The 55449-nt window shown below is 65.1% G+C and carries 54 protein-coding genes and 1 pseudogene (1 of these 55 only partly in view); 21 read left to right on the forward strand and 34 right to left on the reverse strand.

Features of this window, described 5'->3' with window-relative positions; translation table 11 throughout:
* The 3 genes in view from ACZ1JX_RS13050 to ACZ1JX_RS13060 are tightly spaced (at most 57 nt apart) and all read left to right on the forward strand, a layout consistent with a single transcriptional unit that may run on beyond the window.
* A protein-coding gene (locus ACZ1JX_RS13050) for a glycosyltransferase family 2 protein (RefSeq protein WP_465123959.1) crosses the window boundary here: on the forward strand, positions 1-687 show its 3' portion. The gene continues 360 nt to the left of window position 1, outside the view; 687 of the gene's 1047 nt are visible here — the last part of the coding sequence; its start codon lies beyond the left edge, outside the window; its stop codon occupies positions 685-687.
* Positions 684-2189: a lipopolysaccharide biosynthesis protein gene (locus ACZ1JX_RS13055; protein ID WP_465123960.1), complete on the forward strand. Its 1506-nt coding sequence runs from the start codon at positions 684-686 to the stop codon at positions 2187-2189. The genes ACZ1JX_RS13050 and ACZ1JX_RS13055 overlap by 4 nt, the downstream gene beginning before the upstream one ends.
* A gap of 57 nt (positions 2190-2246) precedes the next feature.
* The gene (locus ACZ1JX_RS13060) at positions 2247-3311 is read left to right on the forward strand and encodes an aspartyl protease family protein (protein ID WP_465123961.1); all 1065 of its coding nucleotides are present in this window, start codon (positions 2247-2249) and stop codon (positions 3309-3311) included.
* Here ACZ1JX_RS13060 and istB read toward each other — a convergent pair.
* Together istB and istA are read right to left on the reverse strand one after the other, a co-directional pair.
* Complete coding sequence (gene istB / locus ACZ1JX_RS13065; protein WP_086740912.1) at positions 3300-4079, reverse strand: IS21-like element helper ATPase IstB; 780 nt, start codon at positions 4077-4079, stop codon at positions 3300-3302. The two genes, ACZ1JX_RS13060 and istB, sit on opposite strands and share 12 nt — an antisense overlap.
* Positions 4069-5595, reverse strand: coding sequence for an IS21 family transposase (gene istA / locus ACZ1JX_RS13070; protein ID WP_277788710.1), 1527 nt, complete (start codon positions 5593-5595; stop codon positions 4069-4071). The genes istB and istA overlap by 11 nt, the downstream gene beginning before the upstream one ends.
* Positions 5596-5708: 113 nt before the next feature.
* On the opposite strand from istA, the pseudogene atm1 reads away from it, so the two are divergent.
* A pseudogene (atm1, locus tag ACZ1JX_RS13075) lies at positions 5709-6926 on the forward strand (heavy metal ABC transporter ATP-binding protein/permease Atm1); the annotation flags it as partial.
* A gap of 130 nt (positions 6927-7056) precedes the next feature.
* Here the strand turns inward: atm1 and ACZ1JX_RS13080 are convergent.
* The 5 genes from ACZ1JX_RS13080 to ACZ1JX_RS13100 are packed head-to-tail and all read right to left on the reverse strand — an operon-like array spanning position 7057 to position 10134.
* On the reverse strand, positions 7057-7257 hold the full coding sequence (locus ACZ1JX_RS13080) for a DUF1737 domain-containing protein (protein ID WP_465126412.1): 201 nt from the start codon (positions 7255-7257) through the stop codon (positions 7057-7059).
* Entirely contained in the window at positions 7257-7742 is a 486-nt protein-coding gene (locus ACZ1JX_RS13085; RefSeq protein WP_465123962.1) for a GNAT family N-acetyltransferase, read from the reverse strand. Before ACZ1JX_RS13085 ends, ACZ1JX_RS13080 begins: the two co-directional genes overlap by 1 nt.
* On the reverse strand, positions 7739-9040 hold the full coding sequence (hslU, locus tag ACZ1JX_RS13090) for an ATP-dependent protease ATPase subunit HslU (protein ID WP_465123963.1): 1302 nt from the start codon (positions 9038-9040) through the stop codon (positions 7739-7741). The genes ACZ1JX_RS13085 and hslU overlap by 4 nt, the downstream gene beginning before the upstream one ends.
* On the reverse strand, positions 9040-9597 hold the full coding sequence (hslV, locus tag ACZ1JX_RS13095; protein ID WP_465123964.1) for an ATP-dependent protease subunit HslV: 558 nt from the start codon (positions 9595-9597) through the stop codon (positions 9040-9042). The genes hslU and hslV overlap by 1 nt, the downstream gene beginning before the upstream one ends.
* A gap of 45 nt (positions 9598-9642) precedes the next feature.
* Positions 9643-10134 carry an outer membrane protein assembly factor BamE gene (locus ACZ1JX_RS13100; RefSeq protein WP_465123965.1) on the reverse strand — a complete coding sequence of 164 codons (492 nt, stop codon included), beginning with the start codon at positions 10132-10134 and terminating at the stop codon, positions 9643-9645.
* A 204-nt stretch (positions 10135-10338) separates the two neighbouring features.
* Here ACZ1JX_RS13100 and ACZ1JX_RS13105 point away from each other — a divergent pair, with 204 nt between their 5' ends.
* From ACZ1JX_RS13105 to ACZ1JX_RS13115, 3 genes are read left to right on the forward strand one after another with little or no spacing between them, the layout of a single operon-like run.
* Positions 10339-10857 carry a ubiquinol-cytochrome C chaperone family protein gene (locus tag ACZ1JX_RS13105; RefSeq protein WP_465123966.1) on the forward strand — a complete coding sequence of 173 codons (519 nt, stop codon included), beginning with the start codon at positions 10339-10341 and terminating at the stop codon, positions 10855-10857.
* A gap of 2 nt (positions 10858-10859) precedes the next feature.
* A complete protein-coding gene (locus ACZ1JX_RS13110) occupies positions 10860-11369 on the forward strand; it encodes a YceD family protein (protein ID WP_465126413.1) in 510 nt (169 codons plus the stop codon).
* A gap of 4 nt (positions 11370-11373) precedes the next feature.
* Complete coding sequence (locus ACZ1JX_RS13115; protein WP_465123967.1) at positions 11374-12819, forward strand: MATE family efflux transporter; 1446 nt, start codon at positions 11374-11376, stop codon at positions 12817-12819.
* 25 nt (positions 12820-12844) lie between these two features.
* Here ACZ1JX_RS13115 and ACZ1JX_RS13120 read toward each other — a convergent pair whose 3' ends face one another.
* The 5 genes from ACZ1JX_RS13120 to ACZ1JX_RS13140 form a co-directional block, all read right to left on the reverse strand.
* Positions 12845-14554 (reverse strand): ATP-binding protein, encoded by a 1710-nt coding sequence (locus ACZ1JX_RS13120; RefSeq protein WP_465123968.1) that lies wholly within the window; start codon positions 14552-14554, stop codon positions 12845-12847.
* Between the two features lie 96 nt (positions 14555-14650).
* Positions 14651-15424 (reverse strand): TIGR02186 family protein, encoded by a 774-nt coding sequence (locus ACZ1JX_RS13125; RefSeq protein WP_465123969.1) that lies wholly within the window; start codon positions 15422-15424, stop codon positions 14651-14653.
* Positions 15421-16335: a sulfite exporter TauE/SafE family protein gene (locus tag ACZ1JX_RS13130; protein WP_465126414.1), complete on the reverse strand. Its 915-nt coding sequence runs from the start codon at positions 16333-16335 to the stop codon at positions 15421-15423. The genes ACZ1JX_RS13125 and ACZ1JX_RS13130 overlap by 4 nt, the downstream gene beginning before the upstream one ends.
* Before the next feature lie 76 nt (positions 16336-16411).
* Complete coding sequence (locus ACZ1JX_RS13135; RefSeq protein WP_465123970.1) at positions 16412-17095, reverse strand: hypothetical protein; 684 nt, start codon at positions 17093-17095, stop codon at positions 16412-16414.
* Between the two features lie 401 nt (positions 17096-17496).
* Complete coding sequence (locus tag ACZ1JX_RS13140) at positions 17497-18924, reverse strand: glycosyl transferase family protein (protein WP_465123971.1); 1428 nt, start codon at positions 18922-18924, stop codon at positions 17497-17499.
* Positions 18925-19018: 94 nt separating this feature from the next.
* Between ACZ1JX_RS13140 and nhaA the strand changes: the two genes are divergently transcribed.
* Positions 19019-20188 carry a Na+/H+ antiporter NhaA gene (gene nhaA, locus ACZ1JX_RS13145; RefSeq protein ID WP_465123972.1) on the forward strand — a complete coding sequence of 390 codons (1170 nt, stop codon included), beginning with the start codon at positions 19019-19021 and terminating at the stop codon, positions 20186-20188.
* A gap of 99 nt (positions 20189-20287) precedes the next feature.
* Positions 20288-20743: a Dps family protein gene (locus ACZ1JX_RS13150; RefSeq protein ID WP_465123973.1), complete on the forward strand. Its 456-nt coding sequence runs from the start codon at positions 20288-20290 to the stop codon at positions 20741-20743.
* A 3-nt stretch (positions 20744-20746) separates the two neighbouring features.
* Here the strand turns inward: ACZ1JX_RS13150 and gspN are convergent, their stop codons facing one another.
* Genes gspN through ACZ1JX_RS13190 form a run of 8 tightly spaced genes read right to left on the reverse strand, consistent with a single transcriptional unit; the run spans position 20747 to position 29375 of the window.
* Complete coding sequence (gspN, locus tag ACZ1JX_RS13155) at positions 20747-21457, reverse strand: type II secretion system protein N (protein ID WP_465123974.1); 711 nt, start codon at positions 21455-21457, stop codon at positions 20747-20749.
* Positions 21454-21933 (reverse strand): type II secretion system protein GspM, encoded by a 480-nt coding sequence (gene gspM / locus ACZ1JX_RS13160; RefSeq protein ID WP_465123975.1) that lies wholly within the window; start codon positions 21931-21933, stop codon positions 21454-21456. The genes gspN and gspM overlap by 4 nt, the downstream gene beginning before the upstream one ends.
* Complete coding sequence (gene gspL / locus ACZ1JX_RS13165; RefSeq protein ID WP_465123976.1) at positions 21930-23048, reverse strand: type II secretion system protein GspL; 1119 nt, start codon at positions 23046-23048, stop codon at positions 21930-21932. Before gspL ends, gspM begins: the two co-directional genes overlap by 4 nt.
* 9 nt (positions 23049-23057) lie before the next feature.
* Positions 23058-23525: a type II secretion system major pseudopilin GspG gene (gene gspG, locus ACZ1JX_RS13170; protein ID WP_465123977.1), complete on the reverse strand. Its 468-nt coding sequence runs from the start codon at positions 23523-23525 to the stop codon at positions 23058-23060.
* Between the two features lie 2 nt (positions 23526-23527).
* Positions 23528-24757 (reverse strand): type II secretion system inner membrane protein GspF, encoded by a 1230-nt coding sequence (gspF, locus tag ACZ1JX_RS13175; protein ID WP_465123978.1) that lies wholly within the window; start codon positions 24755-24757, stop codon positions 23528-23530.
* Positions 24757-26295, reverse strand: a complete 1539-nt coding sequence (gene gspE / locus ACZ1JX_RS13180; protein WP_465123979.1) for a type II secretion system ATPase GspE — start codon at positions 26293-26295, stop codon at positions 24757-24759. Before gspE ends, gspF begins: the two co-directional genes overlap by 1 nt.
* A gap of 3 nt (positions 26296-26298) precedes the next feature.
* Positions 26299-28545: a type II secretion system secretin GspD gene (gene gspD, locus ACZ1JX_RS13185; protein WP_465123980.1), complete on the reverse strand. Its 2247-nt coding sequence runs from the start codon at positions 28543-28545 to the stop codon at positions 26299-26301.
* Positions 28542-29375, reverse strand: coding sequence for a type II secretion system protein N (locus ACZ1JX_RS13190; protein WP_465123981.1), 834 nt, complete (start codon positions 29373-29375; stop codon positions 28542-28544). Before ACZ1JX_RS13190 ends, gspD begins: the two co-directional genes overlap by 4 nt.
* A gap of 196 nt (positions 29376-29571) precedes the next feature.
* On the opposite strand from ACZ1JX_RS13190, the gene ACZ1JX_RS13195 reads away from it, so the two are divergent.
* On the forward strand, positions 29572-30057 hold the full coding sequence (locus tag ACZ1JX_RS13195; RefSeq protein ID WP_465123982.1) for an NUDIX domain-containing protein: 486 nt from the start codon (positions 29572-29574) through the stop codon (positions 30055-30057).
* Here ACZ1JX_RS13195 and dinB read toward each other — a convergent pair.
* Positions 30036-31154: a DNA polymerase IV gene (gene dinB / locus ACZ1JX_RS13200; RefSeq protein ID WP_465123983.1), complete on the reverse strand. Its 1119-nt coding sequence runs from the start codon at positions 31152-31154 to the stop codon at positions 30036-30038. The two genes, ACZ1JX_RS13195 and dinB, sit on opposite strands and share 22 nt — an antisense overlap.
* Before the next feature lie 542 nt (positions 31155-31696).
* Between dinB and ACZ1JX_RS13205 the strand changes: the two genes are divergently transcribed.
* Positions 31697-32965: a multidrug effflux MFS transporter gene (locus tag ACZ1JX_RS13205; RefSeq protein ID WP_465123984.1), complete on the forward strand. Its 1269-nt coding sequence runs from the start codon at positions 31697-31699 to the stop codon at positions 32963-32965.
* Positions 32966-32978: 13 nt separating this feature from the next.
* Here the strand turns inward: ACZ1JX_RS13205 and ACZ1JX_RS13210 are convergent, their stop codons facing one another.
* The 3 genes from ACZ1JX_RS13210 to apaG form a co-directional block, all read right to left on the reverse strand.
* A complete protein-coding gene (locus ACZ1JX_RS13210; RefSeq protein ID WP_465123985.1) occupies positions 32979-34991 on the reverse strand; it encodes a putative bifunctional diguanylate cyclase/phosphodiesterase in 2013 nt (670 codons plus the stop codon).
* Positions 34992-35098: 107 nt separating this feature from the next.
* Complete coding sequence (locus tag ACZ1JX_RS13215) at positions 35099-35896, reverse strand: LysR family transcriptional regulator (protein WP_465123986.1); 798 nt, start codon at positions 35894-35896, stop codon at positions 35099-35101.
* 12 nt (positions 35897-35908) lie between these two features.
* A complete protein-coding gene (apaG, locus tag ACZ1JX_RS13220) occupies positions 35909-36307 on the reverse strand; it encodes a Co2+/Mg2+ efflux protein ApaG (protein ID WP_465123987.1) in 399 nt (132 codons plus the stop codon).
* A gap of 98 nt (positions 36308-36405) precedes the next feature.
* Between apaG and recO the strand changes: the two genes are divergently transcribed.
* The 4 genes from recO to ACZ1JX_RS13240 are packed head-to-tail and all read left to right on the forward strand — an operon-like array spanning position 36406 to position 39878.
* Positions 36406-37014, forward strand: coding sequence for a DNA repair protein RecO (gene recO, locus ACZ1JX_RS13225; RefSeq protein ID WP_465126415.1), 609 nt, complete (start codon positions 36406-36408; stop codon positions 37012-37014).
* 22 nt (positions 37015-37036) lie between these two features.
* Entirely contained in the window at positions 37037-38095 is a 1059-nt protein-coding gene (gene leuB / locus ACZ1JX_RS13230; protein ID WP_465123988.1) for a 3-isopropylmalate dehydrogenase, read from the forward strand.
* Positions 38096-38107: 12 nt separating this feature from the next.
* On the forward strand, positions 38108-39232 hold the full coding sequence (locus ACZ1JX_RS13235) for a glycosyltransferase (protein ID WP_465123989.1): 1125 nt from the start codon (positions 38108-38110) through the stop codon (positions 39230-39232).
* 1 nt (position 39233) lies between these two features.
* Positions 39234-39878 (forward strand): DUF2238 domain-containing protein, encoded by a 645-nt coding sequence (locus tag ACZ1JX_RS13240; RefSeq protein WP_465123990.1) that lies wholly within the window; start codon positions 39234-39236, stop codon positions 39876-39878.
* On the opposite strand, the gene ACZ1JX_RS13245 is transcribed toward ACZ1JX_RS13240, so the two are convergent.
* Positions 39851-41158, reverse strand: coding sequence for a phospholipid carrier-dependent glycosyltransferase (locus ACZ1JX_RS13245; RefSeq protein ID WP_465123991.1), 1308 nt, complete (start codon positions 41156-41158; stop codon positions 39851-39853). The two genes, ACZ1JX_RS13240 and ACZ1JX_RS13245, sit on opposite strands and share 28 nt — an antisense overlap.
* An 83-nt stretch (positions 41159-41241) precedes the next feature.
* Here ACZ1JX_RS13245 and ACZ1JX_RS13250 point away from each other — a divergent pair, with 83 nt between their 5' ends.
* Together ACZ1JX_RS13250 and ACZ1JX_RS13255 are read left to right on the forward strand one after the other, a co-directional pair.
* Complete coding sequence (locus ACZ1JX_RS13250; protein WP_465123992.1) at positions 41242-42450, forward strand: trans-sulfuration enzyme family protein; 1209 nt, start codon at positions 41242-41244, stop codon at positions 42448-42450.
* A 92-nt stretch (positions 42451-42542) separates the two neighbouring features.
* Positions 42543-43880: a PAS domain S-box protein gene (locus tag ACZ1JX_RS13255; protein WP_465123993.1), complete on the forward strand. Its 1338-nt coding sequence runs from the start codon at positions 42543-42545 to the stop codon at positions 43878-43880.
* 3 nt (positions 43881-43883) lie between these two features.
* Here ACZ1JX_RS13255 and ACZ1JX_RS13260 read toward each other — a convergent pair whose 3' ends face one another.
* From ACZ1JX_RS13260 to ACZ1JX_RS13275, 4 genes are all read right to left on the reverse strand, one after another.
* The gene (locus tag ACZ1JX_RS13260) at positions 43884-44171 is read right to left on the reverse strand and encodes a hypothetical protein (protein WP_465123994.1); all 288 of its coding nucleotides are present in this window, start codon (positions 44169-44171) and stop codon (positions 43884-43886) included.
* Positions 44172-44256: 85 nt separating this feature from the next.
* Entirely contained in the window at positions 44257-44508 is a 252-nt protein-coding gene (locus tag ACZ1JX_RS13265; RefSeq protein ID WP_465123995.1) for an accessory factor UbiK family protein, read from the reverse strand.
* Between the two features lie 78 nt (positions 44509-44586).
* Positions 44587-45141, reverse strand: coding sequence for a TspO/MBR family protein (locus ACZ1JX_RS13270; protein WP_465123996.1), 555 nt, complete (start codon positions 45139-45141; stop codon positions 44587-44589).
* A gap of 122 nt (positions 45142-45263) precedes the next feature.
* Positions 45264-45974, reverse strand: a complete 711-nt coding sequence (locus ACZ1JX_RS13275) for a TlyA family RNA methyltransferase (RefSeq protein ID WP_465126416.1) — start codon at positions 45972-45974, stop codon at positions 45264-45266.
* Positions 45975-46056: 82 nt separating this feature from the next.
* Between ACZ1JX_RS13275 and ACZ1JX_RS13280 the strand changes: the two genes are divergently transcribed.
* Both ACZ1JX_RS13280 and ACZ1JX_RS13285 read left to right on the forward strand, forming a co-directional pair.
* A complete protein-coding gene (locus ACZ1JX_RS13280; protein WP_465123997.1) occupies positions 46057-46599 on the forward strand; it encodes a hypothetical protein in 543 nt (180 codons plus the stop codon).
* 429 nt (positions 46600-47028) lie between these two features.
* Complete coding sequence (locus ACZ1JX_RS13285) at positions 47029-48132, forward strand: branched-chain amino acid aminotransferase (protein ID WP_465123998.1); 1104 nt, start codon at positions 47029-47031, stop codon at positions 48130-48132.
* Between the two features lie 112 nt (positions 48133-48244).
* Here the strand turns inward: ACZ1JX_RS13285 and ACZ1JX_RS13290 are convergent, their stop codons facing one another.
* Positions 48245-49684: an OprO/OprP family phosphate-selective porin gene (locus ACZ1JX_RS13290; protein WP_465123999.1), complete on the reverse strand. Its 1440-nt coding sequence runs from the start codon at positions 49682-49684 to the stop codon at positions 48245-48247.
* 191 nt (positions 49685-49875) lie between these two features.
* Between ACZ1JX_RS13290 and ACZ1JX_RS13295 the strand changes: the two genes are divergently transcribed.
* Positions 49876-50784, forward strand: a complete 909-nt coding sequence (locus ACZ1JX_RS13295) for an SDR family NAD(P)-dependent oxidoreductase (protein WP_465124000.1) — start codon at positions 49876-49878, stop codon at positions 50782-50784.
* Positions 50785-50937: 153 nt separating this feature from the next.
* Here the strand turns inward: ACZ1JX_RS13295 and ACZ1JX_RS13300 are convergent, their stop codons facing one another.
* The 4 genes from ACZ1JX_RS13300 to argH all read right to left on the reverse strand — a co-directional run bounded on the left by ACZ1JX_RS13300 (position 50938) and on the right by argH (position 54767).
* Positions 50938-51717: a precorrin-2 dehydrogenase/sirohydrochlorin ferrochelatase family protein gene (locus ACZ1JX_RS13300; RefSeq protein WP_465124001.1), complete on the reverse strand. Its 780-nt coding sequence runs from the start codon at positions 51715-51717 to the stop codon at positions 50938-50940.
* A 123-nt stretch (positions 51718-51840) separates the two neighbouring features.
* Positions 51841-53100, reverse strand: a complete 1260-nt coding sequence (lysA, locus tag ACZ1JX_RS13305) for a diaminopimelate decarboxylase (RefSeq protein ID WP_465124002.1) — start codon at positions 53098-53100, stop codon at positions 51841-51843.
* Positions 53101-53109: 9 nt separating this feature from the next.
* Positions 53110-53361 carry a hypothetical protein gene (locus ACZ1JX_RS13310; protein WP_144907445.1) on the reverse strand — a complete coding sequence of 84 codons (252 nt, stop codon included), beginning with the start codon at positions 53359-53361 and terminating at the stop codon, positions 53110-53112.
* Positions 53358-54767, reverse strand: coding sequence for an argininosuccinate lyase (argH, locus tag ACZ1JX_RS13315; RefSeq protein ID WP_465124003.1), 1410 nt, complete (start codon positions 54765-54767; stop codon positions 53358-53360). The genes ACZ1JX_RS13310 and argH overlap by 4 nt, the downstream gene beginning before the upstream one ends.
* Here argH and ACZ1JX_RS13320 point away from each other — a divergent pair.
* Positions 54766-55350, forward strand: coding sequence for a TlpA family protein disulfide reductase (locus ACZ1JX_RS13320; RefSeq protein WP_465124004.1), 585 nt, complete (start codon positions 54766-54768; stop codon positions 55348-55350). The genes argH and ACZ1JX_RS13320 overlap by 2 nt on opposite strands.
* Positions 55351-55449: the final 99 nt, after the last annotated feature.

Here is a 55449-nt window from a genome sequence, read left to right on the forward strand (position 1 = left end):
GATTCCACGGTCCGGCTTGCCACCTGCAACGCGCGCATCTTCGGGGCGGTGAGCCGTGAGCGCACCTGCGTCGAAAGCAAGCAAGGGACAGGAGACGGCGTTCGCGGATCGCTGGCCGATGTGCTGGATCGTTCGTTCAACGTCTATATCGGCACGACCTTTCGCCGCGCTGATTTCGAGGCGGTGGGTGGGTTTGACACTGCGATGGCGCAGTCTGAGGACTTTGATCTGTGGGTCAAACTGATGCTGCGCGGTGGACAGGCGCACTATGTTGACGAAGTGCTGGGCGATTATCGCGTTCGCCCGGGCTCTGCTTCTAGCAATGCCGGACGCATGCTGCTCGGCAACATCCGGGTTTATGAGAAAGCACTTGCGCATCTTTCCGCAGACCGCCCGGAGCACGCGCTCGTCCGCTCATTGATGGCAGAAAGTCGCTCGGCGCTCTCGTTCGAGCATGCCATGGACCGCATCATAGACGGTGATACCCGCAGGGGTCTGGCTGAATTGCGCGACGTGGTTCGGGCGGGCGGTATGGTCGGCGGGCCGGTGTGGCGCTTTGCTTTCGCGCTGTGGCAGGTGCTTCCTTGGCTGGCGAGACCGATGTTGCGCTGGAGACGGCGGGCGCACAGCCGTGGCGCGGCTGCAAGCGCCGGCACGTTCCCGAGCTTTCTCGAGATCGAAGGATGAGCGCCGACAAGCCCTCCGCCGCACAGCCGGCGATGTCGGTGCGGACTGCAGCGCTCTGGGCGCTGGGCTCGCAGTATGCGTCGTTCGCGCTGCAGTTCGTCACCAGCATCGTGCTGGCGCGCTGGTTCATCACGCCAGAGCAGCTGGGCCAGTTCTCCATCGCCTTCGCCGCAGTGACGCTGGTGGCGTTCCTGCAGGACTTCGGCGTCACCCGCTATATCAACGGCGAGCGCGATCTGACGCCGGACAAGCTGCGCTCGGCCTTTGCGATATCTGTGCTGTTTGCCTGGGGGATTGCCGTTCTGGCGCTTCTGGCTGCCTGGCCGATCGCCAGGTTCTATGGCGACCCCGGCCTGCTTCCGGTCACGCTGGTCATTGCGGGATCCTATCTGCTGGTGCCACTGGCCATCGTTCCGCAGGCGACCTGCCAGCGGCGTATGGACTATCGCTCGAACAGCATGATCGAGGTCGGCTCGGCCATCGCCAATGCAGCGACGGCGGTGACGCTCGCGGTTCTGGGCCATGGCGCGCTGGCCCTGGCCTGGGGCGCTTTTGCGCAGCAGGCGGCAAGACTGGTCGTCAGCCAGTGGCGGGCCGGCGGAATGCTGCCCTGGCCGCTGCGTATCGGCGAGGTGCGACCGATCCTTGCGCTCGGCGGTACCAACACGGTGCAGGTGCTGTGCAATTCGCTTTCGGCGCGAGCGCCGGAGCTGGTGATCGGGCGGATGATCGACAATGCGGCGGTCGGCCTCTTCGCGCGCGCATCCGGGCTGGCGCTGCAACTTCGGCTGCTGATCGCAGGTGCGGTGACGGGCGTGTTCTATCCCGCATTCCGACGCATCCGTGACAGTGGCGAGCCGCTTGGCCCGCCGTACTTGCGCGTACTGGCTGCCTATACCGGCGTCACCTGGCCCGCGATGGCAGGCATTGCCGTGCTGTCCGAGCCCATGATCCGGCTGCTGTATGGCGAGCGCTGGATCGCCGCGGCCCCGCTTCTGACATGGGTTGCCCTCTCGCAGATCGGCTACGTCGCCTTGCCGCTGTACGCCGACCTGCCTGTGCTGATGGGACGGTTGAAGCCGCTGATGCGCTGCATGATCGCCGAGACGCTGCTCTCGATCCTGCTGATCGCAGCAACGGCCCCCTTCGGCCTCGAATGGGTTGCGCTTTCACGGGTGGCGCATGCCGTTCTCTGGGTTGCGATCTACCTGCCGCTGCTGCGGCGCACGCTGGACCTGCCCTTTTCTGCGGTGGCCAAAGTCTGGTTGCGCAGCGCTATCGTCACGCTGGCTGCAGTCCTGCCGGTCCTCGCCGGTTATGCGATCGGCAACGGCCCCGCCGACCTTGGCATCGGGCAAGCCGCCGCCACCGTTCTTTGCGGCATCGCACTATGGTTCGCAGCGCTTTGGCTGACCCGGCACCCGCTCCTGCCGGAAATCGCGGAAATGGTGCAGGCGCTGCTGCCTGCCCTGCGCCGCAAGAGCGGTCTCGCGCGCGGTTGAGCGCTCTGGCGCAGCGGCGCCATCAGGCGTAAGATGCGTTCCCGGGAGAACGCCGCCATGCTACCTGTTCGCGCACCGATCCTGAAGTCCTTGGCCTTTGCCAAGGCTGCGGCGCATGCCGGTACTGCCTTGTTCGCCTGTGCGCTCCCGTTTCAGCAGGCCGCCGCGCAATCTGCAGCGCCTGCGCCACCCCCGCTCTCATCCGCAGACGAACTCGTCCATATCCAGCGGGACACCCATGATCGCATGACAGTTCCGGTCAGGATCGGCAGCAGCGGGCCTTACGAGTTCCTGATCGATACCGGATCGGAACGCACCGTGCTTTCGCGGCAAGTCGCCAGCGCGCTTGGCCTGCCAATCGCGGGGAACGGCATGGTCGTTGGCGTCGCGGGATCGCAAGCCGTTCAGATGGTGGACGTCGACGAGATCAGCCTGGGCAAGCGCACCTATTATACGCTGTCTGCCCCGCTGCTCGAAGCCGATCACATCGGGGCCGATGGCATCGTCGGGTTGGACAGCCTGCAGGACCAGCGGGTGCTGATCGATTTCCACGCCAACCGCATGGCCATCGGCGATGCCGCTTCGCTTGGCGGCACGCGCGGGTTCGAGATCGTAGTCAAGGCCAAGCGCCGCTCCGGCCAGTTGATCATGACCAATGCCATCGTCGACGGCGTGCCGACGGACATCGTGCTCGATACCGGCTCCGACAGCTCGATCGGCAACCCCGCCCTGCGCAACGCGCTGACCCGGCGCCGCAAGGCCGAGCAGACCGTGCTGTTCTCGGTCACCGGCCAGTCGGTTGGCGCGGAACTCGTCATGGCTTCGACCATAGATGTCGAAGGCCTGCAGTTGCACAACACCTGGCTTGCCTTTGCCGATTCCCCGGCGTTCCACCGGCTCGGACTGGTCAAGCGCCCCGCGATGCTGCTGGGCATGGCGCAACTGCGCATGTTCCGGCGCGTGGCCATCGATTTCGCCACGCGCCGTGTGCTGTTCGACCTGCCAGTCGGCGTTGCAGGACTAGACTGTAGATTTCCGCTGAGAAGTGACCCGGTATTTCCATCGAGAATTGACCCGGGTGATGGTATGTCCCGCAGAGCGGGTTTTGGGTCAAGCTGGTGATTTTTCCTTTCGTGGTTTTGGTGAGGCAGAGCTGGCCCTGAACCGGAAGCTGTCATTGCCAGTTTCGATGATGTGGCAATGATGGGTTAGCCGATCCAGCAGGGCTGTGGTCATCTTGGCATCGCTGAATACCTCGGCCCATTCGCTGAAGCTGAGGTTAGTGGTGATCACGACGCTGGTGCGTTCGTACAATTTGCTGAGCAGGTGGAACAGCAAAGCTCCGCCTGATGGGCTGAACGGCAGATAGCCCAGTTCATCAAGGATGATGAGATCGAGCTTGAGCAGACGTTCGGCAATCTGCCCCGCCTTGTTGGCTGCTTTTTCCTGTTCGAGCGCATTGACCAGATCGACCGTGGCAAAGAAGCGCACTTTTCTGCGGTGATGTTCGACGGCTTGAACTCCCAGCGCAGTGGCGATGTGCGATTTGCCGGTTCCGGGCCCGCCAATCAGTACTACGTTGTCAGCGCCGTCGATGAACTCGCCACCATGGAGTTGCCGAACCAGGGCCTCGTTGGCCTCGCTGGATGCGAAGTCGAACCCGGCCAGGTCTTTGTAAGCTGGGAACCGGGCGGCCTTGATCTGATAAGCAATCGAGCGGACCTCACGTTCGGCCATCTCGGCTTTGAGCAACTGGGAGACCATCGGCACTGCGGCACTGAAGGCTGGGGCGCCTTGCTCGATAAGGTCCCCCACTGCTTGGGCCATGCCATACAACTTCAGCGCCTTGAGCATGACGACAACGGCGGCACTGGCGGGGTCATGACGCATGACGCAGCCCTCCCTCACGCAGGGCATCATAACGTCCGACATTGGCCAACGGCTCTTGCGCAAGGCGCAAAGCCTGCGGTGCGTCAATCGGCGCTGCCGGTGGAGCCTTACCATCGATCAGGCGGTGCAGGATATTGAGGACGTGGGTCTTGGTGGCGACGCCCGCATCCAGCGCCAGTTCGACAGCGCAAAGCACTGCCTGTTCGTCATGTTGCAGCACCAACGCCAATATCTCCGCCATCTCCTTGTCTCCGCCGGGACGACGTAGGAGCTGGCTTTGCAGCTGCTTGAAGGCCTCTGGGAGCTGCAAGAATGGCGCGCCATTGCGCAGTGCTCCCGGCTTGCGCTGGACTACTGCCAGATAATGCCGCCAGTCATAAATTGTCCGCCCGCCAGTGTGGTGGGATCGGTCAATGATTCTGGCATGTTCGCAAAGGATCTGCCCCTCGGCCGCCACCACGATCCGCTCGGGGTAGATCCTGATGCTGACCGGGCGGTTGGCAAAGGATGCCGGGACGCTGTACCGATTGCGTTCAAAGCTGATGAGGCAGATCGGGGACACCCGCTTGGTGTGTTCGACAAAACCATCGAAGGTCCGCCCCAGCGGCATCAGACTACCAACCTCAGCGGCGTGTACATCGGCTACGGTGCCGGGCAAGTTGCCATGTTGGATCTCACCCCATTGCGCGATGCATTGTTCCTCGAGCCAGGCATTGAGCGCATGGATATCCGGGAAGCTCGGCAACTTCTGCCACAGCCGCCGCCGTGCATCTTGCACGTTCTTCTCGACTTGGCCCTTCTCCCACCCCGAGGCCGGATTGCAGAATGCAGGCTCGAACAAGTAGTGGCTGGCCATTGCGGTGAAGCGCGCGTTGACCTGTCGGGCTTTGCCCTTGCCGATCTTATCGACCGCAGTTCGCATGTTATCGAAGATCCCGCGCTGCGGCACACCACCCAGCACGCGGAATGCCTGCGTCAGTGCATCAAACAGCATCTCATGCGTCTGTAACGGATAGGCCCGCACGATGAACGCCTTGCTGTGTGATAGTTTGGTATGGGCCGCCTGCAGCTTGACACGCTCGCCACCAAGAATTGCCCAATCTTCGCTCCAGTCGAACTGGAACGCCTCACCTGGCTGGAAAACCAAAGGCACGTATGTTCCGCGGCCACTGGCCTGCTGTGCCAAGAGACGGCCTGCCTTCCAATCCCGCACATAGGCAGCGACACGATTATAGGACCCTTCGTAGCCCAATACGGCCAGATCAGCATGCATCTGCTTCGCCGTGCGCTTCTGCTTGCGCGATTTGCCAGCCTCGATTTGTAACCAACCCGTCAGCTTCTCAGCAAACGGGTCCAGCTTGCTCGACCGGTCAGGTACCTTGAACTGCGGCACCACCGTATCCGCGCGCAGATACTTGCGGATCGTGTTGCGCGACAAACCGGTGCGCCGCTCAATCTCACGAAGCGGGATCTTATCACGAAGGCGCCACCGGCGAATTACACTCAATAAATCCATGTCGATCACTCCCGATACCCCTGACTGGTCAGCCAGGGGCGGGTTCAAACATGGGTCAATTCTCAATGGAAATTTATGCCCTTACCGGGTCACTTCTCAGCGGAAATCTACACGAATGGCGCACGCACTTGCGCGAGAAGATGAACCGGCTCGACGGGCAAGCCCTCGCCCGCGCGGTCGATTCCCTGCTCAACTACGAGACGGTGAAGTACTTCGGCGCAGAATCGCGCGAGGAAGCTCGCTATGCCTCAGCCGCGCGCGCATACGCCGATGCGGCGGTGAAAAGCGAGAACAGCCTTGGCCTGCTCAACATCGCGCAGGCAATGATCGTCAACCTGCTGATGGCGGGCGCGATGGCATGGACGGTCTGGGGCTGGTCGCAAGGCAAACTGACGGTGGGTGACCTCGTCTTCGTCAACACCTACCTCACACAGCTTTTCCGGCCATTGGACATGCTCGGCATGGTCTATCGCACGATCCGGCAGGGCCTGATCGACATGGCCGAAATGTTCCGCCTGATCGATACGCACATCGAAGTGGCCGACGCGCCGAACGCACCGGCGCTGATCGTCAGCCGCCCCTCGGTCACCTTTGACAACGTGATCTTCGGCTATGATCGCGACCGCGAAATCCTGCACGGCCTCTCGTTCGAGGTGCCTGCCGGCAGCCGCGTCGCCATCGTCGGCCCCTCGGGCGCGGGCAAGTCGACCATCGCGCGCCTGCTGTTCCGCTTCTACGATCCGTGGGAAGGCCGCATCCTGATCGATGGGCAGGACATCAGGGGCGTGACGCAGACGAGCTTGCGCGCCGCGCTCGGCATCGTCCCGCAGGACTCGGTGCTGTTCAACGACACCATCGGCTACAACATCGCCTATGGCCGCGATGGCGCGAGCCAAGCCGAAGTCGATGCCGCAGCGCGCGGTGCCGCCATAGCCGATTTCATCGCCCGACTGCCACAGGGTTACGACACCGAAGTGGGCGAGCGCGGCCTCAAGCTGTCAGGCGGCGAAAAGCAGCGCGTCGCCATTGCGCGCACCTTGGTCAAGAACCCGCCCATCGTGCTGTTCGACGAGGCGACCAGCGCATTGGATACCCGCACCGAGCAAGACATCCTGACCACGATGCGCGCGGTCGCCAGCCACCGCACCACGATCTCCATCGCGCACCGGCTATCGACAATCGCGGATTCGGACACGATCCTCGTGCTCGATCAGGGGCGGCTTGCAGAGCAAGGCAGCCACACCGACTTGCTGCGCCGCGATGGACTCTATGCGGAGATGTGGGCGCGTCAGGCGCAGGAAAGCGCCGAGGTCAGCGAAGCGGCGGAGTAGCTAACTGGCCAATTCCAGAACCACCGTCGCCCCGGACTTGATCCGGGGCCCCGCTTGCTGAACCACGCCGAAAGAACAAGCGGGATCCCGGATCAAGTCCGGGATGACGGGCAGTGTGGAACGGTGAAAACTACTTCACCACATCCGCCTCATGCCACACCACGGCCTGCGCCACCTTGATGCAGTCCATGCCGCCGTCATAGGTCATCGAGGGCGAGCCATAGAGCCGCCAGCCCTGCGCCAGCGCTTCGGAAACGCGCTCACAGAAGGCGCGGTCGTCCTTGCCAGTGAGCAGGCGATAGATCGGGCGGTCTTCGGGAGTCTGATGCATCATGATCCTCGGCAATCGATGCGCCAGCAGAACAGCGCGCCGTCCTCTTCGTCAAGCCGTTCGGAGATTCTGCCAAAGCCGTTGCGCTCCAGCACGCGCTGCGAGGCAATGTTGTCGGTGCGCGTCTCGGCATAGAGTGCGCCGACCCGCTCGTCCGATCCTGCCAATTTGACCAGCGCATTCACCGCCGCCGATGCATGACCCCGTCCTTGCGAACCCGGTGCCACGCCATATCCGATCTGGAGCACACCGTCGGCCAGCACCGCTGTGACCGACAGCAGACCGACGAGTTCGCCACCAGAAACGATCAACCAGGCCGATGGCGCAAAGAGTTCCGCGACCGTCTCGGCCAATCCGGCCAGCATCGCAATAACTTCAGTCTCGGCGACTGGCGTACGCCCAAGGCCAATATCCGGCTCAGGCCGCTCCCCGGCCAGCAGGCGCGCAAAGTGCACGCCCGTTGCGGGAAGCAGCCTGACCGTCATAGGATGTACTTCGAAAGGTCCGCGTTTCCGGCAAGGTTGGCGAGCTTGTCGGCGACATAGGCCTCGTCCACCGTTACCGTCTCGCCCGCGCGGTCCTCGGCATCGAAGCTGACTTCCTCGAGCAGCTTTTCCATCACCGTCTGCAAACGCCGCGCGCCGATGTTCTCGACGCTTTCGTTCACCTGAGCTGCCGTGCGGGCAATGGCGCGGATGGCTTCAGGCGTGAAGTCCAGCGTCACGTTCTCCGTCGCAATCAGCGCGCGATACTGTTCGACGAGGTTCGCGCGCGTTTCCGACAGGATGCGCACGAAATCATCCTCGGTCAGCGCCTTCAACTCCACCCTGATCGGCAGGCGGCCCTGCAGTTCGGGCAGCATGTCAGAAGGCTTGGCGACATGGAACGCCCCCGAAGCGATGAACAGCACGTGGTCGGTCTTCATCGGGCCGTACTTGGTGGCAACCGTCGTGCCCTCGATCAGCGGCAGCAGATCGCGCTGCACGCCTTCGCGCGAAACCGAACCGCCACGCACATCGGACACCGCGATCTTGTCGATCTCGTCGAGGAAGACGATGCCGTTGGTCTCGGCGTTGCGGATCGCCTCGCGCGCGACGTCGTCCTGATCCATGCGCTTTTCAGCTTCTTCGTCGACCAGCTTGTCCCAGGCATCGGCCACCCGCATCTTGCGGCGCTTGAGGTTCTGCTTGCCGAACGCCTTGCCCATCATGTCCGACAGGTTGATCATGCCGATACCGCCGGGCATGCCGGGGATCTCCATCGGGGTGGAGGGGGTGTCCTCCACTTCAATCTCGACCTCGACCTCGTTCATCGAGCCATCGGCCAGGCGCTGTTTGAAGCTCTCGCGCGTCGCCTCGCTGGCGCCATCGCCCACCAGTGCCTTAAGCAAACGGTCCATCGCGGCCTTGCTGGCAGCGTCACGCACCGCATCGCGGCGACGCTCTTTCTCAAGCCGGATCGCCTCTTCGACCAGATCGCGGGCGATTTGCTCCACGTCGCGGCCGACGTAGCCAACCTCGGTGAACTTGGTGGCTTCCACCTTCACGAAGGGCGCATCGGCCAGCTTGGCCAGACGGCGGCTGATCTCGGTCTTGCCGCAGCCCGTCGGCCCGATCATCAGGATGTTCTTCGGGGATACCTCATCGCGCAGGTCAGCGGACAGGCGCTGGCGACGCCAGCGATTGCGCAGGGCGACCGCAACGGCCTTCTTGGCATCGCTCTGCCCGACGATGTGCTCGTCCAGCGCGCGAACGATAGCCTTGGGGGTAAGAGAATCAAGCATCAGATTTCCTCGACCGTCACGCGGTCGTTGGTGAAGACGCAGACTTCGGCGGCGACCTGCATGGCGCGGCGGGCGATCTTCTCGGCATCGTCTTCATAGTCAGTGAGGGCGCGGGCGGCGGCGAGCGCGTAGTTTCCGCCAGATCCGATCGCGGCGATTCCGCCTTCCGGCTCCAGCACGTCGCCGTTTCCGGTCAGGATCAGCATCGTCTCGGCGTCGGCAACGATCATGAGCGCTTCGAGATTGCGCAGGTACTTGTCGGTGCGCCAGTCCTTGGCGAGTTCGACGGCGGCGCGCATCAACTGGCCGCGATGCTGCTCCAGCTTGCGCTCGAGCCGCTCGAACAGGGTGAAGGCATCGGCAGTCGCACCTGCGAAACCGGCAATCACCTTGCCGTCCCCGATGCGGCGGACCTTGCGGGCGTTCGGCTTCATCACCGTGTTGCCCATGGAAACCTGCCCGTCACCGGCGATGACGGTGCGGCCGCTCTTCTTCACCCCGATGATGGTGGTGCCGTGCCACTGGATAAGGCCGTGGCTCGCCCTGCTGTCGTCCATGCCTCGGATATGAGGGGCGCGACAGCTATTTCAAGCGGCGGCCAATCAGCTGCCGTTCGGACCCGTACCGCCCGGAGCCTGACCTGCGCCGCCCGGAATGGCACCGACTGCGCCGATGTTGCCGAACAGGTCTTCGAAGAACGACCGGTCGCGGCCCAGCGTTGGCGTCTTGTCGCTCTCGGGCGAAAGGCGGACGACCTTTTCCATGCCTTCACGATTCAGCGAGGTGACGTTGCCCTTGGCATCGAAGTCGACCACGAGAATGGCCTGAGTGTCGGTGCGAGGGCGGTTGAACGGGCGCTGCTTGGTGTTCTGCGCGACGTAGTACCAGGTCTGCTTGCCATAGGGGCTGGTAAAAGTCGGCCGACCGAGCGTGCGTTCGACCGAAAGCTTGTTGTCCACGCCCGGCTGGACGGTGGCAACCAGCGCTTCGTCGATGATGTAGCCGCGATGGTCCTTGATGCTGGCGCAGCCGGATGCCGCCACGCCCAGGGCGAGCACTGTCGCACCCTGTACCAACAGCCGACTGTTCCGCATTCGCAAACTCCGCTCTTCAATCTTTTGCCGTCATGCCCGTTTGCATCGGGAATGCACAGACTATATCGCCAAGGCCAATTGCAGGACCCTTAGGGTCCAATCGGAATAACCGCAATGCCGCCCGGCATGACTGCCCGCAAGCAGACTGCTGGACGGCCCAGATTTAATCGGCCCTGAACGGGCCGAACCTCAAGGATTGCCGCGATGTCCATTCTTACCAAGCTGTTCGGTCGCAAGCAGGACGACCGTGCCGTGGCCCGCCCCTTGTGGCACCGCACGGTTGAGATCGCGCGCGAGAAGGAGTGGTATCGCGATTGCGGCGTGGCAGACACGGTTGCCGGGCGATTCGACATGATCACGCTGATCCTCTCGGTCGTGCTGATCCGGATGGAGCGCGAGGCCGAACTTATCGAGCCTTCCGTGCGACTTACCGAACTGTTCGTCGAGGACATGGACGGCCAGCTGCGCGAGAGCGGGGTGGGTGACGTAATCGTCGGCAAGCGTGTGGGCGAATTGATGAGCGTGCTGGGTGGCCGGCTCGGCGCCTATCGCGAGGCGCTGGCCGCGCGCGACGAGGCGATGATGGCGCAGGCGATAGAGCGCAACGTGACCTTGCATGACGGCACCGATCCGCTGCCGATCACCCGCCGCGTGCGGGCCTTCGCCGCCGGGCTGGACCTCGTTCCGGCCTTCCGCGTTCTTGATGCGGAGATCGGGAAATGACCATGGAATCAGAGTTTTCACGGGTAATCGACCTTCGCCAGATCAACGATGAGCCCATCGTGCTGGAACCCACCGAAGACGAGCGCAGACGCCTTGCAGGACGTTTCCAACTCTCGGCAGTGAACGCCATGCAGGCGACCATCTCTCTGAGGCGCGACGGGGACAAGGTGGAGGCAAAGGGCCATCTCAACGCCTCGATCGTGCAGCTCTGCGCGATCTCCGGCGAGGACTTCCCCGTCTCCATCAGCGAACCCATCGCGCTCCGCTTCATCCCCATCACCGGCACTCATTCCCCCGACGAGGAAATCGAGATCACCGCCGACGATTGCGACGAGATCGAGTACGAGGGCACAACTTTCGATCTGGGCGAGGCGGTGGCGCAGAGCCTTGCGCTTGCCATCGACCCCTTTGCCGAGGGGCCCAATGCCGACAAGGCGCGGGCCGAGCATAATCTGGCCGGTGATGCCGGGTCTGGCGCGTTCGCAGCGCTTGCCGCGCTGAAGAAGGGCTGAGGTCTTGGCTCCACCCCCCGGGCGCGGACGCGATCTTACCAGCGGGCCGATCCTCAAGACGCTGGTGCTGTTCTCCGCGCCGACGCTGGCTTCCAACATCCTGCAATCGCTCAACGGGTCGATCAATTCGATCTGGGTCGGGCGGATGCTCGGCGAAGGTGCACTGGCGGCCACGGCCAATGCCAACGTGGTAATGTTCCTCGTCTTTGCGGCAGCATTCGGCTTCGGCATGGCGGCGACGGTCAAGATCGGGCAAGCGTTTGGCGCGCGCGACGTGCTGGCGGCGCGGCGGACGTTCGGATCGGCGGTGGGCTTCTGCGTGCTGCTCTCGCTAGTCGTCGGCACAATGGGCTGGGTCTTCGCACCCGAGCTGCTGACAGCAATGGCCGCACCGGGCGAGACATATGCCTATGCGCTTACCTACCTGCGGGTGATCTTCGTTGCCATGCCCGCATCGATGATCACGGTCATGCTCGGCATGAGCCTGCGCGGCGGGGGCGATGCGGCAACGCCGCTCAAGTTCATGATCCTTTCCTCCGTTCTCGACGTGATCCTAAACCCACTGCTGATAGGCGGCTTCGGCCCGATCCCGGCGATGGGCATCGCGGGCGCGGCACTGGCGACGGCGATTGCCTCGTTCGTCTCGATGGCGGGCATCGTCGCCTACGTCTATGCCAAGGACCTGCCGCTGCGGCTGAGGGGTGCCGAACTGAAGTGGCTCTGGCCGCGCCGCGACGAGCTGGGCTACATCCTGACCAAGGGCCTGCCGATGGGCGCGCAGATGCTGGTGATCTCCGCGGCCGGGATCATCGTGATCGGCCTCGTCAACCGCGAGGGGCTGTTGGTCAGTGCGGCCTATGGCGCGGCGCTGCAACTGTGGACCTATCTGCAGATGCCGGCGATGGCGATCTCCGCTGCGGTAAGTGCCATGGCCGCGCAGGCGATCGGCGCAGGGCTGGACCAGCGTCTGGGCAAGATTTCGCGCTCGGGCGTCCTTCTCAACCTCTCGGTCACCGGAGCGCTCTGCGCCCTGATCCTGCTGTTCGACCGGCCTGCGCTCGAGCTGTTCCTTGGCTCGGCCAGCCCGTCCGTCGACGAAGCGCGACACATCCAGTTCCTCGCGAGCTGGAGCTACCTACTGTTCGGCGTGACCATGGTGCTGTTCGGAACAATGCGGGCAGGCGGGGTGGTCTGGACACCGCTGATTATCCTGTCGATCGCGATGTATCCCGTGCGTCTCGGCTTCTATTACGCATTCTACCCGCAGCTTGGTGCCGATGCGCTGTGGCTCGCCTTCCCGGTAAGCTCTGCCGTGGCCGTGGCTCTGGCGGTCTATGCCTATCGCCAGCCCGCGTGGCGCGAGCGGGCGCGCGCGGTTCCGGACGAAGAGTGCGAGGAAGAGACCCACGCCGACGCCGATACGGCAGGACGGATGATGCCGAGCTTGTAGTAATGAAAGCGGCGCGGAGCCCGTGTCAGCGGCTCTGCGCGCGCCAGCGTTGTACGGTGCGTTCGACAGCGCGTTCCTCGCCGCCGCTCTTGCTCCACAATTCGTAGAACGAGGGATCATTCGATGCGGGGCGCTTGATCGCCTCAAGCTCGTCGAACGAGACGCGCATCGGGATCGACACGCCTTCGCCCGAGATGATGCATTCGCGGTTGCGCAATGCCGGGATCGTATCGACAAAGCCGCGCGCGCCCTCGGGCATGGCCGCCTTGACGAAGGCCTGGTCGCGTTCGTTGTTGAGGCGCATCGCGATGATCGTGCCGCACTGCGACAGCACGCCTTCGGCAAGATCGGAGGGACGCTGGGTGATCAGGCCGAGCGACACGCCGTACTTGCGGCCTTCCTTGGCGATGCGCGATAGAATGCGGCCGACCGAGGAGCCGTCAGAGTTCTTCTCGTTGGGCACGTAGCGGTGCGCTTCCTCGCAGACGAGCAGGACTGGCCGCGTTTCCTCGTCGCGCGCCCAGATCGCATAGTCGAACACGAGGCGGCTGAGCACGGCGACGACCGTGGAGGTGATTTCCGATGGTACGCCCGAGACATCGATGATCGAGATGGGCTTGCCGTTGGCCGGCATGCGGAAGATCTTGGCGATGAATTCCGCCATCGTATCGCCCACCAGCATGCCTGAGAACATGAACTGGTAGCGCGGATCGCTGCGGATTTCCTCGATCTTGGTTTTGAGCCGCATGTAGGGGATCGAGTTGGTGCCCTTGTCGAGCCGACCCATCTCGTTCTGCAGCACGTTCAGCAGATCGGAGAGCAGGTAGGGAATTGGCGAGTCGACCGTGATCTTGCCGATCTGCTCGGCGAGGCGATTGCGCTGGCGCGCGGCGAGCAGGCACTTGGCGAGAATGTCCTGATCGACCTGCCGATCGACGCCTTGCGCGGTCACGAAAACTTCGCAGTGCTCCTCGAAGTTCATCAGCCAGTAGGGCATCTGCAGGTTCGACACGTCGAGCAATTGCCCGGTCACGCGGAAGGCGCTGGCGTATTCACCGTGGGGGTCGATCATCACGATATGGCCGGCAGGGGCCATCTCGCAGATCCGGTGCAGCATCAGTGCCGCGGCGGTTGACTTGCCGGTGCCGGTCGAGCCCAGCAGGGCGAAGTGCTTGCCAAGCAGCGCATCGACATAGAGCCCCGCGCGGATGTCGCGCGTGGGGAACACGGTGCCGATGGAAATATTGGTACGCCCGTCGCTGGCATATATCTGGCGCAAGTCGTTGCTTGTGGCGGGATAGACCAGCGCTCCGGGCACAGGATAGCGCGTGACGCCGCGACGGAATCCGTAGATCTTGCCGGTCAGGCGCTCTTCCTCGCCTTCACCGAGGAAGTCGATCTGCGCGACCACGCCGCCATCGACGCTGGTGTCCTGCCGCTGCGTGCGCACGCTGGCGAGCAACCAGGAGTTGCCGACGCGGATCTTGATCTGGCTGCCGACCTTGCCCGAAAGCGCCACCGACGGATCGAGATCGGACGAGCACTGTTCTAGCCGACCGAGGTCGAGAGCGATGGCAGAGCTTGACCCTGCAATCTCGCGCACATGGCCGATGGGGTGCCGCGCATTCTCTGATCCGAGAGCGTTTTCCGACGCGACGAAAGTGGTGCGAAGATCGCCGCCATCTTCGCCGACCGCCGCAGCAGGCACGAAACTCTGCATACCCATGTCGGACATCACGCTAAAAACCTCTCGGCCGGAACTGGCGATTGGTTACCGATTAGCGCTTTCAGGTTAAAAACGACTAAACCTTCGGAATAGTTGCCATTCGGCTCAGACCAGCGCGAACAAGCGTCCGGCGATCCAGCCCATGGCCACCGATACGATCACCGCGAACAGGCCATAGAGCCAGCCATTGCGATCGGCCGCCACTGCAACAAAGCGTTCGAAACCTTCCTTCTTCACCTCGACCCGGGTGATTGCAGAGGCCACAACCTTGCCACCGCGAATGGCGAATGTCTCAGCCGTATAGGTACCGGTCTGCACGCTCGAGGGCAGGCTGATCCGGGCCTGGTAGAGCACCTGCCCGCTGATCTTCACGCTGCCTTCGTCCTCGCGGTAGAGGCCCTGACGGCGCATCAGATCGACCAGCCCCGCAGAGAAGCGCTGCTGTTCGCGCGGCTCGATCACACCGATGGGTGAGAGCTGCAACCATTTGAGGCCGAGTTCGTAGATCGCGGCAGTCTTGTCATCGACAATCTTTGCGATGGGGCGCGAGGAGGCGACGGCGAAGTAGCTGGGGGCCGAGCGGAATTCGAGCGAATCGGCATTGATCCACATGCCTGCGATCTTCTGCTTTTCGCGCAGGACAATCGACTGCACCGGGCCTTCGAGCACGACGACGATATCGTAATCCTGCGCCGCGCGGCTGCCTTCGGGACTGAGGATCGCGCCGAACAGCAGCAGGTCCGCCCCGGTGAAGCCCTGCCGCACCTGGACTTCATGCTGCGAGATTTCGGGAACGAGGATCGGGTCGCGCGCGCCGGTAAGGAGCAGGCAGACCAGCAGGACCAGCAAGCGCCACGGATTGCGGCCGACAGCCATCATAGCGGCACCACGGTGTAGATCTCGTCCGGGCGGTAGCCGAGGCCCAACGCCATGCGCAGGGCAACCGCCAGCACGATCACCGCAAGGATCAGGCGCAATTGTTCGGGCTTGGCCTTCTGCGCAAAGAACGTGCCGAGCTGCGCCCCGGTGACCGAGCCGACCAGCAGCAGTCCAGCCAGCACGATGTCCACCGCCCGCGTCGTCAGCGCGTGCATCATCGTGGTCACCATGGTGACGAAGAGGATCTGGAACAGCGAGGTACCGACGACCACGTTCACGCCCATGCCGAGGATATAGAGCATGGCGGGCACGAGAATGAACCCGCCGCCGATGCCCATCAGCATGGTAAGGATGCCAGTCGCCATGCCGAGCAGCAGCGGCGCGAGCGGCGAGATGTAGAGGCCCGAGCGATAGAACCGCCAGCGCAAGGGCAGGCTTGCCACCAACGGATGGTGCCGCCGCTTGCGCGCTGGCAGGGGGACGCCTGCGCGCTGTGCCTTCAGCGCGGTGATGCTCTCATGCGCCATCAGCCCGCCGATCCCGCCGAGCAGCAGGACGTAGAGGATATTGATCACCGTATCGATCTGGCCGAGCGACTGGAGCAGGCGGAACAGCAGCGAACCGATCCCGGTGCCGATCACGCCGCCCGCCACAAGAACCGCGCCGATATGGTAATCGATCCCGCCGCGCCGCGCCTGCGCGAAAGCGCCTGAGACGCTGGCCCCGGTGACCTGGCTGGCGGCCGAGGCGGCAGCGACAGTGGGCGGCACACCGTAGAAGATCAGCAGTGGCGTCGTCAGGAAGCCGCCGCCAACGCCGAACATCCCCGAAAGCAGCCCGGTGAGGGCGCCAAGGCCGATGATAACCAGACCGTTGACCGACAGGTTCGCGATGGGGAGATAGACGTCCATTGCCATTCCGACGCTAGGCCGCGCGAAGCACGCCAGCAACCCCGCAAGGGAGGGTTTGCGGCAAAAAGCTGTGCCTTCAGAAGGCGGATGTCACGGTGATGGCGGGACCACTGTCAGGGCGGGCATTTCCGGCGAGGCGGAAGCGCCAGTCGAGGGCGACGCGGCTCGGTCCGGCCAGACGTCCGGGATCGATGCGGAAGGACAGGCGGGGCCCTACGTCGAGGCGGACAGCACCCTCCTGTCCGCCTGCCCAGAAGCCTGCGCCGACCCGGAGATCGTTGTTGCGCGGCACCACGCCGCGCAAGGGTCGGTCGAGCAGAGCCTGGACATCGAAGAACGGCGTTGCCCCCCGTCCGCCGGCATAGCCTGCCTGTCCGTAGGCTTCGGCGCGGAAGCCGAGCGGCAGGCGCTGCCATGGCAGTTCGGTGATCACGGTTGCCACCGGGCGCACCTGCATCGACGAGGCCTTGGTATCCTGCAGCCGCGCCTCGACGAGAACGCGCAACGGAAGCTTGCGCACCGGGCGCATGCCGAAGCCGATGGCGACTTCGCGATCCTGGCCCGGAGCGTTGATGGCAAGCGAGGTGCGCAAGTAGGCGTAGGACGAGCCGACCTCGCCCTTGCCGAGGCGGTAGCGCACGATCGCGCCGGCCTGGCTCGCGCCATAGGACGCAGCACCGGGAGCCTGCGCCGCATCGCCGCTGCCTGCGCGCATCAGCACCCAGTTCTCGCCGCTCCAGCGCGGGTCGTCCTTTTCCACCAGGGGTTCGTAGAACTCGTCTTCGGGCTTTGGTTGGGACTGGCGACGAGGCGGAATCGCCAGTGCATGCGCGGGGTTCAGGACGCTCGCCTGCCATGCGAATTGCTGCGGCCAAGGCATCGCCGGAGCTGCCGCATCGGGGGGCTGGTGCCTTACAGGCCCGATGAGAGCAGACGCGCGTGTTGCGGCCGGGGGGCGGGCCGGGTCGCGACGCTTCGGGATGGCATCCGCGGGCGTGGCGGATGGTGGAATACCTTCAGCCGCCGTGAGCAAGATCCCGGTAGTGCCTGCACTTGTAGGCGATGCTTCCCACATGGCGATCCGCAATGCGGTCCATCCGGCGAAAAGAAAGCCGAGCGCAAGCAGCGGCTGACCGCGCCGGGCGGACGCGGGTTGCGCCATCAGGCCGGGGCCGGAAGGGGGCGCGGCTCCGCCAGGGGTAGGGCAAGGGGCAGGACTTGTGCGAGGTGCGCGGTGTGGACCGTGTGATCCCAGCGCAGCCGGCCGCCAAGGAGCACGCGGACATAGGCCATGAGCGCACGGCGCGCGGCCATGACCGCGATGACGTTGCCCAGCGGAAAGCGCAAGACAGCGAGCAGACCTTCGCGCAGGCCGTATTCGCGTGCGGTGAAGAGCGCCCGCATGGCGAGCCGCCAGACGAGGCTGGCAAAGTTGAACGCCAGAAGGGCGCGCAACAGCGGCCCGTCGGGGACAGGCTCGGCCAGCCCCGCCTGCTGCGCCAGCAACAGCACCGGCCAAAGCAGCAGCAGCGCATAGGCCGCGCAGATCACCACGGCCACCAGCGGTCCGCGACGGTCACGCAGTCGCATCCAAAAGTCACACAGCCGCATGGTCCAGCCAAGCCGGTCCCATCCCTGGAAGGCGATGCCGTGGACCCAGCGTGCCTTTTGCCGGACCGCTTCAGCAATGCCACCGGGAAAGAACTCGCGTGTGGCGACGAGCGTGCCGTCGTGCGCACGCATCCGCAGGAACGCCGAGCGCCCGCCCGTGACAGTGACGAGCAGGCCACTTTCATAGTCCTCGGTCAGGCATTCCGCAGCGAAGGGCTCGTCCCTGGCGCGATGTGCGATGATCCTGTCGATGGCCCGGCGAGAGAATGCGCAGCCGACGCCTGCCGAGGGCAGTGCCGCGCCGATGTGATGGCGCACGACCATGTCGCGGGCGTGAGCCTCGGCGAACTCGTCGCAGTAGTGTCCGGCGACCCAGCGCGAGGTGCATTGGGGTTCCGGCCGGACCGGCAACTGGACGAAATCGACATTGTCGAGCGCGCGGTCCATCACGGTGAGCGCGGCGGGGTGGACCATGTCCTCGGCATCGTGGAGGATCAGCGCCCGCACCTGCAGGCGCGCGCGGCGCTCGTCCTCGCAGATGGCACGGTAGAGACGGTTGAGGCAGTCTGCCTTGGTCGTCGGCCCATCGCAATCGTGGACCACTACGCGCAGGCGCGAATCGGACTCCGTTCCGGTAAGCGCAGTCAGTGTTGCCGTATCGTTGCGATAACAGCCGACGTAGATGCGCAAGTGGCGATGAGGCCAACTGCGCAAGGTGTGGGTGACCATCGTGCCGATAACCTGCGCTTCGTGCCAGGCGGGGACGAGCACTGCTGCCACTCCGGCAAGTTCGGCATGGCCGCAACCGGACACCCGCAGTGTCCGCCCGTGTCCGAGCAGGCGCAACCGCAACCATGCCAGATCGAGGAGCAGCTCATCGAGAGCGAACACGGAAAACCAGATGGCGGCGAACAGGAGAAGTTCATGCTCCACCACCGCCAGCCATTGTAGCGCGGGATAGGATGGCCATCCCAACAAGACCCTGCTCCCGTTTGACGCACTCCGCCCTCGCGGGCACAAGCGCTAGCTATGCCCGTTGCAAGGCCTTCAGGAACCAAGGGATGATTCGAAAATGGCAGGAATGCCGGACTTTAGCCGCCTCTGGCACCGGCTGAGCCATAACGAGGCAGCCCCCGGGATCGTGCTCATGGTCTGCGCTGCCATCGCGCTGGCCATTGCAAACTCGCCGCTCGCGGACAGATGGCACGACCTTTTTCATCACGCATTGCCGTGGACCCCGGTGGCCAAGCTCGACACGCTGCACCTGTGGATCAACGACGCGCTGATGGCAGTGTTCTTCTTCGTGGTGGGGCTTGAGATCAAACGCGAGATCCTTGCGGGCGAACTCTCGGCCCCCCCCCGCCGCCGCCTTCCGGTGCTGGCCGCCATTGCGGGAATGGCGATCCCTGCCCTTGTCTATCTGGCAGTCGCTGTGGGCGAACCGACACTGCACCGCGGCTGGGCCATTCCTTCGGCGACCGACATCGCCTTTGCCATCGGCGTCCTCGCGCTCGCCGGGAAGGGCTTGCCGCCCTCGCTGCGCCTGTTCCTGCTGACGGTAGCCATCGTCGACGATCTGGGCGCGGTGCTGGTCATCGCGTTCTTCTATACGAGCGGCCTCGACCTCCCGTGGCTTGGCGTGGCCGCTGCGATCTTCGTCGCCTTGGTGATCGTCAACCGCTTGGGGGTCAAAGCACTTGCGCCTTACGTAATTGGCGCGGTGGCGCTGTGGTACGCCGTGCTCCATTCAGGCGTCCACGCCACCATCGCTGGTGTCCTTGCGGCGCTGACCGTGCCGCTGGCCCTGAACCGCAAGCACGACAGTCCGCTGCTGCGGCTCGAGCACGCTCTGGTCGCACCCAACGGCTTCGTGATTGTGCCCCTGTTCGGCCTGGCCAATGCAGGCGTGGCACTGGCGACAAATGCAGGAGGTTCGCACACGCTGCCTCTGGCCATCGGGCTTGGTCTTGTGCTTGGCAAGCAGGCTGGCATCCTTGGCAGCATTCTGCTGGCAGAGCGTACCGGACTTGCCCGACGCCCGGAGGGCGCAAGCCTGCGCCAGCTCTGGGGTCTTGCCCTGCTTTGCGGCATCGGCTTCACCATGAGCCTGTTCATCGCAGGCCTCGCCTTCCCGCTTGCCCCCGCACTGGTCGAGGAAGCCAAGATCGGCATTCTCGGCGGATCGATCATTTCGGCGCTTGCAGGCCTTACCCTGCTTCGGGGAAGCACGAGAGGCCATTGATCGCTTCAATCGATAAATATCGCCATGTCTTTGCGTGAAACCTTTCAGTGAGTCCAGCGTATAGGAGGCTCATCCACCCGGACACGAAAGGGGAATGTCATGCCCGGAGACAATGCAAAGAAGGCTCTGATCGATAGCTTGAACGGCCTGCTGGCCGACTATTTCACGCTCTATCTCAAGACCAAGAACTATCACTGGCACGTGGCTGGACCGCAGTTCCGCGATCTGCACCTGATGTTCGACGAGCAGGCGGCCGAGCTCTTCGCGCTGACCGACATCATTGCCGAACGCGTGCGCAAGAACGGCGGTGACACGCTGACCGGAATCGGCGCGATTGCCGGCAAGTCCTCGATCAAGGACGATGACCGCTCGAAGATCGACGCGATGGAAATGGTCCGCAACCTGCGTGACGACAACCTCGCGCTGGTTGAGGCGATCCGCGCGGTGAAGGCCGCTGCGACCGCCGCGGGCGACAACGCCACCGAAGGCGCGGCCGATGACTGGACTGATCAGGCCGAACAGCGCGCCTGGTTCCTGACGCAAACGTTGGCCTGACGCTTATAAGGTTCCGCTCGTCCCGATGCCGATGCCGCCGGGACGGGCGTCGAACCCGCCTGATTTCAGTGCATCGACGGCTTCCTGCGGCAGGCCGGTAAGCGTCAGGTCAGCCTGCCAGCGCCCGTCGCCGCCAAGCTTCAGCGTCATCCGTTCCATGCCCTGAGGGCCGCGCATCGGCACGATCAGCGCGCTTTTCTCACAACGCGCCTGCCCGGACAGCGTGATCGCATCCGGCAGCAGCGGTCCGAGCGAGGCGAGGGTCAGGCTGAGCGTGCCTTGCGCCTCGCTGCACTGGCCGCCGTCCATCACGACCGTGAGATCGCCAAAGCCGAGCGAGGTGACGGGAAGTCCGCCGAGTCCATCGGGAAGGAGCACCGTACCGTTGGCATTGGCGATCCGCGACGACCCGACCTTTGCCGAAAAGCCTTCCCGCGCAATGCTAAAGCGCGCCTGTCCGATCAGCAGCGGGAGCGGCTCCAACCCTGCCTCGACCGTGCCGAGCGGGACTGGCCCCGCCTTGAGATCGGCAATCCGTCCGTCCCAGACGCTGCCTTCAACGCTGCGCGCGGTCACGCTTTCCGGCATTGCCAGGCCGAGCACCAGTCGCAGCGGCATTAGGACAAGCAGCGCAAGAACGAAGAGCCCTGCCAATGCCAGTCGGTCCCTTCGGTCCAGTGCTCGCCCGCGCACGAAGATCCACCGTCCGATCATGATCCGGCCTTGCGCAATGTGACGTTTACGGAAACGGTGCCATCGGGCGCGGGCGTGATCGTGACCTGTTCTACCGCCAAACCCTTGGCCCCCAGACCATCAAGCCATGCGAGCACTGCCGAAGGCCGCACGGTCGGGATGACGAGCACCGCCATGTCGCTGCCGCGCGACTGTGCCGACTGGACAACGAACCCTGCATCCTGCGCGCTCGCGTTGGCAATCTGATCGACGGGACCGGCCAGCGCCGCGCCCCGCGCTGCCGGAGCGCGCTTGAGGGCGTCGAGCCCGGCAACCATGCGCCCTGCCCGCTCGGTCGCCTCGCGATGGCGAACGGCCGCATCGTCAAGCGCAGTCCCGAGCGGCAGGATCAACCCATAGATCAGCAGCACCACAGCCGCGAGAGAACCGGCCACGCCGACCAGCGCTCGTTCGCGCTGCGTAAGCCCGAGGAACCAGGCCGAGACTTGGCGCATCATGGTGCCCTCACCGTGATTGCGGCGACCGTCGCGCCAGTGGGATCGGGAGCAAGCGCAGGCGGCACGGTGACCTTCCAGCCGTTATTCTGCAGCGCGATCAGCACCGCGTTGACGTCTTCGGGGCGGGGCGCGGCGGCGGTGAAGCGCAAGGTGCCATCCGCACCGTAGCCGAGATCGCGCAGCTTGACCCCCGGCACAGGCCGCATCGCTTCGAGCAGTGCTGCAGTGGGCGCGGCAAAGCTGGTGCCGCCTTCGCCACGCTTGGCGAGTTCGGTGGTTAGCAGGCGCTCGGCCGTGTCGAGATCGGTCGCTGCGGGAAAGCGCTTCTGCGCCAGTTCGAGCGCGCGCGATTCAACGGCGCTGCTGTCGGCATTCCACTTCCCGATCCACACCAGCATCAGGAGCAGGCCGAGCAGCGCGGCCGTGGCGGCCATGCGGGCAAGGCCCAGCCAGTCCGCCGTGCGGAACACCGAGACGCGGCGCGGGGCATAGATGCCCTGCCGCAGGTTGAGCGGCGGCACAGCGTGGACTTTGGCAAGGCGCAAAGCGAGCATGTCTTCATCGAGCGCGGCTTGCTCCAGCCCTTCGGCAAGGATCGAAACCAGCGCGTCCTCGGCGGCAAAGGCTGCATCGGGACTGCGTGCCAGAAGCTGTCCGCCGACAGAGGCGAGAACCAGCGTGCCCTCAGTACGCGGCAGGACCAGTGCGGCCGGAACCAACGCTTGCGGATCGAGTCCTTCGCTTGCCAGTGCCGCCAGCCAGTGATCCATCGCCGATGCCGCAACCCGAGATGACAGCAGGCGCCCGCTGTCGGTGCCGACGGCGACGTGGAGCTGGCTCGTCAGACCACCCTGAGCCAGAGCCAACCGCTCCGCCGCAAGCGCCTGTGCAGGGGGCATGTCGGGCAGGGCCTTGTCGGTTACCGGGGCATCGGACGAGGGGACCAGAACAGTCACCGTTCCGACCTCGCCCCAAGGCGCTTCAGCGGTACCGGGCAAGTGATGGTGCTCCGACCCAAACCCGTCTGCGCCCACGCGCCACCAACGCCACGATTCTCCCGGCTTGGCTGGCAGCAGGACGATCAGGTCGTCAGCAGGTTGCGGGGTTGAAGCCACTGGCGCGCTTCACTTCTGTCCGGCGTAGATATCGGCGTTAAGGTCGCTGCCGCCCGGCTGGCCGTCGGCACCCAGCGAGAATATCTCGAACGGACGGCCATCGCGGCCCGGCACCTGATACTGGTAGGGATGGCCCCACGGATCGTTGGGGATGTCTTTCACATAACCGCCCGAACGGTAGTTCTGCGGCATCGACAGGTTGGCAGGCGGAGACTTGAGCGCAGTGAGTCCCTCGCCCTGTCCGGGGTAGCTGGCCATGTCGAGGCGGTACATTTCCATGCCCTGTTCGAGCGTGGCGATGTCGCTGCGCGCCTTGACCACCATGGCCTTGTCCTGGCTCGGCAGGACGTTGATCAGGACGACCGTGGCGAGCAGGCCGATGATGAAGATCACGACCATCAGTTCGACGAGGCTGAAGCCGTTGCGGCGGCGCTTGCCCTCGGTATCGGGGGTCTGGTTCGGGGCGTCTTCAGTCATGATCACAGTCCGGTCAGGTTCTGGAGCTGCAGGATCGGCAGCAGGATGGCGAGGATGATGAGCGCGACCATGGTGCCCATCACCACGATGATCGCGGGTTCGAGCAGGGCCATGGCAGCGGCGGTGAAAGCTTCGAACTCGCGCTCGAGATAATCGGCGGCGCGTTCGAGCATGGTGCCGAGCTGGCCCGCGGCCTCGCCACTGGCGGCGAGATAGACGAGTAGCGGCGGGAACGTCCCGGCCTCGCGCAGCGCGGTTGAGAGCGAGCCGCCGGCGCGGACCTTCTCGGAAATGCCCGCGAGCGATTGCGCCTGCACGGCGTTGGAAACAGTGCGCGTGGCGAGGCGCAGGCCATCGACCAGCGGCAGCCGCGCCTCGATCATCGTGGCAAGCGTGCGGGCGAGGCTGGCGGCGTGGACGTCCCGGATCAGTTTGCCGATGAAGGGCAGGCGCAGCAGGGCCGCATCGAAACGGAGCTTGAAGGCGGGCTGTCGCAAGGCGCGAACGAAGGCGATCACCGCCAGCGCGATCAGCACGAGCAGCGCCCACCACCACGTGCTGAGGAACTGCGAGATACCGATCACCACGCGCGTCAGCATCGGTAGCTGGCGGCTGGCGTTGTCGAACTGCTCGACCACCCGGGGGACAACCGAGATCATCAGGCCGGTGACGACCGCAATCGCCACGAACGACAGCACGATGGGATAGGCGAGCGCGGCGATGATCTTGCCGCGCACCTGAGCCTGCCGCTCCAGCATGTCGGCCAGTCGATCAGCGATGGCAGGAAGGCTGCCGGAGTTCTCGCCCGCAGCAATCATCGCGCGGTAGATTGGCGGGAAGCTCGGCTCCTCGCGCCGCATCGCCTCGGCCAGCGGCAGGCCTTCGACGATTCCGGCGTGGACGTTGGACAGGATGCCTTGCGCCTTGGGCTTCTCGGTCTGGCGCGCGATGGTGCGCAGGGTTTCCTCGAGCGGGCTGACGACCATCAGGGAGGACAGCTGCCGGGTGAACAGCGCAAGCTGCTTGGCCGAAAGCTTGGTGGCGAACAGCGCAATGCCGCTGGTGCTGGTCGCCGCGCGACGGGCAGAGGCGGCGGCATCGGGCTGGACGCTGACCACGTACCATTCGCGCGCGGCGAGTTTCTCGCGCGCGGCGGCTTCGGTGGCAGCCTCGATTGCGCCGCGCCGTTCTGTGCCCTTGGGGTCAATCGCGTGATAGGCAAAACGCGCCATCAGCCGTCCCGCCGCATGATGCGCGCCGCTTCCTCAGGCGAGGTCGTGCCATCCTTGACCATCCGCCGCACGGCCTTGGCGAGCGTAGGGGAATCCGCGAAGGCGTGGCGCGCAATGGCCGCTTCGTCGGCGTTGTCGTGGATCATCTGGCGGATCGCATCGTCCACCCGCAGCGCCTCGAACACGCCGACGCGGCCCTGATAGCCGGTCTGGCCGCATTCGACGCAGCCCTTGGCGGTGTGGACCACGCGCCCGGCCTTCATCCCCAGCACATCGGCCATGCCCGCATCGAGAACGCGTTCTTCGCGGCAATGGGGGCACAGGCGACGCACAAGCCGCTGCGCGATGACGGCGCGCAGGGTGGAGGCGAGCAGGAACGGCTCTACCCCCATGTCGCGCATCCGCGTGATCGCGCCCGCTGCATCGTTGGTGTGGACGGTCGAAAGCACGAGGTGGCCGGTGAGCGAAGCCTGCACGGCGATGTCCGCCGTCTCGCGGTCACGGATTTCGCCGACCATCACGACGTCGGGATCCTGGCGCAGGATTGCGCGCAAGCCCGCTGCGAACGTGAGGCCGACCTTGGAATTGACCTGCGTCTGGCCGACGCCATCCACAGCGTATTCCACAGGGTCTTCCACAGTCAGGATATTGCGCGCACCGTCGTTCAACCCGCGCAGCGCGGCATAGAGCGTGGTGGTCTTGCCCGAGCCGGTCGGTCCGGTGACCAGCACGATGCCGTTGGGCTCGCCAATGGCGCGGCGCAGCGTGTCCTCGGCCTTGGCGTCGAGACCCAACCCGGCGAGGTCGATCCCGGCGTTCTCCTTGTCGAGCAGGCGCATGACCACCCGCTCGCCCGCGCGGTTGGGCAGGGTCGAGACGCGGACGTCAACCAGCTTGCCGCCGAGGCTCAACGAGATACGTCCGTCCTGCGGCACGCGCCGCTCGGCAATGTCGAGCCGCGCCATGACCTTGATGCGGCTGACCAGCACCGGAGCGACATGCGGCGGCATCCGCAGCTTCTCGGTCAGGACCCCGTCGACGCGCATCCGCACGACCAGCGCGGTCTCGTAAGGTTCGATGTGAATGTCCGAAACGCCCTGCCGCAGGCTCTCGGCGATCAGGCCGTTTATCAGGCGGATCGCCGGGGCGTCGTCGGCACTGTCCAGCAGGTCCTCGGCGGTGGGCAGGCCGAGCGCGAGCGGATCGAGCCCGTCATTGGCAATGCCCATGTCGCCCGCCACGGCGGCGGCTGCGCCGTCCATGGCGTAGGCATCAGCCAGCAGCTTCTCGAACTCGCCCGCGCTCACGCGGTTGACGACAAGCTCACGGCCCAACGCGCTGCGCAGATCGAGCAGGCCCAGCGCCCGTGCCCCTTCGCGCATCGCCACCACCGCGCGATCGTCATCGATGCTTTCGACCAGCAACCCGTTGTCGCGCGCGAAGGCATAGGGCACCGGCGCATGGGGCGCAGGCGTGACGACGGTCACCGCTTCGACCAGCGGCTCGTCGATCCCGTCGATGTCCTGCACGCTGTCCATCGCTCAGTTCTGCGCGCTGCTTGGCGGAAGTTCGGACTGTTCGAGCGGCCCCGGCGTCGCGCGCGGGCGGATCAGCGTATCGCCGGGCGCGACGACCGCGACCTGTGCGGAAGGTGCTGCGGGCAATGTCGCGCCCATGTAGTCGACGATCAGTTCGTCGATGCTCGGCTCCTGCTTGGCATTGAAGTTGACCTGCGCATTGCGCACCACGCCGTAGCGCCGCGCCGCCAGTGCCGCCCGGTCCGCTGCATTGCGCAGGATCGTCGGGCGGATGAAGACCATCAGGTTGGTCTTGACCCGGCTGCGCGCGCGCGACTTGAATGCTTCGCCCAGGAGCGGGATGTCGCCGAGGAACGGCACTTTCTGAAGCGTGCGCTGCTCGTTGTCGTCAAGCAGTCCACCCAGCGCCACGATCTCGCGGTCGCCCACCGTCACCGTCGTCTTGATCTCGCGCTTGTTGATGATCAGTTCGTTCGATGTGCGCGAGACCGTGCCCGCAATGGAGCTGACTTCCTGCCGCAGATCGAGGCGCACCATGTTGCCGGCGTTGATCTGCGGGGTAACGTCCAGTTCGATACCCACGTTCTGGCGCTGGATCGTGCGGAAGCGGTCGTTGAAATTGCCCTGCGACAGCGCCTCGCCAGTTGAAATGGGGACATCCTGGCCGAACAGGATCGAGGCGGGCACGTTGTTGTTGGTGGTGATGTGCGGGGTCGAGAGGATGTTCGAGTTCTTGTCGGTCTGCACCGCATTGATCAGCGCGCCAAGGTAGGTGTCCTTCGACAGTTCGGTGAGGAAGCCGGTATAGGCACCGCTGGCTGAAAGGGCCTTGGTGGCGGCGTTCTCGCGCAACAGGTCTCCGGCCGTGCTGTTGGTCGTGGTGGTCACGGTATCGCCGTTGATCACCGTGGTCGTCTGATTGAGATTGTCAGCCAGCAATCCACCCGCAAGATCGATGATGTTGGGCGAGGAGTTGGAGAAATTCGTCACGGCAAAGGGCTTGTCCTTGCCACCAAACAGCAGCTGGACGCCCAGTTCCCTTGCCACGTTGTTCGATATCTCGACGATGATCGCCTCGACAAGCACCTGCTCCTGCGGCACGTCGAGCTGGCGGATCACCTCGCTGATGCGGCGCTGGTCGTCGGCGGGCGCGGCGATGATGATCGCGTTGGCGCCAGGATAGCGCGTGATCGTCGCCGTCCCGCGCCCGTTGGCAAGCTTGATCGGTCCGGTGCCCAGCCCGCCCGATGTCGCGCCGATCGGGCTCGTCTGAGTGCCACCTGTCGTCGCGGCCTGCCCGGTCGAGCCTTGCGTGCCCGCCGTCGACGTCTGGTTACCGCCCACCCCGCCCAGCGAAACCGGCGCAGAACTGGCCGAGGCTACTTCGCCCCCGCCTTGCCCGCCGAGCAGTCGCTCAAGCACCGGCACGAGCGCTGCCGAATCCGCATAGTCGAGCCAGACGACCTTGATCTCGCCGCCCAGCGCAGCCTTGGCATCGAGCTGGCGCGCCATCGCCGCCATCTTGGCCAGCGTGGCCGGCTCGCCGCGCATCAGCACGGCGTTGGCGCTGTCCACCGCCACGACTGTCGCCAGCGAGCGCGCGCCTTCACCTCCTGGCGGCACCAGCTGGCTGAGCGCAGTCGCAATCTCGCGCGCGCCTGCGTGTTCAAGGATCACCGTCTGCGTCGCGGCATTGTCACGGTCGATATCGGCGAGCAGCGCGCGGATGCGGCGCATATTGTCGGCATAGTCGACCACCACCAGCGAATTGCCCGCCTTGTTGGCGGTAATCGCGCCTTCCTTGCTGATCAGCGGGCGCAGCGTTTCCACGGCCTGCGCCGCGTCGATCGCGCGCAGGCGGATCACTTCGGTGACCATCTGGCTCTGCGCCGCCCCCCTGCTGCCAATGCGGCTGGGATTGGACGCCGCTCCGTCCGACGGCTGGATGCGGAATGCGCCATTGCCGGTCGGCACGGCCACCAAGCCATTGGCGCGCAGGGTGGAAAGGAACACCTCGAAGTATTCCGAACGGCTCAGCGCACGGTCAGACACGACGCTGATCTTGGCCTGCACCCGGCTGTCGACGATGAACGTCCGCCCGGTGACTTCCGCAGCATCGGCCACGAACGCGCGGATGTCCGCCTCACGCACGTTGAGCGTGTACTGCGCCATGGCGGCCTGCGGCACGGCAAGGGCGAGCGCTGCGGCTCCGAGGAGCATCTTCGGGAATAGGAGCTTGCGCAAGGTCATGGTGCCAATGTGATAGCAAGAGGAAGCTGGCGGTCACCGCGACGGACGGTAACCGCAATCGAAGTTCCGGCGCGGATGGCACCGGAGAGCATGGCCGCATCGCCGGGACCGGTCACCGGCTTGCCGTTGACCTCGGTGATCACGTCACCGGGCTGGAAGCCTGCAGCACGAAAGGCAGAGCCATCGCCGGAGGACAGGACCTCGACGCCTACGACCTTCCCACCTTCGGCGCGCGGGCCGAAGTTCACACCGCTGCGCAAGGCCGCCACGCTCACGCCGCCACCCGGCGCGTTTGCAGGAGGTGCCGCAACGGGATTGGCCGCGACCACACCTTGGGCCGTAGGCGCAGGGCCAGATTGATCGAGATAGAGCAGTTCCTTCGCCCCGTTGCGCGAAAGCTCGACATGGTCGAACGCGACGGCAGCCAGCGTGACGCCTGGCTGGACTTCCGCGCCGACGCGATAGACCTGCTGCTGCCCGTCGCCACCTGCGATGATCGCAGTGCCACTGCCATCTGCCATGGCGCGTGTCGCAAAAAGCGTCAGCGCAAGCGAGGTAACCGCGCCCGATTGTTCGGCGGCTGGGCCAGGCGCAGTGCGGTTGAACGGATCGACGCTGGCAAACAGCGCGGCGCGGGCTGTGGGCGACATCGTTCGCACACCTTGCGCCGTCCATTGCCCGAGCGACGATACGGGCGTGACGATGGCCCAGAACAGGGCCGCGCCGAGCAGCGCGATGACCGCAGCGAGTGCCCACCACGCGATCTGGTACAACGACGGCAGCCGGGGACGTGCTCCCGCGATTGCCAGCTTCGTTGCTCCGAGTCTCACGCGCGCAATTCCCCTTCCATCGGCAGGCATAACCCCACGGGGACGATTCACAAACGCCTCCCGTCACTTGATCCACTAAAAGGCCAAGCAGCCGATTGCTACGGTGGTATGACAATCGCTTGGCAATCCCGTCGCAGGCGCGAGCAGGCATGTATGGCGGGGTGACAGGTGTCATGACCTGTGCCTAGGATTACCTGTGCTTCACCTGCTCCCACGCCCGATCCACCGCAATGTGCTGCGCACCGCCCACGCCTTGCGGCTTTGGTGGTGGCGGCGAAGCCGCCGGATCGTGCGGGGCTGCAACGTGATCGCAGCCAACCCTGCAGGCGACGTTCTGCTGGTGCGGCACAGCTACCATGCCCGGACCGTCTGGATGCTGCCCGGGGGTGGTCTGGGACGGGATGAAAGTCCGCTCGATACCGCGAGGCGTGAACTGCTGGAGGAAACGGGTTGCAGGCTGGAACGCGCCGGACATCTGGGCACGATCCTGCTTGATCGCAAAGGCTGGACCAACGCCATCGAACTTGTCACCGGCACGACAAGCGACACGCCGCTCGCCGATGGGCGCGAAATCGAGGAGGCGCAGTTCTTTTCTCCCGATGATCTGCCGACATCAACCAGCGAGGCCGTGCGCGCCATGGTCGTGCGCTGGCTGGAGACTCAGAACGGCAATTCGGCCTGAAGCACAGGCGGCGCCGCGCCTTCCTCCGGTTCGTCAGGCTCCTCGCCTTCGAGGGCTGAAAGCGTCAGGCCCATGAGCCGGATCGGCTTGGGCAACGGCAACTGGGCGTCCAGCAACTCGCGGGCCAGCACCGCGAACTCTTGCTTGTCCGCTATGGCGCGGGGAAGGGATCTGGCCCGCGTGCAAGGCGTGAAGTCATTGAACTTCATCTTGAGCGTGACCGTCCGTCCGCTCGCACCGCTGCGCTCGATCCGCTCCCACACGATCTCGATGATCCGCTCCAGCGTCTCGCGCAGTGCCGAGCCCGACGAAATGTCGCGTTCGAAGGTACGCTCGCCGCCGACCGACTTGCGCGGACGGTCCGCCTTGACCTGCCGCAGGTCGATGCCCCGCGCCGCGCGATAGAGGTAGTCGGCCGAACTGCCGAAGTGTTCGCGCAGGAAGGCGAGGTCCTTCGCGCGCAGGTCCGCCCCTGTTTCGATCCCAAGCCTTGCCATCTTCTCCGCGCCGCGCGGACCGATACCATGGAAGCGCCGCACCGGCAGTGCGGCCACGAACTGCGCGCCCTCACCCGGACGGATCACGCATAGGCCGTCAGGCTTGTTCTGGTCGCTGGCGATCTTGGCGAGGAACTTGTTGTAGGACACCCCTGCGCTCGCCGTCAGCCCGGTTTCGGCGCGGATGCGTTGGCGGATCAGTTCAGCGATCCGCGTGGCCGAGCCGATGCCGCGCACGTCGTCGGTCACGTCAAGGTAGGCCTCGTCGAGCGAGAGCGGCTCGACATGCGGGGTGAAATGCAGGAAAACGCTGCGGATCTGCTGAGAGACGGCCTTGTAGACATCGAAGCGCGGCCTGCGGAAGATCAGGTCCGGGCACAGCTGCACTGCCCGCACCGATGGCATGGCCGAGCGGACCCCGAACAGCCTTGCCTCGTAACTTGCCGCAGCCACCACGCCGCGCCCTGACGATCCGCCGACCGCGACCGGCTTTCCCCGGATCTCCGGATCGTCGCGCTGTTCGACGCTGGCAAAGAAGGCATCCATGTCGACATGGATGATCTTGCGCAAAGCCGGAGTGGTTTCTGACTGGTAGATCAAACTGTCAGCTCATCTCGCGCCTGTGCCGCCATGGGAGCACACTCCCGATGGCTGGCAAATCGTAGTTACCTGACGATCGCGCGCGATGCCAGTGAGATGAGGAACAAACGGGGAATTGAAAACGGGCGACGAAAAGGCAGGCTCAGTTGCTGATGCGGCGCCTCACCCATTTCTTCGGCCGGAGGCGCCTGATCGGTCGCCCGCAATAGCGGCACGTCGAAACCGGGCCGGACGCCAGTTCCAGAACCTCACCCCGCGTGGGTCTGTGCCCGCCGAACACGCACCGCAAGTTCATCTGAATACCCCCACCGAAGGGCTGCGAGCGATACGCTGATTCGCAGCGAATGCATTGTAAAAACGCGACTTCTCACAATGAGATAGCTACTGCATCGATATACGGGGCGCTGCGCATCGCTGATCGCCGGGAAATCTTCGGGCGGCTCGGCCTGAAAGGCCCACGTCAGCATCTGCGCCAGCCCCGCGCGTTTCGCATCGCAACATAAAGGGTGGGATTCTCGATCGATCTCGTCCAGAGGGTCTTAATGCCCTCTAACGATTCCAGTACTCTGCGCCCCGCGCGTGCGATGGGCGAGCGCGAGACCATCGCGATGATGGCACTCGTCATGGCGCTGCAGGCGCTTGCGGTCGATGCCATGCTGCCGGCGCTGGGCGATATTGCACGCGATCTCGACGTGACCGATCCCAACCGCCGCCAATTGGTGGTCGGTTCGTTCCTGCTCGCCTCGGGCTTTGCCTCGCTTGTCCCGGGCTCGCTGGCTGATCGCTACGGACGGCGTCCAGTGCTGCTGACCTGCATCGCGATCTACGTGGTGTTCTCGCTCGCCTGTGCGCTCGTCACGTCGTTCGACACGCTGCTCGCCATGCGCGTAGCGCAGGCGATGGGCTGTGGCGGACTTGCCGTCCTGCCCGGCGCGATCATTCGCGATCGCTTCGCGGGCGACCAGATGGCCAAGCAGATGTCGATCATCTCGGTCGTTTTCCTCGTCGTGCCGATGCTCGCGCCGAGCATCGGGCAGGTCGTCCTGCTCTTTGCCGGATGGCGCTGGATCTTCGTGTTTCTCGCGGTGATGGCGGTCGGCATGGGCGCCTGGGTGTTCATTCGCCTGCCCGAGACGATGCATCCCGAATATCGCCAGCCGATCCGCCCGATGTCGATTGCGATCAACATGGCCGCTGCCGCAACGAACCGCTCGGCCATCGGCTACGTGCTTGGCGGCGCGCTGACCTTCGGCGCGATGATCGGCTACGTGAACTCCTCGCAGCAGCTGGTGGGCGAACACTTCGGGGCGGGCACGATGTTCCCGGTCCTGTTCGGTTTCTCCGCCCTGATGATGGCGGCAGCCAACTTCTCGAACTCACGCATCGTCGAACGCTTCGGCGCGCGCCGGGTCTCGCACACCGCGGTCATCGTGTTCATCGTCGTTAGCGGTCTGCAAACCTGGTTTTCCAGCCGTCCGGACGAGACGCTGTGGCAGTTCATGCCGCTGATGATCACCAACATGATCCTGATCGGCTTCATCGGCGCGAACTTCGGCTCGATCGCGCTTCAGCCGTTCGAGCGGACTGCCGGCACCGCCAATTCGATGCATGCCTTCCTGCGAATGGTGATCGGCTCGGTGATCGGCATCGTCGTCGGGCAGGCTTACGATGGCACCGCGCATCCCCTGGCGCTGGCGCTGCTGATGAGCGGCATCCTCAGCCTGCTGCTGGTCCTGTTCAGCGAGAAGGGCAAGCTGTTCCGCCGCCTCCATCCGCCCGGAACCCCGCGCCCCATCGTGCTGGAGCACTGAGGCAGGGCACAGGTCAGGCCCGCAAGCTGACCACGTTTGCAGCGGGCATGCTGCCGATCAGCGCCAGCGCTTCAGTCGCAGTCTGCGGTCGGCCCAGATGGTACCCCTGCATCAGCCGGATGCCGAGCCCGCGCGCAGTCGCTGCCTGCGATTCGTCTTCCACGCCTTCGATCGTGCAGTCGATGCCGAGCTGCCATGCCAGCGAGATGATCGTGCCCACCAGCGTGCGCGCGCCCGGATCGGTCGCAAGGGCGCGCGAAAGCTCCTGATCGATCTTGATCATGTCGAGCGGCAAGCTGTGCACCTGGCTGAGGCTTGACCAGCCCGCCCCGAAATCGTCGAGCGCAATGCGGAAGCCGCGCGCACGGAACGCCTGAAGCCGCGCCTCGGCACGCCGTGGATCGCCGAGCAGCCCCCGTTCTGTCACTTCGAGAATGATCGAATGCGGCGGCGCGCCGACATCCTCTACCAACCTCGCCAGAGCGTCTGCCGTGCCTCCGCGCATCACGTCGCGCGGACCGAGATTGATCGAAAGCCAGCGCCCATGCTCCCATGCCGGGCACTCGCGCAAGGCGCGTTCCATGACCATGCGGGTCAATTCGCCCGTGCGACCGGTCGCTTCGGCAAGGGACATGAACTGCCCCGGCGGCAACCAGCGGTGCCCGTCCGGGCTCCATCGCGCAAAGGCCTCGAACCCTACCACGCCACCGCCCTCGGCATCGACGATCGGCTGATAGACCAGCCGCAGCCGGTCGGCGAGATTGCTGTCGTTGAACAGGCGCGTGACGGCGGCACGGTCCTGCAGTTCCGCCTCGTCATCGGGGCTGAACACCACCACGGCCCCGTCGGACAGTTCCTTCGCCTTGTAAAGCGCAGCGTCGGCCCTTTCGAGGCAATCGCGCACGCTCTCGCCATCGAGCCGGTGCACCCCGATAGAGCCCGAAAGACGCAGCACGGCGCCGCCATGCAGCACCGGCGCGCACAGCCGCTCCGACAGCGCCATGGCCAGCTTGCGCACCGCGTCTTCTTCGAGCGCCGGATCGAGGACAGCCGCAAACTCGTCGCCCCCAAGGCGTCCGAAGCAGCGCACCCGCTCGAGTTCCTCGAGCCGGTTGGCCACGGCCGCCAGCACGGCATCGCCTGCGGCATGGCCATAGGTGTCGTTGACGTGCTTGAACCCGTCGAGATCGATCAGTGCCAGCCATGCCGGGGGGCGCGTGGTGTCGGTCTCGGCAAGCTCCTCCTCCAGCCGGGCAAGGATCGCGCGGCGGTTGAGCCCGCCAGTCAGCGGATCGACCGTCGCCTGCAACAGGTTCTCCTGCGCCAGTCGCGCCGCTTCGCGCTCGCGCCGGGCAAGCTGCTGGCGGGAGAGTTCGAGGCGGACGAAATCGCGGTGATGGCCATTGGTGATCAGCAGCAGCAGCGTCGTCACCACGACCTGCACCGCCATGACCGGCACCGCGTTGGGATGCCCTCCGAACAGGATCTGGCCCGATGTCGGGATCGTGGTGGCAATCGCGATGCGCAACGCGGTCAGCGGCGAATGGCCCAGCCCGAGGATGCCCGAGAACAGCGTGACCGCCATGATGTAGTGGATGAACGACTGCCCTGCCTCGTCGCCGTAGACGTAGAGCGCCATGCACCACAACGACATCAGGAAGCCTGCCACTGACCCCAGCCAGCTCATGGTCTTCAGATCGTGGCGAAGCATATCGATACTGCGCTCGGCCACCGCCGATGGCCGCCAGTAATGCGCCCGCCACAGTGAAAAGCTGCCCAGCGCGATCGGACCCACTGCGACAAGCCAACCCGGCGCCATCGTGCGAAAGCGCGCCCCCACCAGCAGGAGGTCAAATACTACAACGAGATAGAGCAGCGGCAGGCGATGCGAGAGGCTATGCGCGTACGCGAGGGTGAAGTTGTCGCCCTCGCGCTGTTGCCAGCGGCCGCCAGAGGCGCGCGCCAGTCGAGAAAGACGGCCATGCAGCCATCCCCAAGCAGCGCGCGTGCGTGACCCCGTAAACATCGGGACATGGATAATACGAGCCAGTTAACAGGCAGTAAGGGGCCACACGCAACGGGACGAACCGAAGGCGGCAAAGGCCGAAGCGAACTCCCGCCAGATGCGTACCGTCAATCCGAAAGCGCGGCGACCAACGCCTTGACCTTCTTCTGCCGCCATTGCGGCAGCGGCGCGACGAGCCAGTAGCCGCGTCGCGAAATCTCGGGCTCGCCCTGTACCACCACACGGCCCATGCCGATGGCGTTGTCGACCAGTTGGTAGGGAACATGCGCTCGGCCAAGGCCAGCGCTGGCCGCGCTGATCGCCGTGCCGGCATCGCCGACCGAGAAGCCCACGTCACCCCCGCCCGGTGCAGGATCGCCCGGCCAGCCGATCCACGGGCAGTCCGGCGCTGCATCGGGCGCGGCGACGGTAACCATCAGCGGCTTGCCCAGCGCAATGCCTTCAAGCTCGCCCGGCCCTTCGGCCCAGCGCACCGCGAGATCGAGATTCGCCTCGGTGAAGTCGATATCGGCATCGCCGCCCACCAGCGAGAAGCGCATCTGCGGATTACCTGCGCGAAACGCCGCAAGCCGGGGCGAGAGCCACGCGGCGAAGAAATCACGTGGACAGGCAATGGTATAGACGTGGCTCGATTGCCCGGCCTGCATCGCCTGCACGCCTTCCTCGAACCGCAGGAATCCCTCGCGGATAGCGTCGAGCCCCGCAATCGCCTCGTCGGTCAGTTCCAGACCCTTGGACGTACGGCGGAACAGCACCACGCCCAGCAGATCCTCAAGCGCGCGAATCTGCTGGCCCACGGCTGCAGGCGTCACTGCCAACTCGTCAGCCGCGCGGGTGAACGAGAGGTGCCGGGCCGCAGCATCGAGCACGCGCAGGCCATTGAGAGGAAGGTGCGTCCGCTTCATTGCGAACCGGCTTTAGTTGGCAGGAGCGGGCGCTGCCAGCGGAAAGAACGGAATCGCGACATCAAACAGCGAACCATCTGCCCGCTGCATCGTGTAGTGGCCTTCCATGCTGCCGCTGTGGGTGCCCAGCGGGCAGCCCGAAACATAGTCATGGCTCTGCCCCGGCTGAAGCACCGGCTGTTCGCCGACCACGCCATCCCCATCGACGAAATTGACCATGCCCCGGCCATCGGTGATCCGCCAGTGGCGCGAAAGCAGTTGGACCGGCTGGTCGCCGTCATTCTCGATACGGATATGATAGACCCAGAACCATTTGCCCGCCTCCACCCGCGACTGTTCGGGCAGAAAGTTGACGGCGACTCGCACCGTGACCCCATCGGTCAACGCGGCATGCTGGAAAAGCTGCTTCATGTCCCTCAAACTACCGCAGATCGAGAGATGTTCCAACGAGCTTATGCATCTTTCACATGCTTGCCCTGCGGAATTTTCAGGCGCAGAGCCTCACGGCGATGCTGATCCGCACCCCGGCCATTCTCTGTTCGGTCCTGCCCAATGGCGAGCACGGTGCTGTCGTGCGCCTGATGACCGCAGATCACGGGCTTGCCGCGGCCTATGTGGCGGGAGCGCGGGGGCGGACCTTGCGTCCGGTCCTGATCCCGGGCAACCTGCTCGATGTCGAGGTGCGCGGTCGTGCCGCCTCGCAATTGCCCTCCGCCCGGGTCGAGCTTGTCGCCAGCCGCGGGCCGTGGCTGTCCGAACCGCTGCCCAGTGCCGGGATCGGCTGGGCCTGTGCGCTGACCGCATCGACCCTGCCCGAAGGCCACCCCTACCCCTTGCTGCACGATTCGCTTGCCTCGCTGCTTGATGCGATCTGCCATGCGCCGTCTGCGCGCGGCTGGGCGCGGGTGCTGGCGGGTTACGAAGTCCTGCTGCTGCGCGAGGTCGGTTATGGCACCACGCCTGCTCCGCCGCCTGAGGAGCCCTGGCCGGATCTGCTTGCCCGGCTCGAACGGCAGGGCAAGGCAATTGGCAACCGCCTGCTTGCCGATCGGGCGCGCGATGTTATGGGGTCCCGCGCGATTCTGCTCGACAGGCTAAGACGGATAAGCGGCGAGTAAGCGCAAGCACGAAGGGGTATTCATGAAGATTGCGGTTCTGCCCGGTGATGGCATCGGTCCCGAAGTGACGCGTGAAGCGGTCCGCGTGATCGAAGCGCTCGGCCTTGGCGACATCGAGATGAAGGAAGCCCCGGTCGGCGGCGCGGCCTACAAGGCCTATGGTCACCCGCTCCCGCCCGAAACGCTCGAAATCGCCCGCCTGTCCGATGGCATCCTGTTCGGCGCGGTCGGCGATCCTGATTGCGATTCGCTCGAACGCCACCTACGCCCGGAACAGGCCATCCTCGGCCTGCGCAAGGCGCTCACCCTCTTCGCCAACCTGCGCCCGGCCAAGGTCTTTGCAGGCCTCGAAGGTCATTCGGCGCTGCGTCCCGAAGTGGCAGGCGCGATCGACATGGTCATCGTGCGCGAGCTCAACGGCGACGTCTATTTCGGCGAGAAAGGCTTCCGCACCGCCGCCAATGGTGACCGCGAAGGCTACGATGTGATGTCGTACAGCGAGAGCGAAGTGCGCCGCATCGCCCATGTCGGCTTCCGCACCGCGATGGGCCGCGCCAAGCGCCTGTGCTCAGTCGACAAGGCCAACGTGCTCGAAACCAGCCAGCTGTGGCGCGACGTGGTGATCGAGGTTGCCAGGGAATACCCCGAAGTCACGCTTGAGCACATGTACGTCGACAACGCCGCGATGCAGCTCGTGCGCGCGCCGGGCAAATTCGACGTGGTGCTGACTGGCAACCTGTTCGGAGACATCCTCTCGGATCAGGCTTCGATGTGCGTCGGCTCCATCGGCCTGCTCGCCTCGGCCTCGCTGGGCGAACGCCAGACCGCGCACGGCACCTTCGGCCTCTACGAGCCGATCCACGGCTCGGCCCCGGACATCGCAGGGCAAGGCCTCGCCAACCCGATGGCGACGATCCTTTCGGCGGCCATGCTGCTGCGCCATTCGCTTGGCCTGGCAGCGGCTGCGGACCGCGTGGAAGCCGCCGTTGCCAGGACCTTGGCCGATGGCGTGTTCGGGCGCGACCTTGGCGGGACCGCCGGGACGACGGAAATTGGTGACGCGGTGCTCGCAAGGCTCTAAGGGCCGCAACCGATGCTCCAGCTAGCCGTAATCCTGCCGACCTATCGCGAGCGCGCCAATATCGCGCCGATGGTCGCACGCCTCGATGCCGCGCTTCAGGGCGTGGCTTGGGAAGCGATCTTCGTCGACGACAACAGCCCCGATGGCACCGCCGACGAAGTGCGCCGCATCGCGCTCGAAGATCCGCGCGTCCGGGTGATCGAGCGCATCGGCCGTCGGGGCCTAGCCTCGGCCGCGATCGAGGGCATGTGCGCCACCGCCGCGCCGATCGTCGCGGTGATGGACGCTGACCAGCAGCACGATCCGGAACTGCTGCCGAAGATGCTCGCAGCGGTCGAGGGCGGCGAATACGACCTCGCCTATGCCTCGCGCTTTGCCGAAGGGGCGAGCACCGAAGAATGGGGCCGCCCGGACCGGGTCAAGGCCTCGGGCCTTGCCAACCGCATCGCCAACAAGGTGACCGGCGTCGAACTTTCGGACCCGATGAGCGGGTATTTCATGCTTCGCGCCGAGACCCTGCGGGCCGACGCGCATCGCCTGTCCGGCGTCGGCTTCAAGATCCTTCTCGATATCCTTGCGACGGTCGACCGCCCGCTCAAGGTCAAGGAATTCCCCCTCAACTTCGTTGCCCGTGTCGAGGGCGAGAGCAAGCTGGACCAGACCGTAGTGTTCGAATTCCTCGTTGGCCTTTACGACAAGTGGCTCGGTCGCATCATCCCGACGCGCTTCGCGCTGTTCGGCACCGTGGGCGCAATGGGCGTTGCGGTCCAGCTGGGTGCGCTGTGGGTGCTGCTCAAGCTGATCGCGGGCGAACGCTTCGTCTATGGCAACTGGTCGGAAAGCGCGACGTTCAACACCGCCAACACTCTGGCGGCGATCATCGCGATGACCTTCAACTTCGTGCTGAACAATGAGTTGACCTATTCCGACAAGCGCCTGCGCGGCTTCGGCCCGCTGCTGCGCGGTTGGGCCCAGTTCGGCCTGACATGCTCGCTCGGCCTGCTCACCAACATCGGCTCGGCCGCCGTGCTCAAGACCATCGGCTTCCATGCCGTGATCGCGGTGATTGTCGGCATCGTGCTCGGCTCGGTCTGGAACTTCGCGCTGTCCTCGCGCTTCGTCTGGGGCAAGTACTGATTTGCGCGCGGTCGCGGGAGTACCGGGACCGCAGGCGCTTCTGCTCGGGGCTACCGCAGCGGGCGCGCTGTTCAGCCTGATCGATACGCCTTACCCCGCCCTCGCCCCGCTGCAGAACCTGCCGACGCTGGTGATCGTCGCAGGCCTCTGGCTCGCGCTGCGCCGCTGGCCCACGCCGACCAGTGCGCTTGCCTGCATCGCGCTGTTCATGGCGCTCCACACGATCGGCGGGCGCTACATCTATTCCTACGTGCCCTACGAGCGCTGGCTCGCCACGCTCGGCTTGCCCTCGGTCGACCACGCCTTCGGCCTGCCGCGCAATTCGTGGGACCGGCTTGTCCATTTCAGCTTCGGTGCCTTGTGGGTCTGGCCCATCGCCTGCTGGCTCTCACGCCATCGCGGCCTGTCGCTGGGCCTTGCAACATACATCGCGGTCGAGTTCGTCCTTGCCGGAAGCGCGATCTATGAAATCTTCGAATGGCAGCTGACGGTCGTCATGGCCGGGCCTGACGCCGATGCCTACAACGGCCAGCAGGGCGATAACTGGGACCCGCAGAAGGACATGGCGCTGGCCGGGCTTGGTGCAATCACAACCGTAATCTGGCTACGCCTGCGCCGTTACTTCCAGCTCTCCAGCCAGGTGTAGTCCCGGTAGGAATCCTTGGCGGGAAGTTTCGCCGCCGAGATGATCGGGTAGAACCCGATGAACATCCCGAAGGCCAGCACCAGCGTCACCTTGGCAGGCCAACGCAACCCCAGATCCCACCACTCCGCCAGCACCAGCGCCAGCGCGGCGAGCAGAAAGCAGCTGGCCAGCATGTAGTGGTAGTAGAACTGCACCGGCTTGCCGTTGATCGCCCAGAAGCCGACCAGCAGCGCATAGGCCGCAAACACCAGCAGGTGCAGCTTCTTCCCGCCCTTGATCCCGTCCCACGCGCAGAACAGCAGCGCGGGCAGGCCTGCCAGCATCGTGAACGGATTTCCCAGCATGAGCACGCCGCGCTGCGCGCCGTCGACGTTCTCGTAGAGGAACCAGATCGGGCGGATGTTGGCCATCCACTGCCACCACCGGCTCATATAGGTGTGCGGCTTCTTCACGCTGTCCTGCAGCTGCAGCATGTATTGCTGCCAGTGCCACAACTTGCCCAACGAAAGCGGGTCCTTCTCATAGAAGAAGGCGGGCAGGAACGTGGCGAAATAGACCAGGAGCGGCAGCACGCCGAGCCAAAGCGCCGCCTCGATCACCGAAACGCCCGGCACCGGCCCCGCCCCGCGCGAGGACCATAGCAGGCCCAAGCGCTCGCCCTTCAGGGCTTCCCACCGGTTCCACACGAACAGCAGTCCCGGCAGCGGCAGCAGCAGCACGCCGTTCCACTTGGCTCCGAGCGAGAGCCCCATGAACACCCCGGTCAGCACCAGATGCAGCCGCGCCCGTCCGACCCTGCCTGAAGGATTGCGCCACGCCAGCGCCCATTGCCATACGGCGAGCGCCATGAACCCGCCCATCGCCATGTCGAGAATGGCAATGCGCGACATCATGAACCAGATGAAGTTCGTCGCCAGCAGCAGCCCGAACAGGATCGTGGCGGTACGCGAAAGGCTCGCCCACCACAGGCTGCGCATCATCGCCCAGAGCCCGATGCCGCCGAGCACCGCCGAGGGGAAGCGCCAGCCGAACGGCGTATCGCCGATCCATTCCATCGACCACGCAATCAGTTGCTTGGCGACCAGCGGATGTTCGGGATTGAGCCGCGCCGTCAGGTCGATCAGCCGCCGTGCTGCGGGCAGGTAATGAATCTCGTCGAACATCGGCTTGGACGGAATCCCCAACCGATGCAGCACCGCGAAGAAAAACACCGCCGCGATGACCCCGCACCACATGGCTGGGTCCCTGTCGCGCGAAACTGTCTGAAGCGTTGGCGTCATGCCCCCTGACCGATAGGGCGCTCGCGCCCGCTTCGCAATCCCGCCGCTTGCGCGCAGGCCCCTTGAAAACTAAGGCAGCCCCCATGAAACGCACGACTGGCCAGGACCGTTCGATCACGCAAAAGTGGCGCCCCGCAACGCAAGCCGTTCGCGGCGGCACCTGGCGCTCCGAAATGGGCGAGACGTCCGAAGCACTGTTCATCACCTCGGGCTTCACTTACGACGATGCCGCCACCGTCGCCGCGCGCTTTGCCGGCGAGGCCGAAGGCATGACCTACTCGCGCCTGCAGAACCCCACGGTGCAGATGCTCGAAGAACGCATCGCCCTGATGGAAGGCGCCGAGGCTTGTCGCACGCAGGCCACCGGCATGGCCGCGATGACCACCGCCCTGCTCTGCCAGCTTTCGGCCGGAGACCACATCGTCGCCGCCAAGGCCGCGTTCGGCTCATGCCGCTGGCTGGTTGATAACCTCCTGCCGCGCTTCGGCATCACCGGCACCACAATCGATGCGTCCGACAACTCCGCGTGGGAAGCCGCGATCAAGCCCAACACCAAGGTGTTCTTCTTCGAAAGCCCCGCCAACCCGACGATGGACGTGGTCGATCTCGAGTTCGTCTGCGGCCTCGCGAGGCGCCACGGCATCACCACCGTGGTCGATAACGCCTTTGCCACCGCCGCACTCCAGCGCCCGATGGACTTCGGTGCCGATGTCGTCGCCTATTCCGCGACCAAGATGATGGACGGACAGGGCCGCGTCATGGCAGGCGCGGTCTGCGGTTCGGCGGACTGGATCAACAACGTCCTCCTGCCCTTCCAGCGCAACACCGGCCCCAACATCGCCGCGTTCAACGCATGGGTCGTGCTCAAGGGCCTCGAAACGCTGGACCTGCGCATCCACCGCCAGAGCGAGAATGCGCTAAAGGTCGCCAGCTTCGTCGAAGGTCGCGTCCCCCGCCTGCTCTACCCGCACCTGCCCAGCCACCCGCAATACGAGCTGGCGAAGAAGCAGATGAAGGCGGGCGGCACGATCTTCTCGTTCCATCTCGACGGTGGATTGAAGCAAGCCCACGCCCTGCTCGATGCGCTGCAACTGATCGACATCTCCAACAACATCGGCGATTCGCGCTCCTTGATGTGCCACCCGGCCTCGACCACGCACTACGGCGTCGGCCCCGAAACCCGCGCCGACATGGGCGTGGGCGAAGGCATGTTGCGCCTGAACGTCGGGCTGGAAGATCCGGACGACCTGATCGAGGATCTCGACCAGGCCCTGCGCGCGGCAGGTCTCTGACTCCAACCGCCTGATATTGCGCCATTCCGGTTGCATCCCGTTCGCCTTGCCCTAAGAAGGCAGGCGGGTGGGGTCGCAACGGAGCATGCAAATTGCTGGCCGAGGCGCATCTTTCTGCCATCATCCAGTCTTCCGACGACGCGATCATCAGCAAGGACCTGCAAGGCACGGTCCTGAGCTGGAATCCGGCCGCCACAAAGATCTTCGGCTTCGCCGAGGCCGAGATGGTCGGGCAGTCGATCCGTCGCCTGATCCCGCCCGAGCGGCAGGACGAAGAGGACGAGATTCTCGCCCGCATCGCGCGCGGTGAGCGGGTCAAGAGCTTCGACACCATCCGCCAACGCAAGGACGGCACCGAAATCGCCGTCTCGCTGACCGTCTCGCCGATCTGCGACAAGGCGGGCCGCATCGTCGGCGCCAGCAAGATCGCCCGCGACATCACCGCGCGCGAACGCGGTCAGCAGGCCCTGCGTGAAAGCGAAGCCCGTTTCCGCATGCTCGCCGACAACATCTCGCAACTGGCGTGGGTTGCGGACGAGAGCGGTGCCATCGGCTGGTACAACAAGCGCTGGTACGACTACACCGGCGTGATCGAGGGCGAGACAGACGCATGGGGCTGGGACCGTGTCCACCATCCCGATCACCTCAAGCGCGTCACCGAACACTTCCGCGCCAGCATCGCGGCGGGCACCGAGTGGGAAGACACCTTCCCGCTGCTCGGCAGGGACGGTACCTACCGCTGGTTCCTTTCGCGCGCCAAGCCGATCCGCGACGAGCTAGGTCACATCCTCTACTGGTTCGGCACCAATACCGACGTGACCGAAATGCTCGCCAAGGAAGAGCAGATTCGCGTCCTGCTGATGGAAGTGAACCACCGCTCCAAGAACCTGCTCTCGGTCGTCCAGGCTCTTGCCCGCCGCTCGGGCTGCAGCGACGGCGAATTCCTCCGCCGCTTCGAAAGCCGCCTTTCCAGTCTTTCTGCCAATCAGGACCTGCTCGTCCGGCGGGGCTGGTCGACGATCATGATGGACGAATTGGCTGAAGCCCAGCTCGCCATCCTCGGCCGCGAAGCGCGCGCACAGGTAACGACGCGGGGCAGTTCCGTGCCGCTAAGCCCGCGCAGCGCAGAAATCATCGGCATGGCGCTGCACGAACTGGCGACAAACGCGCTGAAGTATGGAGCCCTGAGCTCGCCTGCCGGCCGGGTGGAGTTGTCCTGGGAAGAGCGCGACGGAAACTTCATGCTCGACTGGCGCGAAGCAGGCGGTCCGATCGTGTCCCAGCCCACCCATCATGGCTTCGGCACCACGCTGATGCGGCACATTCCTGCCCGCAGTCTGAACGCCGAAGTGACGCTGGACTACGCGCCCACCGGCCTGCGCTGGCACCTGGTCTGCTCGACCAAAACCGCACGGGCACTGGAAAGCTGAGCGTCAGGCCTCAGCGCGACGCTCGACACAAGACGCCTTTGCCCCGTCCTCGGCCTCGTGCGCCGCGTCCTGCTTGTCTTTGGTAATGAGCCGGTTCTCTGCCCGCCCCATCGTCCAGTTCTTTCCGAGCCGGACCTTGCTGTTGGGCGCGCACCAGATCTCGCCCGATTCGTCGAGCGCGGTGACCCAGATCAGGTTGTGCTCCTGGCCATAGTCGATCATCCCGATCGCATAGCCATCGCCCTTGCCGAGCACATGCAAGGGAATCGTCGGATTGAGTTGCGTAAACACGGATAGCTTCCTGCGGGCGCCGGAGGGCGCGGCCTTGATGCAGGGTCAATCCGTTATCCTCGCCCGAAGTTCCCGAGCCGCAGGATCACTCGGCTTTCGCGGCAGCCTCGAGCGCGGCAATCCGGGCCTTGAGCGCTTCGACTTCCTCACGTGCGGAAGCCGCCAGTTCCTTCACCGCGTCAAACTCTTCGCGGCTGACGAAATCAAGCCCGCCGAACACTTCCTTGGCCTTCTCGCGTGCGTTCTCGCTCGCTTCGCGGCCCATGCCGGCAATCGTCCCCGCCGCGCTGTTCAGCAGCTTGACGAAATCGGCGATGATCGGATTTTCACTCTGCATCGGGCTGGTCCTGACTGGCTTTGCTAGGCGCTATGTGGGCAGCAAAGCCGCTGCCCGCAAGTGCCAATCGGTGCAAGCTCAGATCGCCACGCGCACCGTCGTGGCCGTACCGAACGCACCATCTGCATCGGGATTGAGCCGACCGAACTCGAACGTCAGCACGGCGGCGAAGCACACCCACGCAAGGTAGGGCAGCAGCAACATGCCCGCCACCGGGCGAATCCGCCAGAACAGCACGACCGTCAGCATGATCGCCACGGCCATGGCTACGGTGATCCAGAAAGCGATGGTGATCTGGTGCAGCGCGAAGAACGTGGGCGACCACGAAAGGTTGATCAGCAACTGGACCACGAACATGGCCGTTGCCAAACCGCGCCCCGCCGCGCCGCGTGCGGACAGGATCATCGCCAGCGAAACGCCCATCAGCACATAGAGCACCGACCAGACGATCCCGAAGGCGGCAGGCGGCGGATAGATCGCAGGCTTGACCAGCGCATCGAACCACGGATTGCCCGGACCGCTGCCCGCTGCCTGACCGGAAAGAAAACCGAGCGCGACGATCAGAGGCACCGTGAACAGCGACCAGCGCAGAAGGCTGGCACGCAGCTGACCGGAAGAGGCAAGATAGTTCATGGCACCCGCTAGCAATGCGCAAACCGCGCGATTCGTAAGGGATATTGGCGAGGCCACGCCCGCTGCGCAATCGGAACTCCATCCCGTTGCAATCCCGACTGGAGACAATTGCCGGGGAAAACTCAGGCGCGAAGTGCAGAGACGAGGAATTCGACGTTGCCCTCAGGCCCGGTGATCGGGCTGCGCACGATGCCCTGCACCTCCCAGCCTTCCCCTTCCAGCCAATCGCGCACTTCCGCGCAGACCCGGTCGTGCAGCGCCGGATCGCGCACCACGCCGCCCTTGCCGACTTCCGCCTTGCCCACCTCGAACTGCGGCTTGATCAGCGCCACCACCTGCGTCGGCCGCGCCGCCAGTGCGAGCGGCACTTCCAGCACCTTGCGCAAGCTGATGAAGCTGGCATCGCACACGACCCAGGTGGCGGGCCGGTCGATATGACCCGTCGTGAGTATCCGTGCGCTGGTCTGCTCGAGCACGGTGACGCGCGGATCCTGCCGCAGCTTCCATGCCAGCTGGTTGGTGCCCGAATCCACCGCAAAGACGTGCTCTGCCCCGCCCTGCAGCAGCACGTCGGTGAAGCCGCCGGTCGAGCTGCCGATGTCCATCGCGGTCACGCCTGCCGGGACGAGCCCGAAATGCTCGATCGCGTGGGCGAGCTTGATCCCGCCGCGCGAAACCCACGGGTGGTCGCGTCCGCGAACCTCGAGCGCGGCCTCTGCCGCCAGCGCTTGCCCCGCCTTGGCAATCTTCGTTTCCCCTGAGAAAACCAGCCCTGCAAGGATCAGCGCCTGTGCCCGCGCCCGGCTTTCGACCAGCCCGCGCTCCACCAGCATCTGGTCGACGCGCAGTTTAGGTGCGCTGGGCTGTTTCGGGGGGCGGGTTGAGGTCACGGCGCGTTCCTTCCATAACTGCGCCATGAAGATCAACCGCGCCAAGCTGTTCGGCCCCGCTTTTTCCTGCACGCTTGCGCTGCTGGCCTCGGCTTGCGCCGCGCCGACGGTCGTGCCGACAGCACCGCCCCCTCCCCCGCCGCGCCCTGCGCCGCCGCCTCCACCACCGCTTCCGGCAACGAGCGTGAAGGACTGGCGGGACGAACCACAGACCCCAGGCAACTGGCGTTACGTGTCCGGTACTGCAATGTTCGGCCCAGGCGATGCCACCTTGTTCGCCATGACTTGCAACCGCACAGCCGGAACGATCAGCCTGATCCGCACCGGAACCTCGCCGGTCGGCCTGCCGATGACGGTCGCCACCTCTACCGAAACCCGCCCGCTTTCCGCCGAACCCGCGCCACAAGGCCAGCCGCAACTGGTCACCACGCTTGCCGCACGTGATCCGCTGCTCGATGCCATGGCCTTCAGCAGGGGGCGTTTCTCGGTCGAGGTCAACGGCTTGCCGACGCTTTACCTGCCCGCTTGGGCCGAAGTCGGGCGCGTGATTGAGGATTGCCGGAAGTAGCGCGCAACCGGTTTCCGGAGACACCATGTTGCAGGCGCGAAGCGGATATACTGACGGCAAATTTTTTTCACGCAAGACTTGTTGTTTGGCCCCGAATGAATCACATTCAAATCAAGGACGGTGAGCCAACGCACTCCCGGCCCAGCAGGCCCAAAAGCCTGTGACTTTGGCTCAACAGCGCGAAAGGAGGTGATCCGATGTCTCATGGTTCAGCAGAGAGGTCGGTACAGTCCCGCGCGAGGCATTATCGCTGAGTTTCGATTTAAGCGATAAAGGCTTCGTGGGCGGCACTTCCGGCCGCTGACCATGCGAAGGGCCGCTTCGGATTGACCGACGCGGCCCTTCACATTTATTACATTCCCCTTGCCTTTCGCGCAACAATAGTTCACGGCGCTTCATCTTCGATTCTAGCGCAAGGACTGCCTCCCCATGGCGAGTGACGCCGAAACCACCAGCCTGACCTTCACGCATCACCCGCACCCGGCACCGGTTGCTGCGGACGTGCGTGCGCAGGTGCTGGCCAACCCCGGCTTCGGCACCGCCTTCACCGATCACATGGTCGAGATCGACTACACCGAAGGGAAAGGCTGGCACGATGCCCGCGTCGTCCCCTATGGCCCGATCGCGCTCGATCCCGCCGCTGCCGTGCTCCATTACGCGCAGGAGATCTTCGAGGGCCTGAAGGCCTACCGCCTCGCAGATGGCGGCATTGCCCTGTTCCGCCCTGAAGCCAACGCCGCCCGCTTCAACGCCTCGGCCCGCCGCCTCGCCATGCCCGAACTGCCCGAGGACGTCTTCGTCGAAGCCGTCCGCCAGCAGGTCATGGCCGACAAGGACTGGTTCCCCACGGTCGAGGGCGGCTCGATGTATCTGCGCCCGTTCATGTTCGCGTCCGAGGCGTTCCTCGGCGTGCGCCCGGCCAGGCAATACAAGTTCATGGTCATCGCCAGCCCGGCCGGTAACTACTTCAAGTCGGGCGCGCCTGCCGTCTCGATCTGGGTCTCGGACTATACCCGCGCCGCGCCCGGCGGCACGGGCGCTGCCAAGTGCGGCGGCAACTACGCTGCCAGCCTCGTCCCCACTGCCGAGGCCTTCTCGCGCGGGCATGACCAGGTGCTGTTCCTCGATGCCGCCGAGCACAAGTGGGTCGAGGAACTGGGCGGCATGAACCTGTTCTTCGTGTTCGACGATGGCTCGATCCTCACGCCCGAACTCACCGGCACGATCCTCCCCGGCATCACCCGCTCGAGCCTGCTCAAGCTCGCCTCCGAGGAAGGCCTGACCGTGCGCGAGGGCCGCTACAGCCTCGACCAGTGGCAGGCCGATGCCGCCTCGGGCAAGCTGGTCGAAACCTTCGCCTGCGGGACCGCCGCCGTCGTCACCCCGGTCGGCAAGGTCGCCAGCCACGCGGGCGAATTCCTGATCGGCTCGGGCGGCCCCGGCCAGCTGACGCAGAAGCTGCGCGCCAAGCTCGTCGGCATCCAGCGCGGCGAAATCGCCGACACCCACGGCTGGGTCACACAGATCGCCTGAACCCAACCACCACTCTGCGCCCCCGCGAAGGCGGGGGCCTCGGTGTTGTTACCGAACCTTGGTGTAAACCGACTGAGTTCCCCGCCTGCGCGGGGACGCAAGCAGCGGGGGCTCAGAAATCGAACTGCGCGCGCATGCCCAGCACGTCGGCGGTGTAGCTCCGGTCCGTCCCCGCCGCGACCGCCGCATCATCGATCCACATGTGGCCGTAGTCGAGGATGAAGCGGACGTAGTCGGTCGGCACCCACAGCAGTGAGGCACCCGCGAGCTGCTGCCGTCCCCCGATCACCCCGTTGTCGTTCAGGTCCAGCCAGTCGTAGCGCACGTTCACCTGCAGCGCGCCAAGCCCGCCCTTGTCGACCCCGTTCTTCGGCTTGATCCGGCCCCAGACGCCTTCGTTGGCCTTGTAGGGCAGCGTGTCGCCCTTGGTCAGGAACATGCCCGCCTCGACATAACCGCCGTTGAACGTCGGGTTGCCAATCCCGCCGGGACGGCCAACCTTCATCCACTGCGATTCCGCCGCGACATGCAGCGGCCCACCGGTCCAGGCGAGTTCCACGCCATAGTTGGTTTCCGAAAGCGCACTGATCGCCTTGGTATCGACGAAGCGGATGTCGGTGGTGTGGGTGAATGGCCGCGCGCGGTAACGCACGGTCGCCGCGCCATCGTTGAGGTCGTGATAGTGCGCCGATCCGCCGATATGCGTCTGCCCGCCGAAGAGCTTGGGCTGGAGGGCAAAGCGGCCGTCGATCGAATAACTGTTGTCGGTATCGGCATTGAGGTCGGTGACGTTGTCCGTGAACACCCCCGCCTGCGCCAGCACCATGCCCTTCTGATACTGCGCCGAAATACCCAGCCGCCGCTCGAACCCGAATGCGGTGTTGAACGCAGCGCGCTCCATGAAGCTGGTGAACAGGTCGGACTCGGTGTCCTCCATCGATTCGAACGGCTTGTGCTGCCCGATCGTCAGCGTCAGGTTCTTGATGCCGGTATATGTGAGGTATACGTCGGTCGGATCAATCGCGCTGCTGCCGATGTCGGCCTCGATGCGATAGCCGAAGTTGCCCGGAATCGTGCCGTCAAAGCCGAAGTAGGCGCGGCGGAACTCCGTCGCCAGGCCCAGGCTCTTGCTGCCGATCGAAGAGGGCGCCATCACCGATGCGGTATCGATCTGCAGGCGCCCGCGTGGCTTGAAGCTCCACTTGCCCGCCTTGGGGTTCTTCGGGTCCACTGGCGATTCGATCTTCGGCCCGCCGTCCCAGCTGATCGCCACCGGCGGCTTGCCCGAAACGGTCGGGGCGGGGATCGCGGCCACGGCAACGGCGGTCGCATCAGTCTTGGCCTTGGCTTCGGCCAGCTGGCCCTGCAGCGCCTGGATCTGCGCCTGCATGGCGTTCATCGCTTCCATCTGGCTCTGCATTTGCGCCTGCATCTGCTGGAGCTGCGCCTGCATCGCCGCCAGATCGGCATTGGACGTCGCGGCCTGCGCCGGGACAGCCCAGCCTGCGGCACAGGCAAGGGCAGTGATCGAGACGCGCGTCATATGCTTCATGATGATTCCCTGGAGTGTTCCGTCGGACGATGGCCAAATATGTCCATTATGTTACATTTTGTTGACGGTCATCTTGCTGATTTGTCGCGAACCCTCCCAACTGCCCCCGAGGTTGCCTTCCCGCCCCCGCCGTGGCATCGCTTTGGACACGCGTTAACCGCCCGGTTAGGCGGCTGATGGAGACAGTTCACATGAGCATTTCGTTCGAAGGCCGCGTCGCGATCGTCACCGGCGCAGGCGGTGGTCTCGGCCGCGCCTACGCGCTCGAACTCGCCCGCCGCGGTGCGAAAGTCGTGGTCAACGATCTTGGCGGTTCGCGCGATGGCACCGGCCATTCCGACGCTGCGCTCAAGGTCGTCGAGGAAATCGAGGCGATGGGCGGGCAGGCCATGTCCAACGGCGGCTCGGTCACCGAATACGATCAGATGGTCGAGATGGTCGCAAAGGCCAAGGAGCGCTGGGGCGGCGTCCACGTGCTGATCAACAACGCCGGCATCCTGCGCGACAAGAGCTTCACCAAGATGGACCCGGCCGATTTCGAGACAGTGGTCAAAGTCCACCTGATCGGCTCTGCCTTCGCCACCAAGGCCTGCTGGGACCTTATGCGCGAACAGAACTACGGCCGCATCCTGATGACCGCCTCGTCCTCGGGTCTGTTCGGCAACTTCGGCCAGGCCAACTACGGCGCGGCCAAACTGGGCGTCGCTGGCCTCACCAAGACGCTTTACCTCGAAGGCGCGAAGAACAACATCAAGGTCAACACGCTGGCCCCCGTCGCCGCCACGCGCATGACCGAGGACATCTTCCCCGAAGAGGCCTTCAAGCTGTTCAACCCCGAAAGCGTCGTCCCCGCCGCGCTGTTCCTCGTCTCGGAAGACGCCCCCACCAACGCCATCGTCGGCGCGGGCGCGGGCGGCTACCACTCGTCGTGGGTCACGATGAACAAGGGCGTCCTCCTGCCCCCCGCAGACCAGACCGTCGAAGGCTTCGCCGCCAACTGGGACAAGATCAGCGACCGCACGGACGACTTCGTACCGCGCTCAGGGCCGGAACAGGCGCAGGTGATCATCGGCCAGCTGCAGGCGGCGATGAAGGGGTAGGTGTTCAAATCCTCCCTGTTTTTGCGAAGCACAAACGGGGAGGTGGCAGGCACCGCAGGTGACTGACGGAGGGGTGGCAGCCCCTTCACCCCCAGCTTCGCTGAGGGTCCCCCTCCCCATTTGCACCTGCGGCGAAAATTGGGAGGATTTGGCCTAAGCCGACCGCAACACCACCACGATCCCACCTTCAGGCACCTCACCCCCCGCCAGCACACGCACCGCATCGGCCCGCGCGCGTGAAAGCACCTCCGGCGCAACGCCAGCATCGTGCACCACCACATCCGCCTGCCCGAGCAGCCGCGCGGCGCGTAGCGTAAGGTCCTCGGGGTCGTTCGACGTCAGCACGATCTCGAACCGGCCTGACTGTCCTTCCGCGCCCGAAGCGAGCCATTCGCCAACCTTCGCCTCGCTCCCGGTGCGAAACAGGTCGAGCTCCCCGCCCTCGTCCAGCGCCGCATCCAATGCGCGGCGGCGGTCGGCTACCGAAGCCCAGCGCTTACGCATCCCTTCGCGCGCCTCTTCCAGCGCGCGGGCCAACGCTCCAAGCCCTTGCGGCAGCAGGCGCTCCAGCCGCAGGCGCAGGATCTTGGCCAGGCCCGCAGAGGCTCCGCCCGTACCCACCGCGATCAGCACCGGGTCACGGTCGAGGATCGAAGGCGTGGTGAAATCGCACAGTTCGGGCCGGTCGACCACGTTGACCAGCAGGCCTGCACAGCGCAACCGGATCGCATCGCCTTGCGCCATGTCGGGATTGTCATGCGCGATGAAGGCCAGCCGCGCGCCGTCGTCGATCCCGGCATTGATCTCGCGATAGATCACCCCGCCCGCGCGCTCGATCAGCCGCTGCTTGGCCGCAGCCGCATCCCCCTCGCCCAGAAGGATCACCGGCTGCCCTGCGATGCGGTGGAACAGGGGGAGGCTATGCAGGGTCATCGTGGTGCAATCACGGTTTGCGCCAGCGTCCTTCGACAGGCTCAGGACGAGCGGAGGTGGGATCTCAAATCCCTTATCCGCTCATGCTGGGCTTGTCGAAGCATGCCAGCATCACCTGCCCCTTCAGGCAAGCCACTCCGGCACGCGTTCTGCGGCCAGAATCGTGGCGGGATCGATGCGGTCGGCCACCACGGCCCACTTGTCGCCATCCACCATCACTTCAGGCACCAGGGGCCGCGAGTTGTAGGTGTTGGCCATCGTCGCGCCGTAAGCGCCAGCCGTGCGGAACACGGCGAGGTCACCGCGCCCGACCTTGTCGATGGTGCGGGCCATGGCAAAAGTGTCCGAGCTTTCGCAGATCGGACCGACAATGTTAGCGGTGAAAGTCTCGCCCTTCGGCTCGACGGCGACGAAATCATGCCACGCATCATAGAGCGCCGGGCGCGCCAGATCGTTCATCGCTGCATCGACCACGACCCACGGATTGCTCGCACCTTCCTTCACGCGGATGACTTCGGTCACCAGCACGCCGGTGTTGCCGGTGATCACCCGGCCCGGTTCGAACATCAGCGTCACGCCCCAATTGCCGGTCACGCGCGCGACCATCGCGGCATATTCGGCAGGCTGCGGGAAAACCTCGCCCGCCTTGTAGGGCACACCCACGCCGCCGCCGAGGTCCATGTGCGTGACGGTGTGGCCCGCCGCGCGGATCTCTTCCATCAGCCCGCCGACCTTGTTGAAGGCGGCTTCCAGTGGCTCGAGCTTGGACAGCTGGCTACCGATGTGCAGCGTGAGCCCCCGCATGTTGAGACCCGGCGTCGTCGCCAGACGGCCATAGATCGCGGCGGCACGGTCGAACGGAACGCCGAACTTGTTCTCGGCCTTGCCGGTGGAGATCTTGCCGTGCGTTCCGGCGTCAACGTCCGGGTTCACGCGCAGCGCTGCCGAGGCGACCTTGCCCATGGACGCGGCGATTTCCGCCAGTTCCAGACCTTCTTCCTCGCTCTCGAGGTTGAACTGGCCGATCCCGGCCTCGAGGCCACGGCGCATCTCGGCAGCGGTCTTGCCAACGCCGGAAAACACGATGCCATCGGGCACCATGCCAGCCGCCAGCGCGCGCTCCATTTCGCCGCCCGAGACGACATCGGCGCCATAGCCTTCGGCGGCCAGCACCTTGAGCACGGCAAGGTTCGGGTTGGACTTCACCGCAAAGGCGATCTTCACATCGCGCAGCACGCCCAGCGCATCGCGGAATACGCGGGCGTGGCGCGTCAACGTGGCGCGCGAATAGACATAGACAGGCGTGCCGACTTCCGCCGCGATCACCGGCAGGGGCACGTTCTCGGCATGGAGAACGCCGTTATTCAGTTCAAAATGGTCCATCGGAGTAACTCAGTCTTCGGGAGGCAGGTCGAAAGGATCGTCTTCGCGATCCTGCGAGCGGCGACGCGGCTCGACATTGCGCGCAGGGGCTGCCTGCGCGGGGGGTTTGAGCAGGTCGTCCGCGCCCGGCTGGACCTCGCGGCCATAGGGGATCGGCGGCGGCGTCTGGTCCGGCGCCAGTTTCAGTTCGGCCCGATTGCCGCACCCCGCCAAGGCGAGCGCGCCAAATGTGCCGATCAGAAAAGTGCGCGAGAGCTTCAAGCCGATTCCTCCAGCCCCAGCGCCACGCGCGCTTGGGCCACGCGCTTCCTTACCTCGTCCGGCGCGGTTCCGCCATGGCTGCAACGCGCCGCCACGCTCGCCTCGACCGAAAGCGCGGCATAGACGCGATCGTCGATACGCTCGTCGATGGCTTTCAGGTCCTCGATCGAGAGCTGATCGAGCGCGATGCCCCGCGATTCGGCAAGTTTCACCGCAGAGCCGGTGATGTGGTGCGCCTCACGGAACGGGATGTTGGCCTGCCGCACCAGCCAGTCGGCAAGGTCCGTAGCCGTGGCATAGCCGAGTTCGGCGGCAGCGCGCATCCGGTCGGTGCGGAACGTCGCCTCGGCCACCATCCCGGTCATCGCCGCGATGGACAGGGCGAGCAGGCTCGCGGCTTCGAAGACCGGCGGCTTATCGTCCTGCATGTCCTTCGAATAGGCCAGCGGCAGGCCCTTCATCGTGATCATCAGCGCGGTCAGGCACCCGACGATCCGCCCCGAATGGCCACGCACCAGTTCTGCGGCATCGGGGTTCTTCTTCTGCGGCATGATGCTGCTGCCGGTCGATAGGCTGTCGGGCAGCGTCACGAAGCCGAAGGGCTGGCTCGCCCAGATGATGAACTCTTCGGCCAGCCGCGAAAGGTGCAGCGAACACTGCGCGGCGGCCATCAGGTAATCGAGCGCAAAGTCGCGGTCGGACACGGAATCGAGGCTGTTGTCGGTCGGCCCGTCAAAGCCCAGCGCCTCGGCGGTGCGGAAGCGATCGATGGGAAAGCCGGTGCCGGCCAGCGCCGCCGCACCCAGCGGGCTGCGGTTCATCCGCACCCGCGCATCGGCAAAGCGCGAGCGGTCGCGCCCGATCATCTCGTAATAGGCCATGAGGTGGTGGCCGAGCGTCACCGGCTGCGCGGTCTGCAGGTGCGTGAAGCCGGGCATGATGCTGCCCGAATGCTCGCCCGCGCGGGAGACCAGCGCGAGTTGCAGCTGCTTCAGGCCAAGCTCGGCCTGATCCATCGCATCGCGCACCCAAAGGCGGAAGTCGGTGGCAACCTGATCATTGCGGCTGCGTGCAGTGTGCAGACGCCCGGCCGCCGGGCCGATCAGTTCGGCAAGGCGGCTTTCGGTGGTCATGTGGATGTCTTCGAGGTCCCAGTTCTCGGGCACCCCGTTGGCCTCGTACTCTGCCGCAACCTGATCCAGCCCGCTGGCGATCAGCGACGCATCCTCGGCCGAGACGATGCCTTGCGCGCCGAGCATGTCCACATGGGCCTTTGACGCGGCGATGTCCTGCCGCCACAAGGCCTTGTCGAAGGGAATCGAGGCATTGATCTCGCGCATGATCGCCGAGGGACCGCCTGCGAAGCGCCCGCCCCACATCTGGTTGGAGCCCGAATTGTCGCCCATGTCCGTCCGTTCACTGAAAGTGCTGATGCTGGTCCCGGCGCTCGCCGTCGCGGGGTGCGATAGGCAAGCCGCGCCCGACTCGCAACCGCAGAGCAGCACGGCACCTACGGAATCTGCCGCAAAGGGCGAATTCAACGGCACGCTCGACATCGCCAACCGCGGCAAGGACATGCCCGACTTCACCGTGACGGACCCGTCGGGCAAGACGCTGAAACTGCGCGATCTCAAAGGCACGCCGGTCCTCGTCAACCTCTGGGCCACCTGGTGCGGCCCCTGCGTCCTCGAAATGCCGATGCTCGACAAGCTGGCCGCCGACAACGCCGGAAAACTCCGCGTCCTCACGGTATCGCAAGACATCGAAGGCGGGGCCAAGGTCGCGCCGTTCTACGCTGAGAAGAAGTTCGCCAAGCTCGAACCCTGGCTCGACACCGAAAACAACCTCGGCTTCTTCTACGCGACGGGAATGCTGCCGACGACGGTGCTTTACGATGCGCAAGGCAAGGAAGTCTGGCGGATGATCGGGGCGCATGACTGGTCGGGTCCACGCACCGCCGCGATGCTTGCCGAGACCCTCGAGAAATAGGGCGTTTGCTCAGGGGAGTTGGCCCTTTGCCCTGAAGAGTTGGGGGAGAGTTGCCCTAGAGTTCAGGAGAGTTGGAAACGGAATGGTTTGACATTCGCC

The sequence above is a fragment of the Novosphingobium sp. BL-A-41-Hi4A-0G genome (assembly GCF_055521735.1).

Bases quoted from the DNA above. Each gene is read 5' to 3' on its own strand.
- ACZ1JX_RS13110 (WP_465126413.1), top strand. From the start codon at position 10,860: ATGGAATCAGAGTTTTCACGGGTAATCGACCTTCGCCAGATCAACGAT.
- gspD (WP_465123980.1), bottom strand. From the start codon at position 28,545: ATGACCTTGCGCAAGCTCCTATTCCCGAAGATGCTCCTCGGAGCCGCA.
- ACZ1JX_RS13120 (WP_465123968.1), bottom strand. From the start codon at position 14,554: ATGTCCGACATGGGTATGCAGAGTTTCGTGCCTGCTGCGGCGGTCGGC.
- ACZ1JX_RS13265 (WP_465123995.1), bottom strand. From the start codon at position 44,508: ATGCAGAGTGAAAATCCGATCATCGCCGATTTCGTCAAGCTGCTGAAC.
- ACZ1JX_RS13130 (WP_465126414.1), bottom strand. From the start codon at position 16,335: ATGGACGTCTATCTCCCCATCGCGAACCTGTCGGTCAACGGTCTGGTT.
- ACZ1JX_RS13080 (WP_465126412.1), bottom strand. From the start codon at position 7,257: ATGCATCAGACTCCCGAAGACCGCCCGATCTATCGCCTGCTCACTGGC.
- ACZ1JX_RS13210 (WP_465123985.1), bottom strand. From the start codon at position 34,991: ATGTTTACGGGGTCACGCACGCGCGCTGCTTGGGGATGGCTGCATGGC.
- recO (WP_465126415.1), top strand. From the start codon at position 36,406: ATGCTGATCCGCACCCCGGCCATTCTCTGTTCGGTCCTGCCCAATGGC.
- argH (WP_465124003.1), bottom strand. From the start codon at position 54,767: ATGGGCGACAATTCGGGCTCCAACCAGATGTGGGGCGGGCGCTTCGCA.
- ACZ1JX_RS13205 (WP_465123984.1), top strand. From the start codon at position 31,697: ATGCCCTCTAACGATTCCAGTACTCTGCGCCCCGCGCGTGCGATGGGC.
- ACZ1JX_RS13100 (WP_465123965.1), bottom strand. From the start codon at position 10,134: ATGCGGAACAGTCGGCTGTTGGTACAGGGTGCGACAGTGCTCGCCCTG.
- ACZ1JX_RS13125 (WP_465123969.1), bottom strand. From the start codon at position 15,424: ATGATGGCTGTCGGCCGCAATCCGTGGCGCTTGCTGGTCCTGCTGGTC.
- istB (WP_086740912.1), bottom strand. From the start codon at position 4,079: ATGCGTCATGACCCCGCCAGTGCCGCCGTTGTCGTCATGCTCAAGGCG.
- nhaA (WP_465123972.1), top strand. From the start codon at position 19,019: ATGGCAGGAATGCCGGACTTTAGCCGCCTCTGGCACCGGCTGAGCCAT.
- gspM (WP_465123975.1), bottom strand. From the start codon at position 21,933: ATGATGCGCCAAGTCTCGGCCTGGTTCCTCGGGCTTACGCAGCGCGAA.
- ACZ1JX_RS13275 (WP_465126416.1), bottom strand. From the start codon at position 45,974: ATGCTGGTGGAGCGCGGGCTGGTCGAAAGCCGGGCGCGGGCACAGGCG.
- ACZ1JX_RS13060 (WP_465123961.1), top strand. From the start codon at position 2,247: ATGCTACCTGTTCGCGCACCGATCCTGAAGTCCTTGGCCTTTGCCAAG.
- ACZ1JX_RS13320 (WP_465124004.1), top strand. From the start codon at position 54,766: ATGTCCGTCCGTTCACTGAAAGTGCTGATGCTGGTCCCGGCGCTCGCC.
- ACZ1JX_RS13215 (WP_465123986.1), bottom strand. From the start codon at position 35,896: ATGAAGCGGACGCACCTTCCTCTCAATGGCCTGCGCGTGCTCGATGCT.
- hslU (WP_465123963.1), bottom strand. From the start codon at position 9,040: ATGCTTGATTCTCTTACCCCCAAGGCTATCGTTCGCGCGCTGGACGAG.
- istA (WP_277788710.1), bottom strand. From the start codon at position 5,595: ATGGATTTATTGAGTGTAATTCGCCGGTGGCGCCTTCGTGATAAGATC.
- gspF (WP_465123978.1), bottom strand. From the start codon at position 24,757: ATGGCGCGTTTTGCCTATCACGCGATTGACCCCAAGGGCACAGAACGG.
- ACZ1JX_RS13105 (WP_465123966.1), top strand. From the start codon at position 10,339: ATGTCCATTCTTACCAAGCTGTTCGGTCGCAAGCAGGACGACCGTGCC.
- ACZ1JX_RS13280 (WP_465123997.1), top strand. From the start codon at position 46,057: ATGAAGATCAACCGCGCCAAGCTGTTCGGCCCCGCTTTTTCCTGCACG.
- hslV (WP_465123964.1), bottom strand. From the start codon at position 9,597: ATGGACGACAGCAGGGCGAGCCACGGCCTTATCCAGTGGCACGGCACC.
- lysA (WP_465124002.1), bottom strand. From the start codon at position 53,100: ATGGACCATTTTGAACTGAATAACGGCGTTCTCCATGCCGAGAACGTG.
- apaG (WP_465123987.1), bottom strand. From the start codon at position 36,307: ATGAAGCAGCTTTTCCAGCATGCCGCGTTGACCGATGGGGTCACGGTG.
- gspE (WP_465123979.1), bottom strand. From the start codon at position 26,295: ATGGACAGCGTGCAGGACATCGACGGGATCGACGAGCCGCTGGTCGAA.
- ACZ1JX_RS13150 (WP_465123973.1), top strand. From the start codon at position 20,288: ATGCCCGGAGACAATGCAAAGAAGGCTCTGATCGATAGCTTGAACGGC.
- ACZ1JX_RS13235 (WP_465123989.1), top strand. From the start codon at position 38,108: ATGCTCCAGCTAGCCGTAATCCTGCCGACCTATCGCGAGCGCGCCAAT.
- ACZ1JX_RS13270 (WP_465123996.1), bottom strand. From the start codon at position 45,141: ATGAACTATCTTGCCTCTTCCGGTCAGCTGCGTGCCAGCCTTCTGCGC.
- gspG (WP_465123977.1), bottom strand. From the start codon at position 23,525: ATGACTGAAGACGCCCCGAACCAGACCCCCGATACCGAGGGCAAGCGC.
- ACZ1JX_RS13055 (WP_465123960.1), top strand. From the start codon at position 684: ATGAGCGCCGACAAGCCCTCCGCCGCACAGCCGGCGATGTCGGTGCGG.
- ACZ1JX_RS13295 (WP_465124000.1), top strand. From the start codon at position 49,876: ATGAGCATTTCGTTCGAAGGCCGCGTCGCGATCGTCACCGGCGCAGGC.
- leuB (WP_465123988.1), top strand. From the start codon at position 37,037: ATGAAGATTGCGGTTCTGCCCGGTGATGGCATCGGTCCCGAAGTGACG.
- ACZ1JX_RS13250 (WP_465123992.1), top strand. From the start codon at position 41,242: ATGAAACGCACGACTGGCCAGGACCGTTCGATCACGCAAAAGTGGCGC.
- ACZ1JX_RS13300 (WP_465124001.1), bottom strand. From the start codon at position 51,717: ATGACCCTGCATAGCCTCCCCCTGTTCCACCGCATCGCAGGGCAGCCG.
- ACZ1JX_RS13245 (WP_465123991.1), bottom strand. From the start codon at position 41,158: ATGACGCCAACGCTTCAGACAGTTTCGCGCGACAGGGACCCAGCCATG.
- ACZ1JX_RS13285 (WP_465123998.1), top strand. From the start codon at position 47,029: ATGGCGAGTGACGCCGAAACCACCAGCCTGACCTTCACGCATCACCCG.
- gspN (WP_465123974.1), bottom strand. From the start codon at position 21,457: ATGATCGGACGGTGGATCTTCGTGCGCGGGCGAGCACTGGACCGAAGG.
- ACZ1JX_RS13085 (WP_465123962.1), bottom strand. From the start codon at position 7,742: ATGACGGTCAGGCTGCTTCCCGCAACGGGCGTGCACTTTGCGCGCCTG.
- ACZ1JX_RS13290 (WP_465123999.1), bottom strand. From the start codon at position 49,684: ATGAAGCATATGACGCGCGTCTCGATCACTGCCCTTGCCTGTGCCGCA.